This is a genomic window from Paenibacillus sp. J22TS3 (assembly GCF_018403205.1).
In the GTDB taxonomy this organism is placed as follows: Bacteria; Bacillota; Bacilli; order Paenibacillales; family Paenibacillaceae; genus Fontibacillus; species Fontibacillus tuaregi.
In genome coordinates this window covers 1-55,611 of the sequence record NZ_BOSF01000012.1, presented here as the reverse complement: position 1 = coordinate 55,611, position 55,611 = coordinate 1, and the positions used below count along the sequence as shown (strand labels likewise).

The window sequence follows — 55,611 nt, the reverse complement described above, 5'->3', positions numbered from 1 at the left end:
ACCAGCAGTGTACGACCTTCCTGATGTGCCGCCTCTTCGGCGGTCAGCATCAGCCGCCTGGCCAAGCCGTTCCGGCGGCTTGCCGGGTGAACCATAAGCTTGGCGATCTCCGCCCGGTGCAGGGCATTCTTCTTCCCTGCCAGTTGAAGCTGGACCGTTCCTATGATTCGGCCATCCTGAACGGCTGCCCACAATTTTACACCCGGTTCATTCACCTGCCTCCAGTAAGCATTCGCTTCCTCCACTTCAAGCGGTGGAAGAAAACCAACGGAAGCTCCCTCGTTCACAACATCAATAAGCAGTCTGGAGAGCTCATCAAGCTGTTCCGGTGTTGCCGAGGTTAATTCAAGAATATCTATACTTGACCTCATCACATTCACTTCCTTCTGGTTGTGATAATTGAATTGACAGCTGGAGGCTTCCGAGACCCGTTGGCCACCATCACATCTCCACATGCCTTAGAGTACAGAGCATACATCTTCATAGCCGGATTGATCCTTCGCCGGGTAATCCTCCTGTTCTGCTGCCTCCTTAACTATGTAAGCCCTTCTGTGCCTGCCGCCAGGCCCGATTAAGCTCCGCTACGCTCGCGTAGCGGTCTTGACGATGGGTCTGGACGGCCTTCGCTGCGACCTTGTAAAGCTCCTCACCAGCTTCCCACTTCTCCAGGGAACGGTCACATTCTCCGCCGAGCAGACCAAAAGCTACCGCGCCCATAACGAACACATTCGTTATCCCATCAATGGTGGCATCAAGCCGGAACTCTTCCGGAGCCATGAAACGGCTGGAGCCCCACAACCTGCCCATCCGATTCACAAATGCTCCCTTATGATACAAGTCTATATCACAAACCACGGTCTTATTGGAATTGAAGTCGTAAAGGATACTGCCATCATAAAAATCCACGGCCACATATCCCTGACGCTCGACATGCTCGTGAAAATCGAAAATTTCATTCACCGAACAGACTCTCTGCATGATCGGCAGCTGCTTATATCTGTAATAAGGAGAGTCTGGATGCTCATACTTGGCAGGTGGGGGAAAAGACCAATGCGGATGGAGATTCTCTCCTTCATTCCATTCGAACAAGGCAGCGTATCCTTGACCGGCCGGTCCATGGCCGCACAGCTTGATTAGAGCAGGATGCTGCAAATCCTCATAAACCCTAACGGCCTGCTGAAGTCGTGCAACAGCCGCCTGAACATCTCCAGAATACGCTAGCGTGGGAGCTCCGGCGTATTTGATAAATTTCTTCCCGGATGGAGTAGCTACGCCAAACGACAAATTGCCGGAGTCCTGCTGGTCAAACACCGCAAATACCTTTCCCAAAGCCTCCAGCCATGCAAAATCGTGGGGTGCCCTAAGCTGCCAGGAGACGCCGTCCATAGAGTGTATTACCGTATGCACAGAATCCTTCAAAGAAACCACTCCTTATTGGGCTCAGTCATTTCCGCTTACAGACTGTAATCAACACTCACCCTCCGCCCTTCTGTGGAAGATAGCAGCATCGCATCCATCACCAGCTGCACCTGATGACCTTCGAGGAAGGTAGGGACATCCCTCTGACCCGAAGTGTCCGTCTTCGTTTTGGTCAGCGCACGGTATATTCCCTCTACCATCTGGGAGAACCCGTTATAATACAGACTTGCGGGTGAAGGTAAGGATTCTGGCGGATGACAATCAGGCACGGCAACCTCCCGGTAATCGCCGCCATTGCTGATCGAAATCTCCCGGTCGTTCTTCATATGCAGTGTCCCCCGGGTGCCGAAGACCTCCAATAACCAACCGTTCCCCTGAACAGCCGGATAGAACAAGTCCATGGCAAAAGACACACCGTTCTCCAATTGCCCAATGGCTGTAAAAGCATCATCGGCATCCCGGATTTCGAAAGCGTTATTCCCTTCATATCTTGGGACATGCGTGTTTAGCTCGGCATAGACGGTAGCAATCCGCTCTTCCATCCACCACATCAGAGAGTCAATCATGTGTGAACCTATGGCATAGAGCATGCCGCCACCAGATGATCTCCTTGCCTCCCATCCTCGTGGGGCGGAGATCAGGCTCTGATATCCTGAGAAGCTCCCCTGATATTTGATGTGCTGAATCTCCCCCACAGCCTTCTGCCTTAGCAGCTCCTTGATCCGCTGCCTCACTGGGGTCAGCCTCCACTGAAAATTCACAAAGCCCTGTACACCAGAGTGATCCAGGGCATGAAGCATTCTCCTGGTCTGGTCAGCGCTGTGTCCGAGGGGCTTCTCACACAGAATGTTGACCCCCTGTTGGAGGGCGGCCAAAGCCATTTCACAATGTCGGTCCGGTGCTGATGCAATGGTGACCAGATCCAGGTTCTCCTGCTCCAGCATTTGACGCCAGTCCGGATACAGCGTCGCGGCCGCAAGGCCTCTGCCTTTCATTTCGGTGATTCCCCGGTGCACGCTTGCTGCTGATTTCACTTCAAAGCCTTCATGCAGGGCGAATATAGGAACATGTACCGACGCTCCAAATCCTGTACCTATGACACCAACCCGAATTTTAGCCATACGGTCTTCCCTCTCCTTCCACTTGAGCATTCTTACCTGACTGTACTCCGTCCCATACCAATGATCACAGCACCGTGGTTGTGACCATCCATGCACACAAACCAACAAGGAGCGCGATCCATCTCCTTTGCCAGGGAAATGAACGGTTAAACAGAAAGTATAATAAAGACAGCAGAAGCGAGAACACGTATATCGCGTAAACAAATAACATAAGAGGAAGGGACGCAAACAGGGTGAGTTCGCTGAGCAGTTTATTTTTAAATAGATTAAACCCCACGACCAGTACACTTCCGGACACAGACAGGATAAGAACAAGCTTATATAAAAGCTTGGCTCTGAACTCTTTAACCAGCGGATCCATAGTTCACCCCGTTCCTAATAGCGGTCAATACTCCTAATTTCCTGATCAGATGATGATGGGGAATCCAGTTCACTGGCGTTCTGGCGAGGCTTATTTCCGGCCAACTCATCCAGCTTATTCTCAATCCGCTCCAGCCTTTGGCTGTTGTCTCTGGAAATCCTTGACCGGTTTCTAAGGGTCCTGACTAAGACCACAATCAGTAAGGCAGCCAATACCAGGAAAATCAGGGTAATCACCGCGCTCTCCCAGACAAAGCTCATATCAAACCACCCTCCACCTCAGACTCTTTTTCCTGGATGTTATGCTTGCTTAACTTGCCTACTCCCAGCCCTCGCTTACAAACCACATGGAGCTGTGATCTCTGCGCACTGATTCAGCCACATAAGGTATGGTATTCACAGGAAGCTCATGAATGTTGAACCACCTAAGATCCTCGCATTTATGGGGCTCACAGTTCATGATTTCTCCTTCCCAGGCGTGGACCTTGAGGTAAAAATCTACCCACTCGGAGCTTCCATTGCGTCTGTGCATCACACCCACAACCTCAACCCCTGACGGGTCGATAACCACTCCGGCTTCCTCCTTTGCCTCGCGGATTGCCGCGCCCTTCACCTCTTCTCCCCCATCCATTCTGCCTGCAACAACACTCCACTGCCCATCGGCATACCCTGTTCCAGCCCGTTTGAGCAGAAGGACCTCCGTTCCCTCATTGCGATAAAACAAAAGCAGCACGGCTCCATAAATAATAGGATCTGTCATCAAGCTCCTCCACCATTCCATGATGTATGTATAAATGTATGTATAATTTCTCGTACGCCGCCGAATCCATTGCGCCTCACCGCTTGGTTACAGTAAGGCTTTGATAACAGCAAGATACTCCCGGATTAAATTCATTGGCTTTAAATATGTCGGGGACTCTCCAGCCAAGCTGTATACCTCGTTGTACCCTAGCTTCCTTGCAATATACTTCGCTCTGAACATATGAAAATCACTAGTTACAATCAAAATTTTAAGACTCTTCCCGCCCCGGCCCTGGATAATCGTTTTGGAGAACAGTAGATTCTCCTTGGTGCTGGTAGAGCGGTCTTCCAGCAGAATGCGTTCTTCGGAAATTCCCCTGTCCACCAAATACCTCTTCATGGCCTCCGCTTCTGTGATGTCCTCCCCGGGTCCCCTTCCGCCGGATACAATCACCGGGACAGCCTTATGCTGGTTCAGATAGGGCAGACTGGCATCGAGACGCTGTTTCAGCGTTAACGACAGCTCCGTTCCCTTCAGCCCCGAACCCAAGATAATCACGTAATCCGCTCCGCCCGCAGGCTCGTCATCTGTCCCAAACCCAGAAAAAACGAAAACTTCCACGACTAGAAAAGAAACCGCCACGAGTACCGCTGATGCGGTCACTGCCCTCCGCAGAATCACATGCCGCTTCCAATCTATCATCCGCACGACCAACACAATTAGGGCAGCCACACAGATAAACGCGGCGGTGAAGTTCTCTCTGAACAGCACGGCAAGGATCAGACAGACGACCGCAAGAGGAACCTCGATGTACAAGTTCGGACGCGCATCTTCAGGCCAAAACTTCATCCTTATTCCCCTTCCATATCGTGTTCATTCTGCTCTACGATAGCACACGACCCAGCCTGATTGTTCATCCTAGGCTGGGTCTTATAATCACTTCCAATATTATACACCCCTCATTGCGAAAGAGGTAATTCCACAGGATTAGATAGCTAAAGCGTTCATTAATTCACTCCGGTAGTTCAATATATTCAGAAACTCTCGATTTCAAAATCTCCACGAGCTCTTCATCCATGAATGGGTACTCGTCAGGAATATCCAATCGGATGACTTTTTTGCCGTAAAGCTCTGCCCCAAATTTCTCCTGAAGCCTACGGGCATGCTTTTTCTCCATGACGAAAATAAGATCAGCCCACCCAATGTGTCCTGAAGTCACTCTGATCCTTGCACTCTCTTCCGTGCCCGCCGATCTGACGTAATACTGATCATACCGGCTAAATATTTTCTCAGCTGTCAGGCTTCTCCACTTATTGCGACTGCAAACAAATAAAAGCTTAATTCCAATCAACTCCGATGAGTAGAAATTAGAGGAAGAGATCTTTCAGCTCCTGATCACTTGAATTGAACAACTCCAGTAAGGCCTGATAAGGGTCGCCGGATAGACCCAGCAGCTCAGCAAAAGCGGGTTCCGTCTTAACTCCCCCAGCCTTCAATCTTATCACATCTTGCTTAAAGTCCTCCCCGTATAGCCGCAGCATCCGGTGTTCAATAAGCATGTGCTTATATCCATTCTGCTGCCTGGTAGGCACAGGCTGCCCAAAAATCTCTATAGGCCAAGCCTCCACTTGAAAATTTGCTTTTATCCGCTTAAGTCCATTCACCGGCCTTCTAGACAGGGTGAATCCCTGGTAATGCTGAAAGCTCTCCATCAGCTCTTGTTCAAACCGGTCAAGGTCATATACCTCGCAAATGATATCCAGATCACTGCCATCCACCTCGATCCCTAGCGGAATCGTGCCGACTAGAATAGGAGTATACTCTTCCAAAATTTTAAGAAAACGGCCAGCCTGCAGGATTTCATATACTTGTCTCTGATTCTCGCCACCCTGCCGCAGATAATCTAGATTTAGCCAGTTGATCGGCTCCGCCCAATTCACGTTAGATACCCCCTTTGCCCAAAGTATATAGATGTGTGTACACAGTACATTCAATGAGCAGCACATCCCGTGACCCTGCACCTTCGTGTTAATTCAGGGCCGGGCGTCTTTGAGCTTATTCCACATTTCGTTGAAGAAATCAGCTCCTCCCAGAAGCCAGTAGCGCTGGGCCTTCGGGACCCTCTCCATGAAATCCTGGTACAGCCCAGTCCAGCCTTCAGGAACATAGTGCTCAAAGGACATGGGTTCCGGGAACTGGGAGCAGAGCAGTTTTTCATCAAAATTTACATAAATCGCTGGAATAAACTCAAGCACTTCATCAAAGCTGGCAAAAGCCTCCCTCAACGCCTCCAGAGTCTGTGATAGTTCAAGGGAAGTTACACGGCAGTCATCGATCCGATTCAAGAATTGCTCCGCCGTTGTTTCATCCAGCACTTCAATGCCGAAACGGTCTTCCATCTCCACGTTCAGGAACCAATACTCCCTCTCCGAGACATACCAGCTCCATGTTCCGCGAAAAGTCACTCCCACAATAATTATTTGTGCATACTCAGGCATCCGCTTCATGGTGTATCTCCTAACTCAATGGTTTTCACCTACTGGACATCTGCTGAATATCTGCCGACAAGCTTTTCAGCGGCGGCAACACCAGGACAATACTAATACTAGTTAATAGTCCCCTACACTCTCGCACTCGCCTTGCCGCAGAAATTCATCCAGCGTATACCTCGTGGAACGATCCGAAGGGGTGGAGTCCGGACGAAGGCATTTGTGGAACCGGTTGCTGCCCGGGACGGCCTTCTCTTCCTCCTCCTTGGTCATAGGTACCTCTACCATAATGCTGTCAATCCGCTCAGGAACCTTCTTCTGCCACTCGTAGAGGGTTCTGAATGCCTGCTTCATGTCTGCCGGATTCTTGGAGGGGATGGCTACCCTGAGCTCCTGAACCATGCAGTCTTCACGGTGAGCGCAGCCATAGGCTGCAAAGAAGGAACTGCCGGAGCCTGAGCTGTAATCAATCCGGTCAGGCGCCTGGAAGTTCTGTGCCATCAGCTCCTTCTTATATTTATCATGAAGGTTGTACATTTTGCTGTTAGTATAGGAACGCGGGAACTCAAAAGGGTCGACTTTCCCGCTTCTATTATCCACTAGGACTCTAAATACAGTTTGGTAGGAGTCATGAAGATGTCCGGTGACCTCATAGGCGAGATATCCGCCATGCATGAACACCTTGTCGATCGTGACACTCTCGTGATATTTCTCCTGAATGAAGGCTTGCGCCAGCTCTCCCGCCTTCTCCTCACTGACCGGGCTGTAGCTGTACCAGACGAAAAATCCGATGATGAGAAGCACGGGTATAGCAAGGATTACACCTGAAATAATGGTTATAGTTCTAATGGATTTCATAAGTTCAAAACCTCTATTCTTGCATGCATTGTACAGTTCTCTATTTGAACAAGCGCTTTTGCCCGCTCAGCTATTCTCTTATATCCATGATGGGATGCTCCATACCTCGGTTTGCCGTCACTCGATTAACATGATCTCTCCGATCTCCAACGTGTAAAGAAGCTGATACCATTCAAGCACAACCGGAGGGACCCGCTTAAACTTGGCGTCCACAAACAGCTGCAAGTCCGGGATCACCTGATTATACTGATCCTGGATGTAATCAACGATAGAGCTAAGCTGGGTATATGCATCAAGGCCCGAGAGATCAAATCCCTTGTCCGCCAAAGAGGCGAACACCGGCTCGCTCAACAGATACAGCTTGGAGAAGTCGACGGTCAGCTTCCGGTTGCTGACATCAAACTCCTCTTTTGCGTGTTTGAACCGGTTAAAATAATCGCCTATGCCCATATAGATCTGATGCCTATACCCTTCATCATCCGTACACCAGATTTCAGCACGGCACACATCACATATGATCAAGCCCACCCTCCCGTGTCTTGAACCCGTGTAATGATACATCCCTCCAATCTGGTTCCGGCAGGCCAAGCAGTAGGCCGGTGTAATCTCCGTGTCCACCACCACACGCCCATTATTATAGAATTTGACGTTCACATCCAGAGCAGCGATTTCATCTGGATCGGTTAGCTTGGAAATTCCCATGTTACCACCTTTTCATGATCAGGAACGAGACCCTGACTTTTAATTTTCTTTTAAAAGAATCGGGCTGGCAGTTAGCCTCATAAGGGGCCACCCAGCCCAGACTGGATGGCCCAATCTCCACCTACAGGAGCCCCAAAACAGCTTGCTCACATGCCGCCAGCCACCTCCCCCTTAAATGAGCCGATGCAGGGTTTGAAATAACATCCGGTAGTACTCCAGGGAATGGGGAGCAAGGTCTTCCCTACAGATAGTCCGGACGACGCTGGGCAGAGATGATGTATCCATGTCCACGATCCGACCTTCCGAACGAATGGTGTCCCGGCGCCCCTCCAGAAGCTCCTCCAACTCGTTGACCTGAGCGAGGAACAGAGCTGATACTTCACTGAGCTGACAACGGTATTGATCAAGGGGCTTGTCACATTCCAAGATATAGACATGGCTGAACTCCCGGTCGATCAGCTTATCCGAGATCAGGCTCTCTTCGGCCGCAGACCCGCAGTACACCAGCTCTTGAAAAGAAACCTTCAAGCCCAGTTCTTCCTCAAGCTCACGAACCCCTTCCCGGGCGGTCTCGCCTGCCATAAGATGCCCCGCACAAGAGATGTCAAGCATGTCCGGATAGGTATCCTTGTTCTTATGTCTTAACTGAAGCAGCAGAGCAGGACCATCTTCGGCTGCCCTGTTCAATACCCAGCAGTGGAATGTCTGGTGCCACAGCCCTTCCTTATGGGCTTGTGCACGGCTCGCCGTTCCAAGATGGTTCATCTCTGCATCATAAATATCCAGCATTTCATCGGCCATGGATAACCGCCCCAAGTCTGACCAGCACATCTTCCCAGCGGTGCTTCATTTCTTCCCGTGCTTCCATGCCGGGAAGCTTCTCTTGATGAAAGCTGATGGTCGTGTTCTCCCCCTTTGAGATCGTCCGAATCTGTAAGATGGAGGGATGGCTCCAGGCTTCTTTTTTCCAAGTCATGCGCAGGTTAACAAGCTCGTTCACTACACGAACTTCACCGGTTATTCCCTCATCGGTACGATACTTAGAGCCGGGGTGAAGATCAAGTTCCTGATCAATTCCCCCAAGCCAAATCTCCATCCCCTCCGGTGAAGCAATCAACGCCCAAGCCTCCTGAACCGGAAGCACAAACGTGCGTCTAACCCCCACTTGGAAACCGTTTGAAGCCGTCTGCCCTATAACCCGCTCACTCATTCATTTCCCTCCCATATTGATGTCTGACTTGCTGGCTGGGTGGTTGGTTGCCTACCCTGCACAAGCTGACTCTCTAGCGTCTCTCCATGTAAATAAACGGGACCTCCTGGCCATTCACCATACTGATAACGGTCCGTTTCGACTCAAACCCGCAGCGTTCGTATACCTTGATGGCTCTATGATTAAACTCCGCCACGGCTAATCTGAACCTCACCCCGTTCGGATTGACTTGCTTCCGTATGAACTCCAACCCTTCAGCCACAAATTCAACCCCAAGTCCAGCCCCCGTAAGGGAAGGCTTAAGTCCAAGTCCAATATCAACACATGTGTCATCCTCGTATATACCAGCCTTATATCCGCTAGACAGCCTTGCGGACTCCCCGCTGCAGAAGAATCCGGCAGTCTGACCGTCTGGACTGAGAACATGCCAGTACTCGCCGTTCATTAACTCGTCGATCGTCTCTTCACTGTACTCAGAATTATAGAAATCGTAGGGCGGCGGATACACCCACTTAGCCATCTGCTCCGCCGCAGCTTCATCCATCGGCTTGAATAGATATGACATTCAGGTTCCCCCTCACGCTCTTAATTGAAAAACAAGGGTCTCAACGTTTAGCTCTGGTGCAAAATCAACATTATGGCCGAAATGCTTATACAACAAGGTTAATCCATTTTGGACTTCCAGTAAATAACTGTCATCCTAGGGCAGCAGCGTCGGGAACCACTGGGCTCCTGATTTCTGATCTGCAGCCTAACCCCCATATCAACTTGCCCGGTCCGTCGTCAAAGGTCAAATAAACTGTTCTGTTTCTGAACCTCCACCACAAAACAACAGCAAAAAAGCGCAGAACAACACCCGTTCTACGCTTAATCTAAAGCTATGCTTCCACCTATGTTTTCTACTTGGAAAGTCCCCGATACCTTGCGGTTCTCAGCTCCTGGGCATACTCCTTCAGCAGCGGCATCTGCACATCCGCCGCCTCCTGAATGGCCTGCTCGATATCATAAGGGACGCGAACCAACTGAACGCTGAACGGGGCGGTCTCCCGGCTTCCATATTCCCCCTCTAATATAGCGTACGAAGCTTGAGTCATATCAAGAGGGTTGCCCACGCTTCCTGTATTGAACAGCATTCTTCCCTCCAGGTGCTGCAGATAGACATTATGGATATCGCCATACCCGACCACATCGGCATCCCGCGGGTCCTTGCACAATTCTGACCCCGAGAACAGCGATAGGCGGCTCTCGTAGCTGTCCCAAGGCTGAATGCGCTCATACAGACTTCTCGGGGAGGCGTGGAACAGCCGGATATACCGCCCGCTCATCACAAATTCGATGGAGAAAGGCAGTGAGCCCAGATATTCAAGGCGTTCCCGGCCGAGCTGCTCCTGATGCCAGTTGAGGACGGGTTCCGAGGTTTCTTTTCCAATAAAATCATCCCAGTTCCCTTGAACCACCCGTTCACAATTCTCACGCACCAGATCCACGGTCTCATGCCCGCTGGGCCCCTTGCCAATCAAGTCTCCCAAACAGTAAATAGCGCTGACCCCGCGCTGACGTATATCTTCCAAAACGGCCTTAAGGGCCGGTACATTCCCGTGTATATCGGATATAACCGCGATTTTGTTCATTTTGTCTACCTCCGCTGCTTGATAAGGCTCCTTCACCGCTGGAGTCTTGAGAACTCCAGCCCGGACCGTGGCCCCATATAAATGTATACCCGATTGAACAGAATCAACAGACCGTGTTCTCAGTTCGTATCCCCCAAATACCGCGGCTCAGTCCGACGGTTCTTCAGCTGATCTGCCAGCGAGCGTGGATAAACCCGGATATCGCCCAATTGGTCAAGATCTATCCATTCCACGCCAATTTGCGTGTCGTCGGGGATTGCCCCATTCGCAGGCTGATCCCCGCCTACGATGCCGCATCCGAAATAAAACTCCACTTGATGCAGGTCAGAATCCCATTTTGCGAACTCATGGTTCCGGCCGATATACTCCCGGACTGCAATCAGATCCCCGGCTTCAACACGGCACCCAATTTCTTCAAGGCACTCCCGGATCACCGCTGCTCGCAGGTCTTCTCCCTTCTCCTGACCCCCGCCAGGAAACAGATAATAGACTCCCATATGGTCCTGATTCTTGGTTAGAAGAACCCGTTCCTGCTCCACAATAACGGCTCTCGCCGAATTTCGGATTGGCTTCATAGATCGTTCTCCTTGAGGTTTTGTTAATTTTGCTGTATAGATGAACTACCGATACGAATGCGCTGAGAAATACAGAATAAAAGTTCAATACGTGCAGTACGTAAAATGTGCCTACGATCGCTGTTGTTCTAGGGTTTCTGGATTAAACTATTTAGGTAGAAACCCTAAAACAAAGGCGGCCACTGCCGTTGAATCGGAATCATTTTGCTCTCTTTCATTAATTACCGTTAAAGGTCCGGGGATTCTCCTAATGAAAAAAGGGGGGTAATCTTGTTATAACTCAAGCGTTCCTATAGACCTTGATAGATACCCTCTATGACCCCGGCTGATGCGCCACAATATTAACAAGCTTGCCGAACGGGTCGCGGACATAGAATCTCCGCACACCCCAAGGCTCATTGGCAGGGCCATACTCGATCTTGAACCCGGCTCTTTGCATACGCTCGTATGCGGTATCCACATTGTCTACCTCAATGGACAGATCCGGCGTGGGTGTATCCGATCCGCCCTGCGTGGCAATGTTCACCTGAATGCTCATCTCCCGCTCTGAACCATAGGTGGTGATCCAGCCATGATCCATAAGCACGTCCAGTCCGAGCACATTCCCGTAAAAGCTCTGGGCAGCAGCAAGCGCCTCCCCATTCGCTGAAATATTGGCAACAATCCGCTTAACCTTCATTCTTCTCACCCCTAAAATTGGCTTTGAGCAGTACCGGCATACATCCTAAGGGTTATTAGCGATGACTCCTCATCACATATGATGCCTATCTATTATGATGTATAGACTGAACTAATGGGGAATCCTGTTACTTCACACTTTTGCCTAATGATAATTCTTAAGTTCAACTTATATAGCCTTCTTGTCCCAGCTTATACAGGCCTCACTTGTCCCCGGAGAAGGTAAGCCCCTTCTCCTTTAGAGCGGCACGGATCAGCTTCATAGCATTAGGCCCGATTCCGTGCAGTTGCTTAATATCATTCTCGCTCATTCTGGAAACCTGCTCAAGGTTCAGCAGTCCCGCATTGGTGAGCGCCCTGACGGCAGGCTTGGCCAAGCCTGCCGGGAGATCATTGGACACAGTTGCTTTATTCTCATTCATACGATTCGGCCCCATTCTCCTCTTTGTACTGATCCTCATAAAATATTAGACGGTTCCCAAACGGGTCCGTTACACGACACTCTAAGGCCTGCCATGGAGTGGATTCCAAGTCGGGCTTTGCATATTTGTATTCCTTTTCGACAAGGTGTTGTTGAAATGTCTTGATATCATCTACCTCAATCCTTAACGCGGCGCCAGGACAGCTGTCCCCATGATGCTCACTCAGATGCAGTTCAATACCATCCTTAGAAATCTGCATATACTGCGGGAACCCAGGTTCATACGCATATTTCCAATCCAAGGTGAAGCCCAGAAAATCTGTATAGAATTGCAGAGCCTTCTCCTCGTCGAATATCCGGAGAACAGGGATGATAGAATTCAAAGCCATTTTTAAAATACCTCCTTGTTATCTTTTGATCCATGTGGTTCTGATGTATCCTACCTTCATGCCTGACTGCTCCATATTCCGGTGGCTTTGGGACAAGAAGGCGCATTGGCCCACCACAAGTCTGCAGCCGCTACGTGCAGCTTCTCTAATCCTAGCTCTCAGCAGGCTGCCCTGCAGCCCCTGATTTCGGAACTCCGGCAAGGTTGCGGCCAAAGTAAGGGAGGCCACGTCCCCCTTTATATACATAACTCCCGCTGCGGCGGGAATCTCGTCCATATAAGCCAAATAAAATTTCCAGCCCGGCCGGGGATACAGCACTATATTGTTGGCTGCCACAGGCGGAATGCCTTCCTCCGGCAGCCCAAAGCTGCGGCAGTGAATGGCTGCGTAAAGATCAAATTGATCTTCTGTCAGTTCCTCCACCCGGATACGCGGGTTCTCGTGCAGCCCCGTCAAATCTGCCGGGTTCATATATAAAGAGGTGTGATATCCCGCAGGGTATAATCCATGATCATACAGACGCTTTAGAATCTCTTGATCCGCCAAGCCCGGGACAATCTCCAACTGGATGTTGCGTTCCCTTGCCTGGTAGAACTCCAGGATGGAATCGATCAACTCCACCTCCGCCCCCGTTATTCCTTTTACCGTATTAAAGCTGCCCCAAGGCATGCTTCGGCTGTAGTAGCAGACGGCCTGGCCGAATTGTTGAATCTCGATGCCTTCGGGGTTACCAGGTCTGCCTTGTATAGCGGACATCCGGTCTGACATATAACGGATCTCGGATTGTTCAATCTCCTGAATCAACTCCAGTGAAGATCGAATGTGAAGCATTTGCATCTCACCCCTCATGTTAGGTAGATAGGTCACATACAGCGTAATGAATGCAGGTGATTTTCTACTTCAGTATTTTAAAAGAAATAAGTCATGAGCTCCTCGTCATATCCTTGTCCCTCATACATTAGAGCATTCTTCTCGATCCCATACGTAACAAATCCAAAATTTCTGTACAGCCTGATAGCCGCAGCATTCGTAGTAACGACGGCAAGATTAACTTGCTGTAAACCTTCCAGCCCGCTGATTCTATCAAACAGCTCCTTGAATAGCGCCGTGGCAAGTCCCTGGCCCCGGTAGTCCGGCGACACATATACACCCCAGATCATTCCTTTGTGCCGGAGCTTCATGCCCTGCTCTCTTTTGAAACCAACCATCCCTACCAGCTGATTCTGGTCATTGAATGCTCCTACGATAAGACTGCCCGTTATCCTCTGTTGAATTTCAGACTCGGGCAGCTGTACGGCATCCTCATAGGAGGCTCCGAACGCTTCTGGATTCGATTTCAAAGCCTCCAGCCGGAGTGCCCAGAACGCCTTAGCATCTTCAAGTTCCACACTTCTAATATGAACCATGGGGTCGCTCCTTTCAATAAACCTCAACCGCATGGGCAGGCAGCTGCCGGATATGCTGAAGATATTCCGTCATCCTTGGCCTCTTGAGCGGGATAGACATATCCAAAATGCTAAAGCACTTCAGCAGCCAACTCCGGAATAAATCCGTGGTCATAAACAAGGAAATCATGCAGGATACCAATCCACCAGTTAACCGTTTGATCCAGCGAGGCCCTGCTCGTATACTCAAAAATCAGCTTGGCGTAAGGCAGCTCATCCCGGCAACCTGATCCTTACGGTCCGGCTCCTGAGCCACGAGCAGATCCCCGAACTTCTGTATCCACTATCTTCTTTCCTGGCCTACTATAATCCTCCCTTAGAAGTAAAATAGCCCCTTCCATAGATAACTTCTATCTTAGGCTGGGGCATCTAAACTCGTGATTATTTTGGTGATGTGAATTAGACATTATTTTAAAATGGAACTGATCTGTGCCATATGGTGCCGATTATGCCATATCCATCGCTGGAGCGCTGTATCTACCGTGATCTGACCCAAGACCTGCGTGCGGAACTTTCGACTGAAGTCTTGTACGCTTAGATTGGTAAGCAAAGCATACAGCCGCTCATGAATGGCGTGCAGCAGAACAACCGAGGTATGAACAGGGACCAGCTTCGTGTCATCCGGCTGAGCCCATAAGTCCTCACGATAAGAAGCGGCCAAAGGCTCCTCCTCAGTCAATGCCCGCTTCAATCGAAATATAAGCGCCCATGTCGTTGTTGGCCATGTGGTGAACCACCTGATGAATCGCCTGGCCGGTATGAGGTCTGGAGCCGCTCCTCGCCAATCCTGTCCAGCAGCGCAGAAAGCTGAACCGAGATTTCCGAGGAGTTGGCGGATCAAGCCCTCTACCGTTCAACAAACTCCTTGTCCAGGATGGAGTAAAAATACTGGTCGGTCCAATCCCCGTGCCATAAATACTCATCCTTGAACACAGCCTCCCTTCTCATGCCAATGCGCTCCATCAGAACAGCTGAAGGGGTGTTATTACAGTTGCACATGCCCACTACCTTGTGGGCATTCAACTCCTCGAATGCAAACTTTAACAGCAGCCCTGCTGCTTCCTTCCCATACCCGCGCCCCGAATACCCGGGAAGTACCGCAAAACCTAGTTCCCAACTGTTCCGGTGTTCCACATAACTCCATAGCTGGGCTATGCCGATCGGTGTCCGGGTGCTGTCCGAGGCTAAAGTTATAACAAAATCATAGCTGCAGTCCTCGCCCATCCGCTCCAAATATTCTTCTCGTACCTCATCAATATCAGTCTTTATCGATTCCTCAAAACTCCACAGGTTCGCATCACATTCAAGCTGACATACAAAATCCAAATGTGCGTCCGAGACCGGAATTAACAATAACTTTTCACCCTGTATTTCCATGATCCTTCTCCTTATCTATCTGATTATGATGTAAGGACTAGGGCTTATTCTAAAAATCTTCAGCATATTCAAGCAAGGTATGTATGGTCAATCCCGTCCTGTCTATACCATTTCTGTGGTAAGACTATAAGCCCTATTTTCGATTTGTCTTTTCGTTAAGATAAATATCAAGGGCCCGTACCCCCCGCTTGGCAAGCGCAATAAATAAAAAAATCGCATAAATTCCAGCCACGATCAGAACCAAATACAGCCCAAGCATAATCAACGGCATCATTTCAAGTACTCCTATAGACTCATTCATTTGAACCAGCCTTTCTGGTTTGGGGGTAACTGGAGCTTTATCGACCTGGTAAAAGCAACAAGTCTCCACATGGCTGACTTATTCCTTAACAGGAGTACCCTGATGGAAAACCATCTGCCACTGTTCCTGATTCCTTTTCCAAATCGAGCTGCGCAGGGCATAAGCCTTATCACGGTGTCTAAAAGTACGGTATGTTGCCAGCACAACGTCCTGCACCAGCTCTTTGATTCTGAAATCTGTAACTGTGTAAATTATTGGCTCATTCCCAATCTTACTAAGTGCGCCATCGAGCTGATCCCGCTTATTATATATGCTCCCAGAGCTTCCGAACTCCCGGAAATCCTCGGCTAACAGCTGGTCCATTAAGTCATAATCATAGCTCATGACCTCTTTCTCAAGACGCAAAATAAGTTCTTCGAGCGACGACAAATCCCCCATTTGTTCTCCTCCTGGCTTCACTCTTAAGCACAGTGCCATTCTCACCTTGTGAAAAGACCTGGCCAGCCATCATAGATTAGGCCCGGTCTTTTTGCTGTGAGTATATATGATTTAATGCTGATCCAAGCTGCTTTTACTAATACGATCCTCAATCTGCTTCATATGATGCCTGTCATGCCAAATGAAATCTTTTAAATAGCTCTCCACGCTGAACTTGTTCCCATCCGCATCCACATATTCCTCTGTGAATTTGGAGGGCTCCTGATCCCTAATTTCAGTCACAATAGATGATCTGAACTGTCTGGTCAGCTCAATAAGCTCTGGCTTGGTGAGCTTGCGGCCTGCCTCCACTGCCTTACGGTTGAACTCGTTGTAATCCAAGTGACGTAAGGTCAGAGGCTGGCCCTCAGAGATGGGCTTGATTGCTTCCTCCAGAAAATATTTATCCCACAGGTAGATGTGACACACCACATCATGAATGGTCCATTTCCCCTCTCCCAGGGACACATTCCAATCTTGAGGGGCAATCCGGTCCACAAAGCCCGACCATTCCTCAAATTCCACCAGCAAATCATCCTTTAGGGTCATGCTAATTGCCTCGCTTTCTTTTTAATATAGATAACAGACTAAGCATGTATTCAATCGTTGCCAATAATAGAGATGCCGTGATTCCAAATGCCGAAAGAGACCTTACGTCCTCCCAATTCCAATCCACACCACCAGGTAACGTTACAGCAGCACAATATATACACGTTCCAAGGAATCCGGCGGCAGCATAAGCAAGGATTACAGTAATTAGTTGCAGCGCCTTGCTTCTGATATTGAGACGGTTATACAATGCTCCCATTGCGACAGAAAAGGACAGCCCTATAAGAAGAATGGGTAAGCAGCTATAGATCAGTACCACCATAAAATAAAAGCTGAAATCATACGTTTCATTCGCAAAATATAAACCTGCCATAAGCGAAAACATAATCGGAGTTAGGAATGCTGTGGCAAGTTTTGTTTTAAATGAGCTTGTCATCTTAATAACCCCTAGCCCTTTCTAGGGAACCCGTAGGCCAGAATTACAAATCCAATTAAGAATAGGAACCATACGAAGAAGTTGTCGAAAAGACCAGGGTACTTCAGGGGAACATTAAAGATGCTTCCATGGGACGCATGAGCTGCAGCAATTAGTGACCAGGATATACTTGCCGTAATTCGCTCAAACGTGTACAAAATTGCACTTACCGCCATAAATATGGAACCTAATATTTTGTAAAAGTTATTGCCCATATAGTAGGTTTCTCGCTCCTCCCTGAGGTGATATGGCAGGTCCAAGGGTATAACAGCTACCAAAGCTTTATGTACCCTGCTTTTCTTAAGTAGAGCTCTGAAAATGGGTTCAAATCCGGGATCGGCTCATCCAGAGAGAAGTACCCGAGCTCGAGGCTTTCATGATCATTGATCCTAGGCTCATCTTCCACATCACGCACCTCGAACATTGCTATAACATTATAAACCTCGTCTCCATTAGGGTACTTGTAGTACATGTCTTGCCCTGAAAAGATACTAATAAAAGTAACCGCATTCACTGTTAATCCAGCCTCTTCAAATAGTTCCCTTCTGGCGGTATCCTCAAATGATTCCCCCGGTTCCATGGAACCTCCAATAGTTCCCCAGTCCAGGCTGTCTGTCCGCTTTTGGAGCAATAATTGACCCTCTTTGTTGAAGACTAGCACGCATGAACCCGGCATAATCAAGGGCCTCGAACCAACCTGTTCTCTTAGATCCATGATGTATCCCACTAAATTTCCTCCTAATTGTTGGTTGTCTTCTATTATATGGAACACAACCTTTTCTAAATAATGAACCAGGGATCATTGGTATGTCTCTTATGAGAACGCTTGAATGGGCGTAGAAGTTGGAAGTAATTATTCCAATTAGCCAGTTAAGCTCCATAAATTTCTTGGCCACCAAATATAAACAGCTAGTTTATGAAAACAGCCTCATACTCCTGCTTGCACACGAACTATTTGTTATTTCCTGCGTTACTTAAGTAAAGGAGATGATCAAAGTGAGCTCAATAATTGTTGGCATTCTTATCATGGCTATCGGTGTAATTAAGATCATAAAAAAAGTCCCCACCAATGACCCCTATTCATCGTTCCATCGTTGGGTACTCGGTATCTTAATCATACTTTCAGGTGTAGTCATTGTCCTGATGCGTCTTCTTAAATAGGTTATCACGGGAGGAGGTTATTTCTTCGTACTCTCTTTTTAGAATACTCATGTAAATCGTATCTGAATAACGTCCATGAATAAAATTCCTCTCTCTTAATCTTCCCTCTTCCTTAAACCCGCACTTTACGTAGCATCTATACGCTCTTTCATTGAAATCGTGAACTTGCAACTGCAATCGATTTAAATTTAATCTGTTAAATACAAACTCTTGCAGTACTTTTATTGCTTCTGTACCGTATCCCTTGCCGAGATATTTCTTAATTCCAATCACGATCCCAAGCTCGGCCGATCTATTCTTCCAATCTAATCTGAATAAATCAATTTGACCTATATATTCTTCAGTATCTTTTAGAGCAATTACAAATCCTTTCTGCTCTGTTGTTCCCTCAAGTAATGAATTCAAATATTGTTCTGTTCCATTTACGGTATGTGGGTACAAGAAAACATCTGATAAGTTATCAACGATTTCCGGGTCGTTGCACCACTGTCTCATTGAATCTAAATCTTCCTTCTGATATTCTCTCAAAATAATTCGATTTCCAAGCAGCCGGGGCATGGTGACACATCCTTTAAGGTTTATTATCATAGCGTTAGTTTAATAGGGTACTCAGCCCGAATTCCAGGGGTACGTTACCATTAAGGCTCAGGTACATCATTAAATTTCCTACACATGTTTCCACCAAACTCCCGCACATTCCGGAACAGTTGACCACTGATTCTCTGCAATCTTCTTTGCCAGCTCTTCTCCAAAAAAGAACTCCGTGCAGTTTTTCGCCTCCTCAACATCACTAAACTTATAATCCATGCGTATCCACTTATGCTGAAAACCATAGTCCTCCTCAAGAGCTTTGTAGTAGTTCGCCAAGAACGCTGGAGGATTCGGGGTTTCCGTACCCGTACCCATAGTTTCAAAAATAATTATCGTTCCCTTTGACCTCAAAACACGATAAAGTTCTGAAATAATAAGCTTTAAATTCTCTTCCCAATCCAGGTTATCCGTATTTGCTAAGTAACAGATACTCCACCCCGAAACCACTACATCAATGGAGTTATCCGCAACGGGGATTACCCTATGATCAGCTACTACTTTTGTCCAATTACGGACAACTCCTTGTTCTACCAGATTAATTTCTAATAGTTCCAGCATAGAAGATGAAATATCTGTGCATATCAATGATTTTGCATCCTTAGCAAGAACACTGGATAATCTGCCTGAACCGGCCCCTAAATCAAGGATATCCAGATCCTTGTAATCCCGAATCCCCCTTATTAGCTCTGATAGCTCGGGCTGCTTACTGATCATTAGCTCATAAGTATGGGTTTGATTCTGATAAATTTGCTCATGCGTAGTCACTGTGAATCACTCCTTTTTAATTAACATGGAGGGAGGTATTCGTATTTTATTATGTATATTCGTGGAGGTTGATGTGTGTTGTTCTCCCTAATTTCAGGCAAGCGGGCTCATTCCCGCTTATCCTTCAAGTACTCTTCTAATAAATCAGGGGAATACCGTTTATGACCTGGATTGTCACGCACCTTGCCCCATAATTGTGCGGCAACTTTCATGCGGTCTATTATCTTTTTAGTCCGGGCATCCTTATTAAAATCCTTAACGAAATTGTTCCACTGATAGGTTCTCTCTTCTAAGCTGGCAAGAGGCTTCTCTCCTTCATAAATTTTAATCAAATCAGCCACTGTCATTTCCATGTCGCCCAAACGTTCAGCCTCTCTAAGGGCAGCTGCCATTTCTTTAGTGAAAGAGAACTTCTTTTTGTTGTAGTACTTTGCAAAAAACTCTCTTGCCGTCTGATTGAATTTAAAACCATCCGGAATCAACCTCGTGTCCAGCGACAGTTCCCTAAGTTCCGTTTTCTTTCTGACGCCCGTGTTAACTAACCGTCTGTCGGGGCTTGCTTCACCAGCCAACAAGTTCTTTATCCTTATCTCCAGCTCCGCTTTTGTCCCAAAGGATGGAAGTCCAAGTTCTCTGCATATGCCCACTAATTCTTCCTTATACCAATAGTGCATTTCAAATTCCTGTATCGTTATATTTTTAGAAAAAAGCGGCCTTTGAGTTCTGCTCATACAAGTGGCCTCCTGAATTTGATTCGCCTCAACTGCCTTTAAGGCCGTTTGAAACTCTTCGAATATAGTTTTAGATAGGTACAGAAGCTAAACTTTTGCAGTTACATATAGAGATTCGCAAGGAAGTCTTTGGATATTTCATAAATGACATAGATGATGATGCTTACGTTGATCAGTACGCCTAACAACACTTTAGACAATTCATCCCGATCTTTTCGGAGAAGGATACGATTAATTTGGAATCCTAAAGATATACTTTCGCCAATTAAATTCACTGGCCATACTATTAAAGGGTATAAAGCTACGAACATTAATACATTCAAAAATATTCCCAGTATAAGAAATAGAACCATAATAATAATTTGCACCACAGGCCACAACAATATAAGGGTGGTAATAACAGATTTACCTTCTATTATGTATCCCAGCGTAATTCCCACACCGATCAATAAAAGGATAAATAATAACGAGTACCCTATGGGTACGGCTTGATGACTAAAAAAACCCCCATCGAATCTATTAAAAACCTCTATACCTACTATAATGCTCAATGCTGTAAGAATAATAAGTATCGCAATCCTCAGAATGACTGCTGATTTATTCATATTCCACCTTTTCCTATGTACTATTTGTAGTAACTATTTCAGCTTCACTAAAAAATCTTTGTACTATCCGGCAGGCTACTTCCATTACCTGTTGTTTACCACACCGTTAAACGAGTCCTCATGTCGTTATCATCAGTTATGTAATCCAGATTGCTATACCCTCTTATCCTTGCATTCAGATACAGACTTTCAAGTGCTTCTCTATCTTTGCAATAGACTTCAATATATGAGCTATCAATAACTAAAAGCACAAGCTGACAAGCGCTATCTAAATATTCCTTATACGTCCTCACCTCTGCTACTGCTTCTCCCTTAGGAAAAGCTTTTAAATCCTGAAATATTAAGTAGTATTCGTTGTTCTCAATAATATTTTTAAGATGCCCACCATCCATTCCTATAGTCTCACGTAAAAATAGCAGGCCATCTAACTTCCCCTCGTTTACTAAATAAGACTCCTCTCCTCCGATGTACCAATCGAATCTGGCTGTCCGTTCAACCGCCAACCCAATCATTCAATCCCGTACTGATCATAAAACTCTTTGATTAGCTCATCCTTTTTCTCTTTCCCCACAAATAACCATGTCTCCTCTTGCAACCTCGTGCTTATTAGAGTTCTCGCCCTCTAAAATGCAAGTAACCTGTCATATCTGTGTATCTAGTCAATTTGCTTAGCCGCTTTCGCTATTCAAATAAGTTCTCTACGCATGTGTATGGCTATTAATTGCTTTGCTTCAACTCCCGGTATTTCGATATCAAAAGGCTTGAACCCATACTTAGTGTAGAATGCTAACCCTCTTGAATTCGTGTTATGGCAGGCTAACTGCATCGTTTTGCATCCTAAATTGTTTTTAGCTTTATCAAGCATTACATCTAGTAAATAACGTGCTGCCCCTTGCCCCCTATACTTAGGCGACACGATTACATTACCAAGCCAACCGCAGCCTTCCTCCGCATCATAGCCATATATATTTGCATAAGCGACGACTTCATTCGTCCGATTATTTAGAATAACCGTGGGCTCGAACCGACCCTCTAATAAATTTAATATTTGGTCTGGAGTTAATGGATAAACAAATTTAGGGCTTACATAACTTAACTCCTCTTCCGTTTGCGGAAAAGAACATATGGTTTCTAAATCTTTATGGTCAAGACTTCGGTGAGTGCACATTTTCCCCCTCCTCTTTAGGCGGTTAAGTTTCCCATTCTTGGGCTCATGAGCCTGAGGACATATGGCCCCGGCGTTCATGAAATTTGATTTTTTTACTCACTACTTATTAGGATTAACTCCATTGTGTTCGTTGTTAAATTCTTGAGTAGCATTTCGAACATCACGCATATATTTGCTTATCAAATCTCCGAATAGGAAAATAAAACCGCCAATTATACATAATGAACCTAACCAGTAATTGAGTGATAAGTTCATCTCATAGTCCTGTGGACTATATGATCCGGCAGCCGCTGCTTGGAATGCAGCCCGCCCAAGTTGAACTGCAAACTCTTCTACTATTTTTGAAACGGTAATAATAATGATACCTAGAAAGATTGATATTAAAGAGAAGATAACTCTAATATGTTTCATAGATTTCCTCACCTTTCATTTGATATCTTCGGGGGAAGACGATTCCCGCATGTCTAAATCGTCTTCTCAAAAATATACAGCCCTCCTTCCTCACCAACCTTAGAATATCCGCACTTTGTATAGAAATGGTGATTTTTCACACTCCAGCTAGGTGTGTCAAGCCACCATTTTTTACAACCTGAATAGATTCCTTCAATTTCTTCAATTACTCTCATCCCAATTCCTTGATTCTGAAAGTTCGGATCAATAAAAATCCGACCAAGATTATGTGCTTCACTACTTTCTATTAATATCAAAACTCCCCCTATTATTTCCCCATCAAGGAGCACCTTAAAATACTCACAATTTTGCATCATCTCCTCTTGCCAGCTTGACGAATCATAACCTGATGGGCCACCTATTTCGTTATTATTGAAATGTTTTGATTCTTCATCAAAGCTGGCCTTTTGTATCTCAGCAAGCCTTTGTGCATCATCTTTTATTGCTCGTTCTAATTTCAGCATTAGAAACATCTCCATTAATGAAAATTAAATTGCGTCAATGCCTGATGAAAAAAGCCCGCCTGAAAATATTTCAGATGGGCCATATAGTATGTTCATAATTCCTAGGCGGTATGCGTCTATCCAACCCATCGTCATTTTTTCTTATGGTAGTGATAGCCTGTGCACAGTCCTTTTTGCTTGGATTTTGTAGAGCATTTATGCCCGCCATTTTTATCCGTTCTTCCAGAATGAGCGTAAGCAGCAGACGAAGTTCCTACTAATAAGGCAAGCGAAATGACAATCATAACAACTTTTCTCATAGATCTTCCCTATACCTCCCTATGCTTTAGGATCGATACAATTCTACATCATTCTACAACGGATTCCATAATGTGGATATAGTGAGTTGCTCCGATCACCAATCTCCCCCAGCACCCACTCTCGTAAATCCTTTAAATCTGCTCCCCTGAAAAGTCAATTCCCCCGTGTCGCCAACCACCAGGATTCCATAGTCGCTTGATTTAACCTGCAGTTCTTTCCGGGTGTGATCCTCGAATTCGAACGTTATAAAGTAACTGGTGTTAGTGCTTGAATCACCAGACCCTCCCCACACCTTAGTCCTCTTATCTACAATTTTACACTGCCTTGTCAGCAGCTCTGCCTGATTGTTTGAAGTCCAGGTGCTTATTCCCTTAATGATGACCGTCAAGAATCCACCAACCACTAATATAAATACAGTCCCTAAAAATAACTTGAAGAATAAAGGCACCTCACTCATGAAATCAAAAAAGCCCATTTCACCAAAACCGTTCATAACCTCTCCTTTTGGGCTTGAATCTGAAAATTCTTTTCCTTGGCCCCTTATTGTGGTAGCTCATTCTTAACATCGGCAATTATCATCTAGTCTCATTCCATTATTATACATTCGGAAGTTGGGGTGTGACAGCTCTAATTGTATAATCCTATCATTAGCAACCCTCATATGCCTCTCCTAACCCCCATATTTGCACAAATTATTCTCTTCTCCCCCACGACCGCTGGGTCAAGCAAGCCTAAATCAATTAAAAAAAGAGACAATCCTCCTCCGAGAATCTGCCTCCAGCCTTGTGGTCCTATCTAGCTATCCAGTGCAATTCCCCAATCTAAAGATCTAAATGGGTCCTAACCCTTAATCTTTGCTCAAATGCTCCCGAGCCATCTCCTTAATTACGGATCTAAGCTCGTCCTGAAAAGCCCTACTACTCATCCCCACGTATTCTTCCCCAACCTCGGTGTACCTCTTCAACTGTTCCTTACTCAAATACTCCGCCCGATTCGTGCCAAGCACCTCCTATTCAACTCACTGTTACTTTATCGTGATAACTTCTCCAAATAATCTCTCATGGTCAGGCTTCCTGACCTTCTTCCGGCAATGTTCCAAGCCACAAACATAATGAGAAAGGCCAATGGAAGCGACATCCAATATCCCAACGCCAAAAAAAACACAGGCATGAACAGAAAAGATAACATGAAATACTTCCAGCCCCCGCTGGCATCTGGTCCCGATATCCACACGATAACTTCGATGTAGTTATTCATCCAGTAATATAAACCATACCCCGTCGCAATATAGGGGATGAGCAGCAAATACCAATAATCCAGTACCCACTTGGCATACCTTATGATCCTCATTTTGGCTTTCGTCAGCCGTTCACTCATATTTTCAGCTCCTCAACATCGTCTAGCGTTAATCCTAAATCTCCCTAATTCCTAATTTCTATATCCGCGAAAAAAAACCTCCCACTATCTATACATAAACCACCCAAATGAATAACTCACCTAAACTTTCCCATACTGGAAAATAGCCATAATTTCTAATCCGAGTACCTGCTGATTTTGAATCCTGACTCACATGGCCATACCAGATTGCCGTGCTTATCCCGTCACCAGCCATTAGCCACAATAGACATACTCAACCGCACCAAGAATGAAGGAGGCACCACATCATGGAGCAGCTCACACGGAGCGGCCGCCCGTCCCGCCGGGGCTGGAGGCTTATCTTCAAAATATTCCTGATCACCGCCCTACTAGGCATCTGTACGATTATAGGCACGCTCATCTATCTCGCTAATACACCACTGCCAACGGCTGATTCGGATCGGAACTCCCGCCTGGTCGATGCCAGCGGGAAGACTATTGCCGCCTTCTCCTCCGGCGCCCGGAACCGGATTGGCGTGAAGCTGGATCAGATTTCCCCCTATCTTATTCAAGCCACGCTGGCCGTAGAGGACCGCAACTTTTACCATCACCTCGGCTTTGATATCAAAGGTATGGCCCGTGCCGTGCTGGTAAACATTGAGCATCTGGATACCGTGCAGGGAGCCAGCACGCTGACCCAGCAGCTTGCGCGGAACCTGTACTTATCCCATGAGCGCACCTGGACCCGTAAAGCCAAGGAGGCGATGTACACCGCCCAGCTCGAAATGAAATACAGCAAGGACGAGATCCTGCAAATGTACCTCAATGAGGTCTATTACGGACGGGGAGCTTACGGCGTTGAAGCCGCGTCCCAGATGTATTTCGGTAAACCGGCAAGGGCTTTAACCTTGGGCGAAAGCGCGATGCTCGCGGGAATTCCGAAGGGCCCGACGTACTACTCGCCGTACAACTCCATGAAGAATGCCAAGGACCGGCAGCGAATTGTGCTGAAGACGATGGTTGAGACCGGGGCGATTTCCCAGAGAGAGGCCGACAGCGCTTATGCCCAGCTGCTCGATTTCAAGCCCCCTTCCCAGCGGACTACCGGAGATGAGGCTCCCTATTTCCGCGATTATGTACGCAGCATCGTGGTGAATCAGCTGGGGATTAGCGAGAGCCTGCTGGAGCACGGCGGGCTGACGATCTACTCCACCTTGGACATGCAGGCACAAAAGGCGGCTGAAGACGCCGTGAAGAGTGAGACGAGCGGAAGCCCCGACCTGCAGGCGGCTCTGATCTCAATGGACCCGCGGAGCGGATACATCAAGGCTTTTGTGGGAGGAGCAAATTATGCGAAGAATCAGTATAATCACGTTCTGGCCAAGACGCGTCAGCCCGGCTCTTCCTTCAAGCCGATTATGTACCTGACTGCCCTCTCTTCCCGCAAAATGACCGAAGCCAGCATGTTCAACAGCCAGCCGACGATGTTCCACTACGACGGGAACCGCAAGACCTACAGCCCGCGCAATTTCGGGGAAAAATATCTCGGCGAGATTGACATGCGCCAGGCTATCGCTGCGTCCGACAACATTTATGCGGTCAATACCCTGTTGACCGTAGGGGCCAAACCCGTCATCGACATGGCCCGCCGCATGGGGATCGACAGCCCGATGGAGCCGGTGCCCTCGCTCGCGCTCGGAACCTCGCCGGTGAGCCCTTTTGAGATGGCATCCGCATTCGCGGTCATCAGCAACCAGGGCAGGAGCGTCCAGCCGACCGCTATCACCAAAATCATCGACAGCACCGGCGACGTTCTCTACGAGTATAAGCCGCCAGTCCAGGAACAAATCGTGGAGCCCGCCGCCGCCTATGTCATGACCCATCTCATGGAGAGTGTGTTCGAGACGGGCGGTACGGGCAACCGCGTATCGGCGGTGATGAAGCGCCCGGTCGCTGGCAAGACCGGCACCACCCACACCGACGCCTGGCTCGTCGGCTTCACTCCCGAGCTGTCGACGGCAGTCTGGGTCGGCTACGACAAAGGCAAAGCGCTTGCAACGGCAGAATCGCGCAAAGCCGCGCCAATCTTCGCACAGTTCACGGAAAAGGCGCTGGAGAACGTGCCGCCGAAGATTTTTCCCATTCCCGACGGGGTAGTGAGCGTCTATGTTGACCCGCAGTCAGGCAAGCTGGCGACGAATGAATGTGCGGAGAACCAGCGGCTTGAAATGTTTATCAAAGGGACTGAACCAACAGAGTACTGCAGCGTACATGGAGGTAAGGGAGCGCCTGCACCTGAACCGAATGAAGGGAAAGAGTCTAAGGGCCGTTCCTGGTGGGGGGATTTGAAGCGTTGGTGGATGAATAAATAAGCAAGATACAGATATTGCCTCTTGGAAGCTGGTTATATAACATAGGGATAATACACAAAAATGACCGGACCGTAAGGAGGCATTCCACGGCATGAGCACCAACCATACAGATAAAACCGGGTGGACAGGCAAGTCACCTGATCCGTCATTTGAACAGCCATCTGATAAGACAGCACCAGTATCTGATAAGACACCATCCGTGCCAAGCCAACCAAACAGCTCAGAGACAGCCGGGTTTCACCCGCTGCTTCCCGACTCCCTCTACCAGCTTACCGCCCTCGAAGCGGCTCCTCGTCTGCTCGGGCATACGCTTGTCCGCAAAACGGAGGATGGGGAGATCCGCTGCCGGATCATCGAGACGGAAGCCTACGGCGGTGTCGAAGACAAGGGAAGTCATGCGTTTGGTGGGCGCAGCACCGCTAGAACGTCCATCATGTTCGAAGCCGGAGGCTGTGCTTACGTCTATCTGATCTACGGAATGTACAGCTGTCTAAACGTGGTGACTGGTCATCAGGGTGACCCTCAGGCCGTGCTGATCCGTGCGGTAGAGCCGCTGACCGAGCTGGATCAATTGCTGATGCGGAAATACAGACAGATCAACTCGCACAAGGCAGCAGACCTGAGCAACGGCCCTGGCAAGCTCTGTCGTGCTTTACGCATCGACCGGAGTCTGAACGGGCTCAGCCTGCGGACACCCGGCGAGCCACTTTGGCTGGAGGCCGGAACCCACACACAGAACTTCGAGATCGTGGAGTCTCCCCGCATTAACATCGATTACGCGGAGGAGTATGCCGCCAAGCCTTGGCGTTTCAACATCAAGGATCATCCCTATGTCTCGGTTAAGCCCAAATCGGTGGTTATAAACGGCACATTCCAGGAATTATTGATCAACTAGGCAAGTTTAGCAATAATGCCAGACCTGCATTTTTAGGATTCCGCCGGGATCACTGATTCGGGATTTCAAGACCTGGTCCCACATTGAAAAATGCTTTGGTACAGCGAAATTGCCACCTGGCCCATCAGAGATTGGCTTTTGAGGGGAGCCAGATTTGTGATCTTAGGACACTTAACATAGCCAAAAGAGGGCTGCTTACACAGCCCCCTGATTCATTAATTAATCCGGCATTATCCATACAATTTCGGCAATGCGGACAAAGAATTTCTTGTGTCTTTCTTCAAGCACCACATGATCTTGTTTGACATCAAGGACGCAACCATCGAGCCTGCCACGGGTCGTTTCTAAAATAACTATTTTTCCGATCAGGGACATTAAGGCTTCAACCACGCAGGAGTCAACAGGGCTAACTACAACAGGACAGGGCTTGTGGTGTCCATAAGGCGCGTAGGGCATTCCAGCCGGGAACTGATAACTATTCAACGAACGTACCTCCTAATGTTTTGATACCTCATTCTATGCAGATGCCTATAATAGTTTTGGGCTCCTGCCCAGGGTCCAAAAAACAATCGTGCCAGAACCTCTCAGTCCCTTCTTCTGACCCCCGTTTTGTTCCGCACCGCTCGAGGCTCCCAGCGCGCGGTGTGGCGCTGCATTACGGCTGCCAACCACGCCACATTCCACGGCCCAAGCCTACTCAGCAGTCACCCCCAGCAGGCTCTTCTGCCTGCCAAATTCACCATTTGTCCAAAATAATCCATAAAAATGTTTATGACATTCAAATAACGGTTTGAATATATGTGTAGAGTGAGGTATACTGATCCCAAACAATCAAACGAACTTTTGAATGATTCTGAAAGGAAGCGAATTTCATGAAAACTCAGACCGATGACAATCGCTTGGAAGTATGTGAAGTTACGTGTGAACATGAAGAAATCACCTCAAAGCTGCGGGGGCTGCTGCAGGAGGAAGAGATTGTGGGCATGGCCCAAATCTTCAAGTCCCTGTCAGACCCGAACCGTGTGAAGATTGCTTTTCTGCTGGATCAGGGCAAGGAGCTCTGTGTGTGCGATATCGCAGCCCTGCTTGACTGTTCGGTTGCCACAGCCTCCCATCATTTGCGCCAGTTGAAGGCTGCCCATATTACCAAGTCCCGCAAGGAAGGCAAGAATGTTTACTATTCCTTGAAAGACCATCACATCCAGACTCTGATCACAATGACACTCGAACACCAGAGGGAGAAGAGTGACCATGAATAGTTCATCTGCTAAAGCCAAAGCCGAATTTACCGTACAAGGCCTGTCCTGTGCGAATTGTGCCCGCGAGCTTCAGGACGAGATCCGCAAGCTGGAGCACGGCGAGGACGCCGAACTGCATTACAACAGCAGCAGACTGATAGTAAATCCCAGCATTGACCTGACTCGTGTTGCCAAAATTTTAAAAAGCGATGGCGCCTCGATTGTCCACACCGGCGCGCCAGGCTCATCGGCCACCCGCACAGGAGGCCTGTCCGAGCAGATGGCCTCTGGCCGGGCTGAAGGGCCGCAAAGCCCTGGGCAAGCTGGACATGAGCATCCTGAGCAAGGTCACAGCCATGCCCACGGCCACGATCATGCAGGTAGCCACAGTCATGATGGCCACGGCCACACCCATACTGACATTCATGGACATGATCACGGCCACGACCATAGTCATGGAGGGCATGGCGGACAGCTTATCAAATGGCTGCTCAGCAGCGCAGCCATTCTGTACATCGCTACGTTTGTGCTTGGTAACGTGCTTCCTTCCTCCGGACTCATTGTTTTATACGCGGGAGCCATTATACTGAGCGGATACTCCACATTCTGGCGGGGACTTAAGAACCTGCTCAGATTGAAATTCAACATGGATACCCTGATGACTGTCGCATTGGTAGGTGCGGTGATTATCGGGGAATGGAAGGAAGCCACTCTGGTAGCCATTCTATTCGGACTGAACGAGCTGCTCGAAGGCTACGGCATGAGCCGTGCCCGCAAATCCATGGAAGCTCTTCTGAGTGCCGCGCCTAAACAGGCGGTCATACTCCTTGGCGACGGCAGCACTAAGACTATTCCGATCGAAAGCCTGAACGTAGGAGACATCGTCATCGTCCGTGCCGGGGAGAAGATCCCTTCAGACGGAACGATTACCGAAGGCGACAGCGCGGTGAATGAAGCTGCGATCACCGGTGAATCCATTCCCGTCTCAAAGAGTGCCGGTGACACGGTATTTGGCGGAAGTGTCAACACCGAAGGACTTCTCAAGGTCAAGATCGAGAAGGCTTACCAGGATTCCTCGCTTTCGAAGATTATGCATCTCGTTCAGGAAGCGCAGGATACCAAGACACCAACCGAGCTGTTTATTGATAAATTTGCGCGTTATTATACGCCGGCTATCATGATTATTGCCGCACTCGTGGTTCTGATTCCGCCTCTTCTGCTCGGTGCGCCTTGGATGAAGTGGGTATATGAAGGACTCGCCATTCTGATTGTCGGCTGTCCTTGTGCCCTGGTTCTCTCCTCGCCAATTGCGCTGGTCAGCGGAATGACCCGCAGTGCCCGTATTGGCGTGCTGGTCAAAGGCGGCATTCACCTGGAGCAGCTTGGCAAGATCAACATGATCGCTTTCGATAAGACGGGCACTCTGACCGAGGGACGCCCGGCGGTTATCGAAGAAGCTGTCTACGATCATGAGAAATTCTATGCCATTGCCGGAGCCATGGAGCAATCCTCCCTTCACCCGTTGGCTCAGGCTGTGGTCCGAAAGGCAGAAGAATCGGGGACTGTGGAATTTGAGCAGGTTAGCGGCCTGCTGACCATTCCTGGCCAAGGGATTCAAGGAGATATTGGCGGGGTCCGTTACTGGGTTGGAAACGAGCAGCTGTTAGAGCATGTCTCCCTATCCGAAGACAGCAAGCAGCTCGTGCAATCCGATCTGAAGCGGATGAAGGAAGCGGGGTTGACCATCGTTCTGGCAGCAGACGCTCAGCATGTGCTTGGAATTGCCGGGCTGGCCGACCAGATCCGGCCGGAGAGCCGGGATGTTATCACCAGACTGCACCAAGCCGGAATTGAGCATACCGTGATGCTGACGGGTGACCACGAAGGCACAGCCCGTGCCGTGGCGAAGATGACCGGGGTCAGCGACTGGTATGCCGGCCTGCTGCCGGAGCAGAAGGTCGACAAGATCAAGGAGCTTGCCGCCAAGGGAAGCATCGCCATGGTCGGCGACGGCATCAACGATGCCCCGGCCCTGGCCACAGCCCAGCTGGGCATTGCCATGGGCAAGGGAACCGACAGTGCTGTGGAGACCGCCGACATCGTGCTGATGCAGGATCACCTCGGCAAGCTTCCGGCCGCGATCCGGATTGCCCGTCTCTCGAACCGGATCATCCGCTGGAACATCGCGATCAGCCTGGGGCTGAAGCTGATTGCCCTGCTGCTGACGATTCCGGGCCTGCTGACGCTCTGGATCGCGGTCATGTCCGACATGGGCGCGACCATCGTTGTCACTCTGCTTGGACTTACCGTCCTGCTTGGCAAAGACAAGGACGTTTAGCTGCTCCGCTTTCACACCGTGAAGCTCCCAGCGCGCGGTGTGGCGTTGCATGAAGGCTGTCAACGCATGCGGCAGCCTGAACCTCGTAATGGGTTCAGGCTGCCGCTTTATTTTTTTATCGTCACCCTGTTCCAAAACCGATGAACGTACGCCGCATAAGCGGACACCTTGGGCGGATGCTGTCCTAAAATGCTTGTTCACTAACTGAGCACCAGGCTCTTCAGCCAAGGAAAAATCCCGTCTCCTTTGCATGGTGACGCTCCTATAGTACACTGAAATAAGATTGGGCTTCAGTCAAAGCCTCTATTTTCGAAAAGGAGCGTCATCCCTATGAATCATCAGCAGCTGATTGAGCTCGGACTTGGTTATCCCGGTACAAGCCTGCGCTATCCTTTTGACCCGGAGCTTCCGGTATTGTATGTTGGCAGCAAAATGTTCGCCCTGCTAGGCACCCATGAGGGCGTGGAGTCGGTTAACCTCAAGGTTGACCCTGATGAAGCCTGGGTTCAGCGGGAGAGCTACCCTGGAACCGTACTGCCCGGGTACCATATGAACAAGCGCCATTGGAACACCGTTGTCCTGAACGGACAAGTCCCCGATGAGATCATCGCCTCCATGCTCCTGGAGTCGTATCAGCTGGTCGTCTCCAAGATGCCGAAGGCCTCCCGTCTTCTCCTGTTCCAAGGTGATTCCCCTTCATCCGTTTAGAGGTAGAAGTTAAAGCGGACTTGGCGCTTCCTTCATCTCCAACAAATATAATCCGGGTAACGCCGCCTCCCGGAATAACAGCTGGATTACGTTCAGATTCGTTCAAATTCGTTCGAATGGATACTGTTCCTTCTGGCTCACTTCGGGCCAACATACATAACATAAAGAAGCCGTACCCCGGTAAATCCCGGAGTACGGCCTCTTCGTTTTATATGGTTACGATCCTCACGTTCTGTATGGCTGCGATTCTCACGTTCTTACACTGCTGTAACCAACGAGTACGCTGTTTAAATCACCCAATCAGGTTAACCTTGTCCCTTATACTATACGTCCAGCGCAGTCTTCAGCTCGTCCGACGAACGGTTCCACCAGTCCTCGTTATGCGTGGTCAGCAGCGTGCGAAGTGCGCGCTTGTCGTCTGGACCCAGTTCATCCAGCATGATCCGGCGCTTGATGGCATAGTCCAGCTTGTTCACATGGTCGGCCAGAATCTTCCACCCACGCTTGGCTTCCGTGTCAATCCACATTTCGCAAGCTGTCGCGCCGCCATACACTTGTCCTTCCGGCGTACGGTCTACCGCAACCCATACCAGCCATACCTGGCGGCCATTCGGTACATCCTCCTTGTTCGCGGAGAACTTGATCCCCCGCTCCACCTTGCTCTTCGCGTGCATGGCTCCGATATCAATCTTCGCCTCACCACCATCAATAATAACAGGCGATACACTGTTCAGATCGATCGAGCCGGCCCCGAAGCCCTTATGCTTATTGCTCTTCTCGCTGCTGCTGATAATATTCAAGGCAATCTGCTTCTTGCCTACCTGATTTGGATTATCCATAATTCCCTCCATATATGGGCCGACGCGGCCCTGATCTGTCACTCATCTTATAATTTTAATTTTAACTAATAATCTCCCTGATGCAAACATATACATGCCTTAGATGCTTGTCAACGGGAGGTATCCAAGTTTATGACCCCACTACGATTCAGAGTTATTCTCATTTCCATGCTCAGCCTCATCATAGTTGGCGGCGCACTGTGGTTCAGCTTCACAGCCGCTCCAACGCAGCCTTCATTTGGACCAGAATTGGGCAAGCTTCAGGCAGGCCAGCCCCCGGCACCCGAGAGTATCGGCACTCCACGTACCGAGCAGCTTAGCGACCGCGTAGCCGAATACCACATGGATGTGACCCTGAACGAATCCACCCGTACTCTCTCGGGCAGCGAGAGTGTGACTTGGACACATCCAGGCACGAAGCCGGTCAGTGAGCTTTACTTCCATCTGTATCCGAATGCGTTTGAGTCGGCCGATACAACCTTTATGAAGGAATCCGGGGGCAGACTGCGGGGGGACTCTATGCCGAAGGATGGCTGGGGCTCCATGAAGCTAACTGAAGTCCGGACAACGGACGGCATTTCCCTGCTTCACAGGCTTCAGTATGTCCAGCCTGATGACGGCAACCTCAAGGACCGCACTCTTGTCAAAATCCGCCTGCCCCGCCCAATTCAGGGCGGAGAGAGCACGACCCTGCGGATCAATTTCGAGGTCCAGCTGCCTAAAATATTCGCCCGTATGGGAACAGCCGGCGACTTCGTCATGGCAGGCCAGTGGTTCCCCAAGCTGAGTGTATATGAACCTGCCGGCACAAGAGGCCGTGCTTCGGAAGGCTGGAACCTTCATCAATATCACGGAAGCTCGGAGTTCTACTCCGACTTTGGAATTTTTAGTGTCCGCATTAATGTGCCAAGCTCTTATATCGTAGCGGCAACAGGATTTCCGACCAAATCGCCCGTCATCAAGGCAAACCGCAAGATCTATCAGTACTATGCCGATGATGTTCATGACTTTGCCTGGTCTGCCTCACCGAACTTCGTCTATGCCGAGGAGCCCTTCTCCTCGCCGGAGGTCCCCGGTGTCCGGATCAAGCTGTACCTCGATCCCGCTCACAAGAACCTGAAGGACCGCTATTTCTATGCAGCCAAGGCGGCTTTATCCTCCTACAGCAAGTGGTATGGGCGGTATCCCTATTCCACACTCTCTATCGTCGTCCCGCCGGCAAGCGGCAACGGGGCTGGCGGAATGGAGTACCCGACCCTGGTCACCGCATTCGGGGCGTCTTCCGAATCTCCAGGTTATGAGCTGGAGAGGACAGTGGTCCATGAGATCGGCCATCAATATTTCTATGGCATGATCGCAAGCAATGAGTTCGAGGAAGCCTGGCTTGATGAAGGCTTCACCTCTTACGCGGAGGACAAACTCATGGAGAGTGCCTACGGGGTTACATCCGCCCTGCCGATTCAATCCAGCTTCGTGAATCAGCCCGCAGCCCTGCCGAAGGAGGCTTGGAAGTACGGCTCCGCCGATGCCTATGCCCAGAATGTGTATACCCGCGGCAAGCTCGTGCTGCTTGGCATTGAACGCCAGGTTGGGACTCCCGTCATGAACAAAATCATGGCCAAGTACGCCGCCAAATTCCGCTTCAAGCACCCGGCCACCGTGGATTTCCAGCGGACGGTTGAACAGGTGACAGGACGCTCCTGGAAGGACTATTTCAATCAATATGTTTACAGCGGCCAAATGGCTAATTTCGCTGTAGACTCCATTACAGTGAGCCCGATTACTCCAAAGGACCCATCCGGCCCTCTATATGAATCGGTTGTCAAAATCAGCAGACTTGGCGGAACCTACCCTGAGGTTCCTGTCATCTTCAGCTTCAAGGATGGCCACATCGTTCGCAAAACCTGGAAAGGCGACGAAAGCCAGATCGTCTATAAGCTGCAGTACAAACAGCCGTTAGCCTGGGCTATGGTTGATCCCGGCTACACCCTGGTGCTCGAGAACAAACATATCAACAACTATCTCAAGTCCGAAGTGGAAGAGAAGACGGGGACCCGTTGGAATCTGGGCATAACCAAGGTGGTGGAATCACTTCTTGGCTTGCTCTCATGGTGAGGTGACAATAGATGCGATACATTCGCGGTGGATGGCAAAGTACCAAAGCTCAGTTTCCCGTTGTAATCATTCTCTTTCTGTATCAGCTGCTGTGGGGCGTCTTTCTGTACCGTCTGATTAACTCGGCCATCATTCCGCTGCTGCAGCGCTATCCGGACCCTGCCCCGAGCGAGCTCAGCCGCCTGCTGTTCTTTATCGAGGGGCAGCTTGATTTGAAATACAGCCAGGAGGTACATCAGTACCTCTGGCTGCTGGCAGGCATGCTTCTGCTGAGATTGGTGCTAACCCCGCTGATTCAAGCGGGCGTAATGTACGGACTCCGTCCGGATACGCAAGATGGAGCCGGTCTGGTCTTCTTTCAGGGAATCGGGCGGCTGTGGAAGCCGGTCACCCTCTTTTATATCATCGAGCTTATTCTTGTGATGGCACCGGGATATTGGCTGTTCCCCAAGCTGCTTGACCTGCTTGTAAAAGGGATTCAGAGCGGAGGCTCTCCTCTTCTCTATGCTGTTATGTATATTCTCGGCTGGCTGATTTATGGCTATTTGATTCACCAGCTGCTGCTGTTCGCTCAGTTTGGGTACTTATTCGGTGCCGGAATCTTCTCGGGGATTCTGATCTATCTGCGCCGTTTTCTTCCGGCGGCCGGCATCTCCCTCCTGCTGGGAGCGGTCACCCTTCTGCTGTTTGGCAGCTTCAGCACGGCCTCCTGGATCTGGACCGGATTCGCGGCTCTAATTCTTCAGCAATCCTATCCTTTCATTCGCAGTCTTCTCAGTATTTGGCATATATCCTCGCAATATCACCTGTGGGATGAAAAGAAATAAAGAAGTCATAACTTCGTCCCATCCCGCGCCGCTCAAGGCCTTCACCGTTTGGTGAAGGCTTTTTGTCTTTCAATTTCCGGGAAATCTCGCAATCGGCCATTGCCAAAAGATACCTACCTTGTTACAATGTGAACTATGACAGTAACAACATTGTAATTATTTTTTGGTCACAGCAGGAGTTTCGACATACATGTCGTATACATTATTATGGAACGAGCTAACTAAGTCGTTTCATATAGGTGCCAAGATGAATAAGCCGAATTCCCTGCACCGGGAAACGGGGGAACCACTTTGGGTGAATTGATCTCGCAACGGAGGGATCATAGGGGACCTTCAACCGAATCCTTAAGCTAACCTCGCAGGCATTGGAAGGAGTTTAACCGCTTTTGAAGAAGAAACTTGCAGTAGCAGCAGTGTCTATGTCCATTTTGTTCTCGATGGGAGCTGGAAGCGTTTTCGCAGACTCCAAGCTGGACAAAGTCGTAGACAAGGTCATTGGTACAGAGTATAAGTCGGGTGGAACGTCCACCAACGGTTTTGATTGCTCAGGCTTTACTCAGTATGTATTCAACAAACTGGGAATAGACCTTCCTCACCAATCGGGCTCCCAATACAAGATGGGTAAGGCCGTACCGAAAGATGAATTGAAAGCCGGAGATCTGGTATTCTTCAATACTTTGGGAAATGGTGTGTCTCATGTCGGCGTATATGTCGGTGACGGGAAGTTCGCACACGCTTCATCCAAGAGAGGCGTTACCATCAGCAAGCTGAGTGACAGCTACTACACCAACCGCTACGTTGGAGCCAAACGCATTATGAGCAATGAGAAATTTGAAGCCGTTGCCGATTCCTCTACCGACAACGATGACGTAGAATAAGTTATCCCTTGCTTGGCCCGCAATGATTCTTGCCGGAATCGTGCGGGTTTTTTGTTTGTCTTTTTAACAATTCTGTTACTAATTATTAACCGTCCCTACAGGAAATAAACCGTATACATATGTTTTTTTGACAAAAAAAGTGAGTTCTAACTTGCCAAAGCTTGGACGCTTTGGTACAATAGGCAAGGAATTAGTAACAACTTTGTCATTATTGTTGTCATTTGTCGGAGCGTCACTCACGAACCAGCCCAGAAACTCCAAGATTCGACATCAATTGCCTGGAACGCTGGGATCCTGAAGTCTCGGTTCTAATCGAGCATTCAGATTAGGTGTACTAAACCAACAAATCAGCCGAATTCCCACACACCTGGGAAACGGGGGAACCAGTTATGGGTGAATTGATCCGCATTATAGGGATCATAGGGAACCTTCAACCGAATCCTTAAGCTAACCTCGCAGGCCTTGGAAGGAGTCTAACATCTTGAGAAAGCAACTTACAGCAGCCGCAACGAGCTTGGCTCTATTGTTCAGTCTAGGAACAGGAAGCGCTTTTGCCAGCTCTACCCTTACTACTACGGTAAAGAGTGTTTATGGAACGCCATATAAAACCGGAGGTATGTCTACCCGCGGTTTCGATTGTTCCGGATTTACAACTTTTGTGTTTAAGAAGATGGGCGTAAGCCTGGCCCGCCAGTCTAAAGCTCAATTTCATCAAGGTTCGCCGGTGATGGCGAAGAGCCAACTTAAAGCGGGAGATCTGGTATTCTTCAATACCCTGGGTAATGGGGTATCCCATGTTGGAGTATTTCTTGGAAACGGCCAATTCGCGCATGCCTCTTCCTCAAAAGGTATCCACATTGACCGTCTCAGCAGCAGTTACTACAGCAAACGCTACGTTGGAGCCAAACGCATTCTTAGCCAAGCGAAATATAAGAAATACGCTGTAAACCTGTAAGTTCCACTCCCTCAAATGGAGCTTACGAGATTGCCTTACTCACTCGACCACAGACGATTCTTGCCGGAATCGGCCTGTGGTTTTTTTGCACCTAACTCTAGAACGTTGCCACTGCACAAAAGGTTTCAAAATAAAAACCTGCCGACCAACTATTTTATTCCAGCCCTGCTTATCATATATATACCCACTCTTTTAGGGGATAAACGTACCACAGATGAGTTTCTGTAACTTTTTTCTTATTTTTTAAAATGAGGTGATCTCCATAACTCTTAACAAACATACAGATTTCTATGCCGTTCCTATGAGCGAGTCCCACGGTCAGCAGATTTGCACCTGGGTGTATGAACCCCCCTATAATATTTACGGCTTTCTGCCTTGGGAGCAGATGAGGGCCCTAGAGATTGAGTTCGGTGATCCAAAGCTTCGGGAGGAACAATATATTTCGGTGTTGACCGCAACAGGGGAGCTTGCGGGGTTCGCACAAATTTTCCCCATGTCGAACGTCTCCCGGTTAGGGCTTGGTTTAAAGCCTGATTTGTGCGGTCAGGGCCTGGGTAAGTCGTTTGTACGTACCGTGTTGCAGGAAACCCTAATCCGCCGTCCCGAGTCTCCGGTCGATCTTGAGGTTCTAACCTGGAATGAGCGGGCCATTCGGACCTATCATCAAGCCGGATTCCGCATTACGGATGAATATGAACGCAGAACGCCAGATGGAATGAGGAACTTCTACTGTATGGTCTATCAGGGAACGCAGCAGAAGTGAATTTGACAGGCTGAAAGAGAAGTCATAAATTTGGCACAACTTGTTTGTTTTTTTGACACAAGTGCTATGATCAAACAAGATGTTCCGTTATAATGGGAGAAGGTATCTTACATAGGAGGGACGATTGGAATGCAAAAGTGGATCATGAGCGGTTTGTTCTTTATCGCGTGCGCTTTGGCCATCGTGCTCATGTTCACCCTACCGGGTAAAGAACAAGTAGCACAAGAGAATAAGCCTACCATGCCTAAGGTAACAGTCAACGCTGGCACAGCAGAAGCTACCGTTAAAGCGAACTGTATCAGCTGTCACGGCGATCAGCTCGAAGGTAAGGTTGGACCGAATTTGCAGAAGATAGGCTCACAAATGACGAACGAACAAATTTTCACCACAATTACCAAGGGTAATGGAAACATGCCATCCTTCAAAGACAAACTTAAGCCTGAGGAAATTGCCAACGTGGCTGAATGGCTTGCTGCAAAAAAATAAACCATCAAAACACGCCCCCTTCCACGCTGTAAGCGTATACCTGAGGGCGTGTTTTTTTCATTTCCATACATATATTTGAGCTGTCAGTTAAGAAAGCTCGCTTATCCGATAGCCACTATACGCGGCACTGGACACGTATATGCCCGTCATTCCGAAAGACGGCACAGCGCTCCCTGTCCTAGAGTCTATGCACTGCGGCCAAAGTAGCGGGGAAGCTGCACCAATATTCCGGCCCCGCCCTGGCATGTCCTGTTAAATTAGGCCTCTTATTGAAGCTAAGAGGTTTAAGTTAAGGCCTTAGAGCCGGCAGCTACTCGCCGGACAGGGCTTTATCGTAAGCCTCATTGTATTGCTGGGCTTCTTTTATATCCACGGCTGTAATGCCGCCTGCTTCCCAAGAGGTCAATCGGAGCGTAACTGTCTTATGGTCAATAGTGATAAACGGGTGATGATTGAAGGCTTCCGAAATCGCAGCAACCTCATCCACGAAAGCGATCCCTTTCATGAAATTGGAGAACGTAAATTTGCGGACAATCCAACGTTCTTCCTCCATCTCCCATCCTTCCAGATTGACTAAATGCGCTTCCACTTCTTGAGGTGTAAATGGCATCCTATTTCCTCCCTATTCTTTACAACGTCCGAGCCACTCTGGCATGACTTAAATCTGGCTTTCCTGCCGATTCCTCTCATGAACTGCGACCATCTTCCTGTCCAAATACGGGGCCATGCGGCCCTCCCATATCCAAAGCAGAACTTAAGGACCAGACACTAACCTTCTCAGGCTATATTAACATGACAATTGGCTTAAATCCAATCTGGGGCTTGGGAGGATTAGATCAAATGAACGGCTGCCAATTCGTCATCTCCCGCCAGCACATTAATCCGGTGCAAATGGACATCGTGCATGACGACTCCACTGCCTACCTCAATGACCGGCTGCGTTCCCAATCCGTAGAAAAGGTCCTCCGCCAATGCCTCATGAACCTCGTGTTTGTCTTCCTCGGACAGCCGCTCCCAATCCAATGGTTCCATTTCAAAAAAGACGTAGCTGTCTTGAATAAGCCCTACGGCTGCCGTTAATTCTGCCAGAATTTCTCCGTAATCTCTAGCGTGTTTCACACCCATTTCATCTCTCCGCCTTCCTTGATCTTATTTTCTAAGACCACTCTATATATTATAACTGAAAATTCATCTTAAAAAAAAAGGTAAATCTGTCGATAAAATAGGTAAACCGTTTCTTACGAACGTTCCCGGGGAATTCCCTCTTCGTTCTGTAAGCAAACCGTCTTGACGGAAGGATGCCGAAAAGACTGAAAGGACTCAATTCTATCTCATGGACGAGGTGTATTAATGGAAATATCAACGATTATAGGACTAATACTGGGCCTTGTGGCCGTTGTTGGCGGTATGATCCTCAAGCATGCGCCGGTAATCAACCTGGTCAATAACCCGGCAGCTTACGTCATCATTCTAGTGGGAACGGCAGCCTCCCTCTTCATTGGATTCCCTGCCGCAGAGCTGAAGAAGCTTCCTAAGCTGTTCAAGATGCTGTTCGTGAAACAGAAAATGATCACCAAGCTCGAACTGATCAGCCTCTTTATGGAGTGGGCCTCCATTACCCGGCGTGAAGGGCTTCTTGCTCTGGAGAGCAAGGTGGAGGAAATTGACGATGATTTCCTTCGCGGCGGTATGCGGATGATCATCGATGGAAACGACCAGGAATTCGTGAGCGACGTGCTTGCGGAAGATATCGCCGCCACGGAGGAACGCCACCGCGCCGGTGCGCTGATCTTCTCCCAAGCAGGGATGTACGCACCAACGCTAGGGGTTCTCGGTGCCGTTATCGGTCTGATCGCGGCCTTGGCTGATATGAAAGATATGGAGAAGCTCGGACATGCGATCGCAGCGGCCTTTGTTGCGACGTTGCTCGGGATTTTCACAGGTTATGTACTTTGGCATCCAATCGCTAACAAGCTGAAGCGTCTTTCGAAGAAAGAAATTGAGATTAGGCTCATGATGGTAGAGGGGCTTCTCTCCATTCAATCCGGTGTCTCCACGATTGCCATCCAGCAGAAGCTCGCTGTATTCCTAACCCCGGCTGAACGTGCGCAGCTCCAGGAGAAGGAGGAGAATGCCGGTGAGCAAAAAGAATAGACACGAACCCCACGAGGAGCACGCCGATGAATCCTGGCTGATTCCTTATGCGGATCTGCTGACTCTGCTGCTGGCGCTCTTTATCGTATTGTACGGGATGAGCTCCCAGGACGCGAAGAAATTCGAACAGATGAGCAAGGCCTTCAGCATCGCGCTGAATGGCGGTGTAAGTGTGCTGGACAAGAGCTCTGTCGACGGAACAGATAATAATACTCCTCAGGACAGCTCCGCCCAGCAGAGCACCCAGAGCATGACGATGAGCAAGAACCGCAGTGAGCTCATGCGCCAGGAGCAGCAGGATCTGGAGCGTCTCAAGAAGCAGATGGATCAATACATCAAGAACAACGGACTGGCTACCCAGCTTAACACCAAGCTGAATCAGTCTCAGCTGACCATTACGATCAGTGATAAGGCACTGTTCGCCTCCGGGGATGATACAGTCAAACCTGAATCAAAGGAACTGGCCAAGGCGATCTCCAAGATGCTTGAGGGCTTCCCGGACTATGAAGTCATTGTCTCCGGTCATACGGACAATGTTCCGATCTCCAATTCTGAGTTTGAATCGAACTGGGATCTGAGTTCCGGCCGTGCTCTTAACTTTATGAAGATTCTGCTGCTTAACGCCAAGCTGGACCCTAGGAAGTTCGTCAGCACAGGTTATGGAGAGTATCATCCGATCGCTCCCAACGCTACGGATGAGGGACGTGCGAAGAACCGCCGTGTTGAGGTATCCATCCTCCGTAAATATCAGAACAATACACAATCGGGTTTAACCACACCTTAATACAAGAAAGGCCTCTTGGATGCTCTACTGAGCTCAAGGGGCCTTTCTTAACGAACAGGGCTATAAGTTGAACTATAGAATAGATGTATGCGACAATCTCGGTTGCTTTAGAGCCATTCCTACTTACCCGCATCTCCTCTTTAATAAAGCTCTGAGCAGCGAACTGGTGTATAGGTCCACGTATCGAGAAGTTGCCTCCCCTCTCCAAACCACTACGTAAGAGAATAATTGAGCTGGCGCCCCAACTCCTCTTTCTCCTGCGGGGTTAGCTCACGCCATGTCCCTACCTTTTGACTTCCCAAATGAATATTCATGATCCGAATACGCTGCAGGCGCTTCACTTCATACCCCAAGGCACTGCACATCCGGCGGATCTGGCGGTTCTTTCCTTCAGTAAGGATAATGCGGAACACCCTATCGGACATCCGGGTCACTTCACAAGGAAGCGTCATCTCCCCAAGAATCTTCACCCCCTGAGACATAGCCTTTAGGAAGCTTGGAGTGATCGCTTTATCAACCGTAACGATATATTCCTTCTCGTGCTTACCCTCCGCACGTAATATCCGGTTCACGATGTCCCCATCATTGGTCATCAGAATCAATCCCTCGGAGTCCTTATCAAGCCTACCTATTGGAAATATCCGCTTCTCATGCCCGACGAAATCCACAATATTACCACGTATGTGCTGCTCAGTGGTGCTCGTAATGCCGACGGGCTTGTACAAGGCCAAGTAGACATGCTGTTCTTTATCCTTAAGAGGCCTACCCTCCACACGCACATCATCGCCCTCATCCGCCTGGCTCCCGAGCACAGCAACCACTCCGTTAATGGTTACCTTCCCCGCTTCAACCAGTTTGTCTGCCTCCCGTCTGGAGCAGAATCCGGACTCGCTTATATATTTATTAATCCGCACAGCCACACACCTCTTCTATACTTGTCTAACACTACCCAGATTTATATGTTACATTGCACATTTGCCCGCGGCAAGATGACCGTCACCTGAGTTCCTTTCCCCAGTTCACTTTCGATCTCCATCTGCCCTTTATGGCTCTCAATAATCCGCTGGCTGATCATAAGACCAAGCCCGGTTCCCGTCTCTTTATTCGTAAAGAACGGTTCACCGATCTTCGCTAAAGTCTCCTCGGATATGCCTTCTCCTTCATCCGTGACCCGAATCATGATCCGATCCGGCTCAGATGACCAAGTCTTAAGGTGGATCGTCCCCCCATTTGGCATCGCTTCAAGTGCATTTTTAAGCAGATTAATGAAGACCTGCTTGAGCTGATTCTCTTCACAGTGGACAAGCAGCTCCTCCACCACGAAATCCGTTGAGAATTCCACACTGTGCAGATGTGCCTGGCTGTCGAGCAAGGAGATGACATCGCCCAGAATATACCTGATATCCTTGACCTGGAAGTGTACAGCCTGCGGCTTGGCCAAGATCAGAAATTCACTCACAATTAGATTAATGCGGTCAAGCTCTGATAGCATGATATCGGTATGGCGTGAATTCAGCTTCTCTGTCTGCTGCTGAAGCTGCAGGAATCCCCGGAGAGTGGTCAGCGGATTACGGATTTCATGTGCTACACCGGCGGCCAGCTGCCCCACTGTAGTCAGCTTTTCCGACCGCCTTAGAAGCTCCTCCATCTTATTCCGCTCAGTCATATCCCTGGAGATAATGACAAAGGCCGTTATTTGCCCATCCTCGTCAAAGATCGGGGATTCACTGATGCTAACCTTTACTTCGGTTCCACTCTTGGTTGTCCGAACCGTCTCGGCAGAGAATACCGGGATCCCTTCGTTCAGCTGTTTCTTCCAGCTCAGCTCCTCCTCACGCCGTGATTCCGGCGTATTGAACAGGCAGGTGCCCTGAATCTCATCGCTAGTCCAGCCATACAGCTGTTCAAAGGCTTTATTTACCCGAATAATCCGCCCCTCTGGATCGGTTAAGTGTATAGCATCAGCGGTCTGGCGGATAATTGACTCCAGGTGCTCTTTTACCGAGCGGTTCTCATCGTTCATTTCTCTGAGGTCCTGCGTATACTGGGCCAGGTTGCCGGCCATCGCATTGATTCTTGCCGCCAGCAGCCCAAGCTCATCTTTACGTGAGACTTCAAGCTGGGTCTCAAAGTTCCCGTCGGCCATCCCGTTAACCTTCAGCAGAATATCCTGAATGGGCCGGATGAGAAGTCCCGCCAGAATATAACTTGCAAAAATAACGATCTCCAAGAGAACCAAAGAGATGGAGATCTGGCTGATCATCTGCTTGGAGAGCACCGAATGGATGGAATCATAACTGGAGATAATCCGGATAACATAGGTGCGATTCGTGTTATCTTTTATCGGAATAAAACTCTTAATGACCCGCTTTCCATCAATATTCACATTATATTGTGCACTCTGCCCTTTCTGGATAGCTTCTTTCATTTGCTTCAGATCCGACTCAGGGCTCGGGTACTTATAGGTTCCGAAGGCAAGCGGAGTGTCTTTCATTTCAGCAAAAAGTCCTTTGTCCAAAGACAGCCCTTGATTCACAGCTTCGTCAAACCGGTTCAGATTGATACCGGTAATATCCAGAATGTTGTTATTCGTCTCCATGGTTCTGACAACAATCCGCTCCGGATCGAGAACTTCAAAGAAATTGTCCATCTCCGTATTCCGTATGAATGGATCTATCAAATAATTGCTTGTGCCGTCATAATAATATCCCCATTTCACAATGCTGTCCGGCATGGACGTTGAATATTCAAACGGACCGGACCAGAAGTGCTGGGACTTATGCCCTTGCTTTACAGTCACGGGCTGCATGCTGAACAACTGCCGGAAGGCCACATACCAGTAGCCCCATTTGTTTGTGGATAATCCCACCTCCCTAGGCTCGGACGACTCCCGTACCACAACATCATTCGGAGTCTCTACGAATAAAGAGATTCCAGTCACTCCAGTCTTCTCGGCCAACTTCGCCAGCTGTTCCCGGGTCACTTTATTAACATCCGGGTCCAATTCCTTAGCAGCAATGATAGCAGCAGATTTTAACCGCTGCGTCATCTGCTTCTCGATATATTCTGAGCTGAATCTGCTCTGTTCGACTGCGATGGCAATTTGCTTGGCGGTCAGCATAATCTTATTTTCACTGTCTTTACGCAGATTCTCCTGAGTGGTAAAGTAGCTGAGGATAATATTCAAAGACAATAATACGACGGCCAGAAATGATATAATAATGGATAGTTTCGTTTTGATGGACAATTCGCGGCTCACTCCTCGGCCTGTTTACCCTGCCGATATTTGGAATAACTCTTCTAACATCATACCTTTAACGACACTTTTTGCAAAGACATTCGACAAGCAAAGCTATGAACTCCTAACCACGATTAGACTATGTGGATTTAGTTACCCACAGATTGGTTATACTTATACCCAAAAATTATAAACCTGTGCATAACTCTGTTGATAACCCGTGACTTATACACATATTTACACACAGCCTGTTCACAAACGAATGCCTGTTCGCAGCATAACCGGGCCCTAAAGAAGAGAGAAGGAGCATATTTGCCATGACTTATACCGATGAATACTGGATGGGGGAAGCCATTAAGGAGGCCAAAAAAGCTGAAGCGATCGGGGAGGTTCCGATTGGAGCCGTCATTGTGCGGGATGATGAAATTGTAGGGAAAGGTTATAACCTGCGTGAAACTACGAATGACCCGACAGCCCATGCAGAGATTATTGCCATACGTGAGGCAAGCAGCCGGCTTGGCTCATGGAGGCTCTTAAACTGCAGGCTCTACGTAACTCTGGAGCCCTGTCCCATGTGTGCAGGGGCGATTGTACAGTCGCGTGTGCCCCATGTGCTGTATGGGACTGCCGATCCCAAGGCCGGCTGTGCCGGCACCCTGATGAACCTGTTGCAGGAGTCCCGGTTCAATCACCAGACGGAGATGACAACAGGAATACTGCAGCCAGAGTGTGCCAGCCTACTGACGGACTTCTTCCGCAGACTGCGGAGAAAGCCACCTGAAAGCCCGTTAAGCTGAGTATTTGACAGACCTATACTCTGTCTGAAGCTTGAATGACCTACATATAGAGTGAAAATAAAGAACCCGTGCCATGGCACGGGTCCTTATCGATTATACTCTTATTGAAGTCCAGCTCCGCCGAACTCTTGTTGAAGCTGCTGAATCGTAATGGTATCGGTTGGGATACCAATTTCGAATTTCTGCTTTTCGTTGATTTTGGAGAATGTGCTTTTGGATTCGATCGCAATCTTCACATTATTCTGGGTATCCGGATCGTTGATTTCCAGGTTCGCATTCAGATTCTGATATGCAGGGAAATCATTTTTGTCGATAGCCGTATTCACTGTAAACTGGTTGATCTTCAAGTGGTTCTTCATCTCGTCGATCCCTTTGCTCAGTTCAGCTTGGCTGCCAGACTGGATTTCTTTCTTCGCTTTGTCGATATCTTCTTTAGTCAGACCTTGGAACATATCACGATAATCATCTTTGCTCATGATATCCAGGACTTTAGGAAGAGCTTTGTTTACGAAGATCGTAACAGCATCCTTCACATTATCGTTCGTTACGTTGAACTGTACCACTTGCTTCGCGCTGAAGCCGTCAGGCAATGCGGCATCTTTAGCGTCCACATCTTTGAAATATTTCGCGGAATCGTACTCGGCAAAGATGGCATTCGCCACTTCAGAAGCAAACTTCTGGGTCTTAGCAATATCCACTTTGCTTAGATCAGCTTCCCCGCCGCTTTGCGCTGCCAGTTCCTTATAGTCCAGAACCAGGAACTTACCTACTACGCTGTCTGGAATCGGGAAGAATGGCACTTTAGGAATTTTAACATACATCTTTTCCTTAGTTACCACGAAAGGAATTGTAATCGTTGTAGCTACGTCCCCTTTAAGTTTCACTTCAAGAGTAGCTTCAGTCTGCATTGGGTCTTTCTGATAGATCTGGCTGATGTTAATCTCAGCATCTTTCAGCATATTAACGACAGATCCCACCTGTTCGTTATTTTGAGCCAGCTTTACAGACAGATCTTTAATTTTAATCTCATTTTTAACTACGTATGAATCCATCTTCAGTGCATTAGAAGCAGCACCTTGCAGAGCCTCTTTCGGATCTACCTTCTTCGTACCACATCCGGATAAAACCAATACTACTGACAACAACAGTGTCAGCGTCAATCCCATTATCTTGCGCATGACTTTCTCCCCTCTTCAATTCCTCAGAAATTGTGACATTCAATACAATGATATAACATTTCGAATGGGAGAGAAACCCTTTTTTAGGATTAATGAATATCTTTTTTCTTGAACCGTCCGCCTTTGACATCATGGATGTTGCCAACTGCCAGAAAAGCACGCTCGTCGTAATGGCTTACGATTTCCTTGAGCTTGGCCTCCTCCAGACGGGTAATCACACAAAAGATAACCTTTTTCGGGTCCCCTGAGAATCCGCCCTCGCCAGCAAGATAAGTCACACCACGGCCTAGACGGCTAATAATGGCGTCCCCGATTTCATCTATATTATCACTGATAATCCAGACTGATTTCGATTCGTTAAGGCCATCAATCGTAATATCTATTACTTTGAAGGCAATATAGTAAGCAAGTATGGAGAACAATGCAGCATCCCAGCCAAACACAAAGCCGGCGCCGCCGAGAATGAATACGTTGAGAATCATAATAATCTCGCCAACGGAGAATGGGGTCTTACGGGAAATGAGGATGGCTATAATTTCTGTACCATCGAGTGAGCCTCCGGCACGAATGACAATCCCTGTTCCTAAACCGAGCAGGATCCCGCCGAATACAAAGGCTAATGTGGTCTCTTGGCTAATGGCCTGAACCGAATGGAGGAGAAAGGTTGAGCCGGACATAACAATAATTCCGAGTAGGGTGGAAAATGCAAAGGTCTTACCGATTTGTTTGTAACCAACGATGAGAAAGGGGAGATTAAGCAGAAATAAAAACAGGCCCAGAGGCAAAGTTGTAAAATGCGAGGCAATTACGGATATCCCTGTGATCCCGCCGTCCGTAATATCATTCGGAACTAGGAACAATTCAAGGGCAACCGCGTAGCATATAGCACCTATAATAATAAACAAGCACCTCAGGAGGATACTTGCCAAAGACCGCTTGTTGTGCTGGCGCTGTGGCCGAGGAATCAAGCCGGTGGTTTCTTCAATCTTAAGATTTTTCATGAGCTCATTCATAGCATCACGTTCCTTTCAGTTCAAATTATCTTTTTCCTCATCTCTCCATTTCCTAGAATACTGTCCAGCTATTCACCCATTAACCCTATTACTATTATGACATTAATCCTGCTCGATGTCTTGCTTAAATCGGTTTTTTTCTCAAAAAAGACTTAATTTGCCCGAATTCGGGCAAATTAAGGGGTTTACTAACCCTGTGGGTTGTTATGGTCCACATGGTTGCGATTCTTTACTTTTTTCGAGCCGGACAACGGCTCAGGGCCTCCCGAACCTTCATCTTTGCGGCGGCGGCCCGTGTTCTCCTGAACTCCACGGACCGGGACCGATTTAGGCTTGTTCATCGTATCTCCCTCCCCTTAACGGTATTTGGCTGAAGCTTTTTTAATGTACCGTGAAATGGGACAGAATATTCGGTTGCATGCCACAGCCGGCAAATTAAAAAAGGCTCATTCCTGGATAGGAACAAGCCTTAAATTTATATCTTATGTATCTCAATAAAAAGTTATGGCGGAGAGAGTGGGATTCGAACCCACGTGGGCTTGCACCCTAACGGTTTTCAAGACCGCCCCGTTATGACCGCTTCGGTATCTCTCCAGGTCAATCTAATTCATCACGATAACACGTGACAAATTAGATTATATCACATTCGTAATGAGCAAGCAAACTATTTTTTCGGAGAAATAACAGTTAGCCCTCCCATGTATGGACGAAGCACTTCCGGTATTTCCACACTGCCGTCTTCCTGCTGATAATTCTCCAGAATAGCTGCTACGGTACGACCGACAGCCAGGCCGGAGCCATTCAGCGTATGTACGAATTCCGGCTTAGCCTTAGCTTCAGGACGGAAACGGATATTCGCACGGCGGGCTTGGAAGTCCTCGACATTCGAGCAGGAGGAAATCTCACGATACATACCGCTTTCCGGCAGCCACACCTCAAGATCGTAGGTCTTGGCAGCGGTAAAGCCCATATCCCCTGTGCACAGCGTCAGAACCCGGTAAGGCAGGCCCAGCAGCTGCAGAACCCGCTCCGCATTCTGGGTCATCGATTCAAGCTCATCATAGGATGTCTCAGGATGGACAATTTTAATCATTTCCACCTTGTTGAATTGGTGCTGGCGAATTAGCCCCCGCGTATCCCGTCCGGAAGCACCCGCTTCGGAACGGAAACAAGAGCTGTACGCAATATACCTGCGCGGCAGGTCTTCCACACTCAGGATCTCATCCCGGTGATAATTCGTAACCGGAACTTCTGCGGTAGGAATGAGATAATACTCGGTGTCACGAAGCTTGAACAAGTCTTCCTCAAACTTAGGAAGCTGTCCTGTTCCATACAAGCTGTCACGATTAACAATATACGGCGGGAGCATTTCCTCATAACCATGCTCGTTGCTGTGAAGATCCATCATAAAGTTGATTAGGGCACGCTCCAGACGGGCACCCAGTCCTTTGTAGAACGTAAAGCGGGATCCTGTAACTTTGGCGGCCGCCTCAAAATCCAGAATGCCGAGGCTGAGGCCCAAATCCCAGTGCGCCTTCGGTTCAAAATCGAATTTGCGCGGCTCACTCCAGCGGCGAATCTCCACGTTGTCTTCTTCTGAGGAGCCCACAGGAACGCTCTCATTCGGAATGTTCGGAATAGCCAGTGTAAGCTCATCAATCTTCACTTCAAGCTCCCGAACCTCTTCATCCAGAGCTTTAATCCGGTCGCCTACCTCCCTCATCTCAACAATAAGCTCGTCGGCATCTTCCCGGTTCTTCTTGCGCTTAGCCACTTCCGCGGATACCACATTCCGCCGGTTCTTCAGCTGCTCACTTTCCTGAAGAAGCTCACGGCGCTTCTCGTCAAGCTTTGGGAAATCAGCAATAAGGTCGAGAGACTTGCCCCGCTTGCGAAGAGCATCCTCAACCCGTGCATAATCATTTCTCAATATTTTTACATCTAACATAACTAGTCCCTCCCTGGGCGGCACCTTGACTGATCAGAATGAACCTCTTTCAGAGGGCCAAGTACTAACCAAACCCACTTTCACACAAGTCCAATCTGTGTTGAACAGGACCCTGATCTTGTCCCGCTAAAATTGAACTACATCCGGACGGAATTTCACATTCCAGCCAGATGTAGCCTGTGTTTCACCTTATTATAATATCGCAAATCGAGGTTTAACTAGATTGACGGACCATATCCGCAAAATATTGATGAAGAGAGAAGTCATCTGTAAGCTCTGGATGATAAGAGCTTACCAGCATATGGCCCTCTCTAGCCGTAACAATTTCACTACGGTAAGTCGAAAGGACTTCAACGCCTTCCCCAACGGAAGTGATGAGAGGCGCCCGGATAAAGACTGCACGGACCGGGTTATCGATTCCTTTGACGTCCAGGTCAGTTTCGAAGCTTTCACGCTGACGCCCAAAAGCATTACGGGAGACCCGAATGTCCATAAGCCCCAAGTGAGCCTCTTCCCCGCCTTCGATTTCCTTGGCAAGCACAATCAACCCGGCACAAGTACCGAAGAGCGGTTTCTTCTCAGCAGAGAATTCACGAATAGGCTCGATGAACTCATACCGTCTCATCAGCTTGCCGATGGTCGTGCTCTCCCCGCCAGGAATGATCAGTCCTTGAATATCCTTCAGCTGATGGGTTTGCTTAACAGCAACCGCCTCAGCCCCGGTCTTCTCAATGCTCTTCATATGCTCAGCTACAGCACCTTGAAGTGCCAGCACTCCTATTTTCATAACCTTCATCTTCCTTCTATATCATGCCCAGCATGGTAATTTGCCGAAAAAGCCGGGGCTTACCAGCCCCGGTCACTCATACGTTCAGCCGCAGTCAACTTGGAGATTTCAATCCCCTTCATTGGTGTACCGATATTCTTCGATACTTCGGCAATCAATTTATAATCAGTATAGTGGGTTGTTGCTTCCACAATGGCACGTGCGAATTTCTCAGGATACTCGGATTTGAAAATACCGGAGCCCACGAACACGCCGTCTGCACCCAGGTGCATCATCAGAGCCGCATCGGCTGGAGTTGCTACACCGCCTGCCGCAAAGTTAACCACCGGCAGCTTGCCATTCTCATGAACTTCAAGGAGAAGGTCATATGGAACTCCCAGGTTCTTGGCTTCCGCGTACAGCTCGTCCTTCGACATATTGCCAACCTTACGGATTTGGCTGTTGATTAGACGCATATGACGTACAGCTTCAACAATGTTGCCTGTTCCTGGCTCACCCTTGGTACGGATCATGGACGCTCCTTCACCGATCCGGCGAAGAGCCTCGCCCAGATCTTTGGCGCCACATACGAATGGAACTGTGAATTCACGTTTGTCGATATGGTACACCTCGTCAGCAGGTGTGAGAACTTCACTCTCATCGAGGTAGTCCACGCCCAGAGACTCAAGCACTTTAGCTTCAACGTAGTGACCGATACGGGCCTTAGCCATAACCGGAATGGAAACCACTTTCATAACCTCTTCAATGATCGTTGGATCAGCCATACGGGCTACTCCGCCTGCCGCACGAATATCCGAAGGTACGCGCTCAAGTGCCATAACGGCAGTTGCGCCGGCAGCTTCAGCAATTTTTGCCTGCTCCGCATTCATAACGTCCATAATGACGCCGCCTTTTTGCATTTCAGCCATACCTCTTTTAACACGAGATGTTCCAGTTTCCATGTCCATACCTCCCGAATATATAAACAATTTTATAACTATATGAACAGATTATACGCCAATTCATATAGATTTAGGTGAAAATTCGCCTTTGATCTAACTTGTTATTTTACAAGATAAGCTTTGATTACACAACTGCAGGAATTTCAAATCCCCTAGAGAATTTAGAACAAATTCTTAATGGAATGGAACAAATCCACAAAGAACTGGCCTATTGCGCGAAGCAGGAGCTTGAACCATCCGGCTTTCTCCGTCTCCTCGGCAGTAATCAGATTCACTGTCTCCTGAGCAGGTGCCGCGGTGTCGTCTGCCTTGTAGGTATACGTAATCGTTCCTACCTTGGTGCCCTTCGGCAGTGGAGCGGTCAGCTGGTCCTTATCCAGCCATTTCACCGTGGAGGTGACCCCCTTCAGATCTGCGCCCTTCTTCACTACAAAACTTACGGCCTTATCCGTTACCACCGGAACCTCGGTTTCCGTAGCTTTCTTGACACTGACTGTCTCGGCACCCTTAATTGTTGTTTTCGGTGCGGCGACCTGCTTGATTTCAAAGTTATCAAAGCCATAATCAAGCAGCTTCTTCGTCTCTACGAAGCGGGATTTCTGCGACTTCGCATCGGTCCCCATCACCACGCTAATCAAGCGCACTCCGTTGCGGACAGCAGTACCGGTAAAGCAGTTCCCCGCATTCTCGGTATGCCCTGTTTTGAGCCCATCCAGTCCTGGATAAGCATATTGTCTGAAATTGACATTCGACTTATTAGCTTCCAGCATCCAGTCCAAATTGATTAATGGCGTTTTATCACGGCTGCGGAATTTATATGATTGCAAAGTAGTAAAACGGGTAAAGTCAGGATGATCAGTTACGATATACTTCGCCAGTGTGGCGGCATCTTTCGCAGACATCTCAGTTTCTCTTGGATCACTTGGGCGGAAGCCCTCCGGCATATCTCCTACATTCAGACCTGTAGAGTTCGCAAAATAGGCTGTTTTCATGCCCATCCGCTTGGCTTCCTCGTTCATCATCTTCACAAAGTTCTGCTCCGTGCCCCCCACAAGCTCAGCAAGAGCTACGGTTGCATCATTGGCAGAGGCTATAGCCATAGCAATGTAAAGTTCTTCTACCGTGTGCTGATCCCCTTGAGCAAGGAATACACGTGAACCAATCTGCTTGGAGGCATTCTCTTGTACTGTGACAACCTGATCCCATTTCAGCTTGCCCTGCTTCACCTGCTCGGCCACAATGTATTCCGTCATCATTTTGGTCATACTGGCCGGAGGCATAGGATCGTCACCGTTAACAGAATAGAGAACCTGCCCAGTGGTTGGTTCCATCAGAATGGCAGATCTAACATTAAGACCCAGCTTATCGGTAGGACCTTGATTCGTCTTTGCAGCAGTCTTGCTCGGGGCTGCAATAGCTTGTCCTTCAGCAAGGGTCAAAGCAGGAATTACGGATAAGCACAACATATTAATCATTAAAATCGACGTGACACTTTTACGAAGGATACGCCGTTTAGGATTCGTGTTCAGTTCTTTAGATTTCAAGTTACCTTTAAGCTCCCCTCAATATCGTTCAATACTGTTCTATTCTAACACAGGCTATGCCGCAAAAAAAAGACAAGCAGGACGAAAACGTCCTGCTTCCCACCGGAATACTATGAATTTCCGAAAATTACAAAGAATAGTTCGGGGCTTCCTTCGTGATTTGTACATCATGCGGGTGGCTTTCACGTAGACCTGCTCCAGTGATGCGTACAAATTCCGTCTCTTCACGAAGCTCGTCCAGATTAGCCGTACCGCAATATCCCATTCCGGAGCGCAAGCCGCCGATCAGCTGGTGAATCGTATCAGACAATGGTCCTTTGTAGGCAACCCGACCTTCAATCCCTTCTGGGACCAGCTTCTTATCATCGTCCTGGAAGTAACGGTCTTTACTGCCCTGCTTCATGGCAGCCAAGGAGCCCATACCCCGGTACACTTTAAAGCGGCGGCCTTGGTAGATTTCTGATTCCCCAGGACTTTCTTCCGTTCCTGCGAACAGGCTGCCCAACATAACCGCGTGAGCACCGGCCGCAATCGCCTTAGGAATCTCGCCGGAATACTTGATTCCGCCATCGGCAATAATTGGCACCCCATATTCTCTTGCTACGGTTGCACAATCATAGATCGCCGTGATCTGAGGCACCCCAATCCCGGATACAACACGGGTTGTACAGATAGAACCAGGTCCAATCCCCACTTTAACTACAGAAGCGCCAGCCTCAATCAAATCGCGGGTAGCATGTCCAGTAGCCACATTACCTGCAATAATGGTGAGCTTCGGATAACGGGCCCGCAGCTCCCGTACCGCGTCCACAATGTTAATGTGATGTCCGTGAGCCGAGTCCACCGTAATCACATCAACCCCAGCATTAACAAGAGCCTCCGTCCGCTCAAAAGTATCCTTGGAGATCCCCACAGCCGCACCGACCAGTAGACGCCCCTGAGCATCTTTCGCCGCATTCGGGAACTGGATCGCTTTCTCAATGTCTTTGATCGTAATCAGCCCTTTGAGGACATTATTCTCATCAACCAATGGAAGCTTCTCAATCTTATGCTGCTGCAAAATAATTTCTGCCTCTTGAAGAGTCGTGCCTACTGGTGCAGTAACCAGATTCTCATGAGTCATGACATCCTTAATAGCCGTATTGTAATCATGGATAAAACGCAGATCGCGGTTCGTCAAAATACCAACCAGCTTCTCGTGCTCATCTACAATCGGCACCCCGGAAATGCGGAACTTGCCCATAAGCCGTTCTGCATCAGACACCAAATGATCCGGTGTCAAAGAGAATGGATTTGTAATAACGCCGCTCTCCGAGCGCTTCACACGATCAACCTCTTCAGCTTGCTTCTCCACCGGCATATTCTTATGAATCATCCCAATTCCACCTTCACGGGCAATGGCAATAGCCAATGCCGCTTCAGTGACCGTATCCATTCCCGCACTGATCAATGGAATATTAAGCTTAACACTGTCGCTCAATCGCGTGGACACATCCACTTCCTTTGGCAATACACTGGACTTTCTCGGAATCAGGAGCACATCATCAAATGTAAGACCTTCTTTAGCAAATTTACTTTCCCACACCAGGGTTTTCCTCCTCAGCTCTATTGTCCCAGCGGCCTAATCCCTATCTCTGGAAGGCCGAGATCTCTTCTTACGGGAATATATTTGTACCATCTTAGCAAAGGGGATATGGGCTGTCAACACGTAAGGGCCCATAACCACCTGGCTTATACGTTAAAAATTGCTAATCAGAATTTGTTCTCTCTACCCTTATTAAAAGCCTTTACTGATTAAATCCTATACCAAGCTAATATCTGCAAAAATCCAAATTATAAACAAAGAAGCACTGCCTTAGGCAGTGCTTCTTCTTATTGCTTGGCGGCGTCCTACTCTCCCAGGACCCTGCGGTCCAAGTACCATCGGCGCTGGAGGGCTTAACGGTCGTGTTCGGGATGGGTACGCGTGGAACCCCTCCGCCATCGCCACCAAACATGATTTT

General features: G+C 48.5%; 69 protein-coding genes, 1 tRNA gene, 1 rRNA gene and 2 riboswitches (1 of these 73 only partly in view). Of the genes, 14 read left to right on the top strand and 57 right to left on the bottom strand.

Annotated features, from left to right (window positions below; genetic code table 11):
- The 41 genes from KJS63_RS24875 to KJS63_RS24675 all read right to left on the bottom strand — a co-directional run.
- Nucleotides 1-371, bottom strand: partial view of a GNAT family N-acetyltransferase gene (locus tag KJS63_RS24875; protein WP_213621541.1) — the 5' portion only. It extends 148 nt beyond the left edge of the window; only the first 371 of its 519 coding nucleotides appear in the window; its start codon is at nt 369-371; its stop codon lies off the left edge, out of view.
- A gap of 160 nt (nt 372-531) precedes the next feature.
- On the bottom strand, nt 532-1,386 hold the full coding sequence (locus tag KJS63_RS24870) for a serine/threonine protein kinase (RefSeq protein ID WP_213621558.1): 855 nt from the start codon (nt 1,384-1,386) through the stop codon (nt 532-534).
- 68 nt (nt 1,387-1,454) lie between these two features.
- The gene (locus KJS63_RS24865) at nt 1,455-2,540 is read right to left on the bottom strand and encodes a Gfo/Idh/MocA family protein (RefSeq protein ID WP_213621540.1); all 1,086 of its coding nucleotides are present in this window, start codon (nt 2,538-2,540) and stop codon (nt 1,455-1,457) included.
- 375 nt (nt 2,541-2,915) lie between these two features.
- The gene (locus KJS63_RS24860; RefSeq protein WP_213621539.1) at nt 2,916-3,161 is read right to left on the bottom strand and encodes a hypothetical protein; all 246 of its coding nucleotides are present in this window, start codon (nt 3,159-3,161) and stop codon (nt 2,916-2,918) included.
- A 58-nt stretch (nt 3,162-3,219) separates the two neighbouring features.
- On the bottom strand, nt 3,220-3,660 hold the full coding sequence (locus KJS63_RS24855) for an NUDIX hydrolase (protein WP_213621538.1): 441 nt from the start codon (nt 3,658-3,660) through the stop codon (nt 3,220-3,222).
- 87 nt (nt 3,661-3,747) lie between these two features.
- Nucleotides 3,748-4,491, bottom strand: coding sequence for a YdcF family protein (locus tag KJS63_RS24850; protein WP_213621537.1), 744 nt, complete (start codon nt 4,489-4,491; stop codon nt 3,748-3,750).
- Between the two features lie 163 nt (nt 4,492-4,654).
- Entirely contained in the window at nt 4,655-4,984 is a 330-nt protein-coding gene (locus KJS63_RS24845; RefSeq protein WP_213621557.1) for a low molecular weight protein tyrosine phosphatase family protein, read from the bottom strand.
- 25 nt (nt 4,985-5,009) lie between these two features.
- Nucleotides 5,010-5,582 carry a DUF4269 domain-containing protein gene (locus tag KJS63_RS24840; RefSeq protein WP_244862766.1) on the bottom strand — a complete coding sequence of 191 codons (573 nt, stop codon included), beginning with the start codon at nt 5,580-5,582 and terminating at the stop codon, nt 5,010-5,012.
- A gap of 93 nt (nt 5,583-5,675) precedes the next feature.
- The gene (locus KJS63_RS24835; RefSeq protein WP_213621535.1) at nt 5,676-6,149 is read right to left on the bottom strand and encodes a hypothetical protein; all 474 of its coding nucleotides are present in this window, start codon (nt 6,147-6,149) and stop codon (nt 5,676-5,678) included.
- Between the two features lie 102 nt (nt 6,150-6,251).
- Complete coding sequence (locus tag KJS63_RS24830; protein WP_213621534.1) at nt 6,252-6,989, bottom strand: PepSY domain-containing protein; 738 nt, start codon at nt 6,987-6,989, stop codon at nt 6,252-6,254.
- A gap of 117 nt (nt 6,990-7,106) precedes the next feature.
- Nucleotides 7,107-7,691 (bottom strand): hypothetical protein, encoded by a 585-nt coding sequence (locus tag KJS63_RS24825; protein WP_213621533.1) that lies wholly within the window; start codon nt 7,689-7,691, stop codon nt 7,107-7,109.
- Between the two features lie 171 nt (nt 7,692-7,862).
- Complete coding sequence (locus tag KJS63_RS24820; protein ID WP_213621532.1) at nt 7,863-8,492, bottom strand: NUDIX hydrolase; 630 nt, start codon at nt 8,490-8,492, stop codon at nt 7,863-7,865.
- Nucleotides 8,482-8,901, bottom strand: a complete 420-nt coding sequence (locus tag KJS63_RS24815; RefSeq protein WP_213621531.1) for an SRPBCC family protein — start codon at nt 8,899-8,901, stop codon at nt 8,482-8,484. The genes KJS63_RS24820 and KJS63_RS24815 overlap by 11 nt, the downstream gene beginning before the upstream one ends.
- Nucleotides 8,902-8,974: 73 nt before the next feature.
- The gene (locus tag KJS63_RS24810) at nt 8,975-9,466 is read right to left on the bottom strand and encodes a GNAT family N-acetyltransferase (protein ID WP_213621530.1); all 492 of its coding nucleotides are present in this window, start codon (nt 9,464-9,466) and stop codon (nt 8,975-8,977) included.
- 334 nt (nt 9,467-9,800) lie between these two features.
- Nucleotides 9,801-10,532 (bottom strand): metallophosphoesterase family protein, encoded by a 732-nt coding sequence (locus tag KJS63_RS24805; protein WP_213621529.1) that lies wholly within the window; start codon nt 10,530-10,532, stop codon nt 9,801-9,803.
- A gap of 119 nt (nt 10,533-10,651) precedes the next feature.
- Complete coding sequence (locus tag KJS63_RS24800) at nt 10,652-11,107, bottom strand: NUDIX domain-containing protein (protein ID WP_213621528.1); 456 nt, start codon at nt 11,105-11,107, stop codon at nt 10,652-10,654.
- A gap of 313 nt (nt 11,108-11,420) precedes the next feature.
- Complete coding sequence (locus KJS63_RS24795; RefSeq protein ID WP_213621527.1) at nt 11,421-11,786, bottom strand: VOC family protein; 366 nt, start codon at nt 11,784-11,786, stop codon at nt 11,421-11,423.
- A 202-nt stretch (nt 11,787-11,988) separates the two neighbouring features.
- Complete coding sequence (locus KJS63_RS24790) at nt 11,989-12,207, bottom strand: helix-hairpin-helix domain-containing protein (protein ID WP_213621526.1); 219 nt, start codon at nt 12,205-12,207, stop codon at nt 11,989-11,991.
- On the bottom strand, nt 12,200-12,595 hold the full coding sequence (locus KJS63_RS24785; protein ID WP_213621525.1) for a glyoxalase superfamily protein: 396 nt from the start codon (nt 12,593-12,595) through the stop codon (nt 12,200-12,202). The genes KJS63_RS24790 and KJS63_RS24785 overlap by 8 nt, the downstream gene beginning before the upstream one ends.
- 18 nt (nt 12,596-12,613) lie before the next feature.
- Nucleotides 12,614-13,426 (bottom strand): GNAT family N-acetyltransferase, encoded by an 813-nt coding sequence (locus KJS63_RS24780; protein WP_213621524.1) that lies wholly within the window; start codon nt 13,424-13,426, stop codon nt 12,614-12,616.
- 77 nt (nt 13,427-13,503) lie between these two features.
- A complete protein-coding gene (locus tag KJS63_RS24775; protein ID WP_213621523.1) occupies nt 13,504-14,001 on the bottom strand; it encodes a GNAT family N-acetyltransferase in 498 nt (165 codons plus the stop codon).
- A 110-nt stretch (nt 14,002-14,111) separates the two neighbouring features.
- The gene (locus KJS63_RS24770; protein WP_213621556.1) at nt 14,112-14,252 is read right to left on the bottom strand and encodes a hypothetical protein; all 141 of its coding nucleotides are present in this window, start codon (nt 14,250-14,252) and stop codon (nt 14,112-14,114) included.
- A 194-nt stretch (nt 14,253-14,446) separates the two neighbouring features.
- Complete coding sequence (locus KJS63_RS26360) at nt 14,447-14,701, bottom strand: DinB family protein (protein WP_244862765.1); 255 nt, start codon at nt 14,699-14,701, stop codon at nt 14,447-14,449.
- A gap of 10 nt (nt 14,702-14,711) precedes the next feature.
- Nucleotides 14,712-14,900 carry a hypothetical protein gene (locus KJS63_RS26355; protein ID WP_244862764.1) on the bottom strand — a complete coding sequence of 63 codons (189 nt, stop codon included), beginning with the start codon at nt 14,898-14,900 and terminating at the stop codon, nt 14,712-14,714.
- A complete protein-coding gene (locus KJS63_RS24760; protein ID WP_213621522.1) occupies nt 14,887-15,417 on the bottom strand; it encodes a GNAT family N-acetyltransferase in 531 nt (176 codons plus the stop codon). Before KJS63_RS24760 ends, KJS63_RS26355 begins: the two co-directional genes overlap by 14 nt.
- A gap of 133 nt (nt 15,418-15,550) precedes the next feature.
- Complete coding sequence (locus KJS63_RS24755; protein ID WP_213621560.1) at nt 15,551-15,691, bottom strand: hypothetical protein; 141 nt, start codon at nt 15,689-15,691, stop codon at nt 15,551-15,553.
- Nucleotides 15,692-15,796: 105 nt separating this feature from the next.
- On the bottom strand, nt 15,797-16,156 hold the full coding sequence (locus tag KJS63_RS24750; protein ID WP_213621521.1) for a nuclear transport factor 2 family protein: 360 nt from the start codon (nt 16,154-16,156) through the stop codon (nt 15,797-15,799).
- Nucleotides 16,157-16,267: 111 nt separating this feature from the next.
- Nucleotides 16,268-16,744 (bottom strand): DinB family protein, encoded by a 477-nt coding sequence (locus tag KJS63_RS24745; protein WP_213621520.1) that lies wholly within the window; start codon nt 16,742-16,744, stop codon nt 16,268-16,270.
- A gap of 1 nt (nt 16,745) precedes the next feature.
- Nucleotides 16,746-17,180 (bottom strand): hypothetical protein, encoded by a 435-nt coding sequence (locus tag KJS63_RS24740; RefSeq protein ID WP_213621519.1) that lies wholly within the window; start codon nt 17,178-17,180, stop codon nt 16,746-16,748.
- A 310-nt stretch (nt 17,181-17,490) separates the two neighbouring features.
- Nucleotides 17,491-17,946: an NUDIX hydrolase gene (locus KJS63_RS24735; protein WP_213621518.1), complete on the bottom strand. Its 456-nt coding sequence runs from the start codon at nt 17,944-17,946 to the stop codon at nt 17,491-17,493.
- 395 nt (nt 17,947-18,341) lie between these two features.
- Nucleotides 18,342-18,938, bottom strand: coding sequence for a GNAT family N-acetyltransferase (locus tag KJS63_RS24725; RefSeq protein ID WP_213621516.1), 597 nt, complete (start codon nt 18,936-18,938; stop codon nt 18,342-18,344).
- Nucleotides 18,939-19,046: 108 nt separating this feature from the next.
- Nucleotides 19,047-19,736, bottom strand: coding sequence for a class I SAM-dependent methyltransferase (locus KJS63_RS24720; RefSeq protein WP_213621515.1), 690 nt, complete (start codon nt 19,734-19,736; stop codon nt 19,047-19,049).
- A 107-nt stretch (nt 19,737-19,843) separates the two neighbouring features.
- On the bottom strand, nt 19,844-20,467 hold the full coding sequence (locus KJS63_RS24715; protein ID WP_213621514.1) for an SAP domain-containing protein: 624 nt from the start codon (nt 20,465-20,467) through the stop codon (nt 19,844-19,846).
- 101 nt (nt 20,468-20,568) lie between these two features.
- Complete coding sequence (locus KJS63_RS24710; protein WP_213621513.1) at nt 20,569-21,072, bottom strand: hypothetical protein; 504 nt, start codon at nt 21,070-21,072, stop codon at nt 20,569-20,571.
- 95 nt (nt 21,073-21,167) lie between these two features.
- Nucleotides 21,168-21,575: a DUF2691 family protein gene (locus KJS63_RS24705; RefSeq protein ID WP_213621512.1), complete on the bottom strand. Its 408-nt coding sequence runs from the start codon at nt 21,573-21,575 to the stop codon at nt 21,168-21,170.
- A 182-nt stretch (nt 21,576-21,757) separates the two neighbouring features.
- Nucleotides 21,758-22,240 carry a GNAT family N-acetyltransferase gene (locus KJS63_RS24700; RefSeq protein WP_213621511.1) on the bottom strand — a complete coding sequence of 161 codons (483 nt, stop codon included), beginning with the start codon at nt 22,238-22,240 and terminating at the stop codon, nt 21,758-21,760.
- Between the two features lie 99 nt (nt 22,241-22,339).
- On the bottom strand, nt 22,340-22,651 hold the full coding sequence (locus KJS63_RS24695; RefSeq protein ID WP_213621510.1) for a hypothetical protein: 312 nt from the start codon (nt 22,649-22,651) through the stop codon (nt 22,340-22,342).
- A gap of 53 nt (nt 22,652-22,704) precedes the next feature.
- Nucleotides 22,705-23,154, bottom strand: coding sequence for a GNAT family N-acetyltransferase (locus KJS63_RS24690; RefSeq protein ID WP_213621509.1), 450 nt, complete (start codon nt 23,152-23,154; stop codon nt 22,705-22,707).
- A 131-nt stretch (nt 23,155-23,285) separates the two neighbouring features.
- Nucleotides 23,286-23,453, bottom strand: coding sequence for a YHYH domain-containing protein (locus tag KJS63_RS24685; protein WP_213621508.1), 168 nt, complete (start codon nt 23,451-23,453; stop codon nt 23,286-23,288).
- 95 nt (nt 23,454-23,548) lie between these two features.
- Nucleotides 23,549-23,947, bottom strand: a complete 399-nt coding sequence (locus tag KJS63_RS24680) for a DUF2500 domain-containing protein (RefSeq protein WP_213621507.1) — start codon at nt 23,945-23,947, stop codon at nt 23,549-23,551.
- A gap of 536 nt (nt 23,948-24,483) precedes the next feature.
- Nucleotides 24,484-24,831 carry a hypothetical protein gene (locus tag KJS63_RS24675; protein ID WP_213621506.1) on the bottom strand — a complete coding sequence of 116 codons (348 nt, stop codon included), beginning with the start codon at nt 24,829-24,831 and terminating at the stop codon, nt 24,484-24,486.
- A 287-nt stretch (nt 24,832-25,118) separates the two neighbouring features.
- Here KJS63_RS24675 and KJS63_RS24670 point away from each other — a divergent pair, with 287 nt between their 5' ends.
- Both KJS63_RS24670 and KJS63_RS24665 read left to right on the top strand, forming a co-directional pair.
- Nucleotides 25,119-27,182 (top strand): transglycosylase domain-containing protein, encoded by a 2,064-nt coding sequence (locus tag KJS63_RS24670; RefSeq protein WP_213621505.1) that lies wholly within the window; start codon nt 25,119-25,121, stop codon nt 27,180-27,182.
- A 244-nt stretch (nt 27,183-27,426) separates the two neighbouring features.
- Nucleotides 27,427-28,077 carry a DNA-3-methyladenine glycosylase gene (locus KJS63_RS24665; protein ID WP_244862769.1) on the top strand — a complete coding sequence of 217 codons (651 nt, stop codon included), beginning with the start codon at nt 27,427-27,429 and terminating at the stop codon, nt 28,075-28,077.
- A gap of 219 nt (nt 28,078-28,296) precedes the next feature.
- On the opposite strand, the gene KJS63_RS24660 is transcribed toward KJS63_RS24665, so the two are convergent.
- On the bottom strand, nt 28,297-28,533 hold the full coding sequence (locus KJS63_RS24660) for a DUF2642 domain-containing protein (RefSeq protein ID WP_213621555.1): 237 nt from the start codon (nt 28,531-28,533) through the stop codon (nt 28,297-28,299).
- A gap of 416 nt (nt 28,534-28,949) precedes the next feature.
- Here KJS63_RS24660 and KJS63_RS24655 point away from each other — a divergent pair, with 416 nt between their 5' ends.
- The 3 genes from KJS63_RS24655 (at nt 28,950) to KJS63_RS24645 (ending at nt 32,361) form a co-directional block, all read left to right on the top strand.
- Nucleotides 28,950-29,336 carry an ArsR/SmtB family transcription factor gene (locus tag KJS63_RS24655; RefSeq protein ID WP_213621503.1) on the top strand — a complete coding sequence of 129 codons (387 nt, stop codon included), beginning with the start codon at nt 28,950-28,952 and terminating at the stop codon, nt 29,334-29,336.
- A complete protein-coding gene (locus KJS63_RS24650) occupies nt 29,329-31,653 on the top strand; it encodes a heavy metal translocating P-type ATPase (protein ID WP_213621502.1) in 2,325 nt (774 codons plus the stop codon). Before KJS63_RS24655 ends, KJS63_RS24650 begins: the two co-directional genes overlap by 8 nt.
- 330 nt (nt 31,654-31,983) lie before the next feature.
- Entirely contained in the window at nt 31,984-32,361 is a 378-nt protein-coding gene (locus KJS63_RS24645) for an MmcQ/YjbR family DNA-binding protein (RefSeq protein ID WP_213621501.1), read from the top strand.
- Nucleotides 32,362-32,684: 323 nt separating this feature from the next.
- Here the strand turns inward: KJS63_RS24645 and KJS63_RS24640 are convergent, their stop codons facing one another.
- Nucleotides 32,685-33,200 (bottom strand): YwhD family protein, encoded by a 516-nt coding sequence (locus KJS63_RS24640; protein ID WP_213621500.1) that lies wholly within the window; start codon nt 33,198-33,200, stop codon nt 32,685-32,687.
- Between the two features lie 132 nt (nt 33,201-33,332).
- On the opposite strand from KJS63_RS24640, the gene KJS63_RS24635 reads away from it, so the two are divergent.
- From KJS63_RS24635 to KJS63_RS24610, 6 genes are all read left to right on the top strand, one after another.
- Nucleotides 33,333-35,315 (top strand): M1 family metallopeptidase, encoded by a 1,983-nt coding sequence (locus KJS63_RS24635; protein ID WP_213621499.1) that lies wholly within the window; start codon nt 33,333-33,335, stop codon nt 35,313-35,315.
- Between the two features lie 11 nt (nt 35,316-35,326).
- Entirely contained in the window at nt 35,327-36,142 is an 816-nt protein-coding gene (locus tag KJS63_RS24630; protein ID WP_213621498.1) for a hypothetical protein, read from the top strand.
- Nucleotides 36,143-36,386: 244 nt separating this feature from the next.
- A riboswitch (cyclic di-AMP (ydaO/yuaA leader) is annotated at nt 36,387-36,522 on the top strand.
- Nucleotides 36,523-36,528: 6 nt separating this feature from the next.
- On the top strand, nt 36,529-37,020 hold the full coding sequence (locus tag KJS63_RS24625; RefSeq protein ID WP_068612682.1) for a C40 family peptidase: 492 nt from the start codon (nt 36,529-36,531) through the stop codon (nt 37,018-37,020).
- A gap of 339 nt (nt 37,021-37,359) precedes the next feature.
- Nucleotides 37,360-37,497: riboswitch (cyclic di-AMP (ydaO/yuaA leader) on the top strand.
- 4 nt (nt 37,498-37,501) lie between these two features.
- Nucleotides 37,502-37,975, top strand: coding sequence for a C40 family peptidase (locus KJS63_RS24620; RefSeq protein WP_068612679.1), 474 nt, complete (start codon nt 37,502-37,504; stop codon nt 37,973-37,975).
- Nucleotides 37,976-38,276: 301 nt separating this feature from the next.
- Nucleotides 38,277-38,738 carry a GNAT family N-acetyltransferase gene (locus KJS63_RS24615; protein WP_213621497.1) on the top strand — a complete coding sequence of 154 codons (462 nt, stop codon included), beginning with the start codon at nt 38,277-38,279 and terminating at the stop codon, nt 38,736-38,738.
- A gap of 129 nt (nt 38,739-38,867) precedes the next feature.
- Entirely contained in the window at nt 38,868-39,224 is a 357-nt protein-coding gene (locus KJS63_RS24610) for a c-type cytochrome (protein ID WP_068612676.1), read from the top strand.
- Between the two features lie 310 nt (nt 39,225-39,534).
- Here KJS63_RS24610 and KJS63_RS24605 read toward each other — a convergent pair whose 3' ends face one another.
- Nucleotides 39,535-39,834 carry a 4a-hydroxytetrahydrobiopterin dehydratase gene (locus KJS63_RS24605; protein ID WP_068612672.1) on the bottom strand — a complete coding sequence of 100 codons (300 nt, stop codon included), beginning with the start codon at nt 39,832-39,834 and terminating at the stop codon, nt 39,535-39,537.
- A gap of 221 nt (nt 39,835-40,055) precedes the next feature.
- On the bottom strand, nt 40,056-40,349 hold the full coding sequence (locus tag KJS63_RS24600; protein WP_213621496.1) for a hypothetical protein: 294 nt from the start codon (nt 40,347-40,349) through the stop codon (nt 40,056-40,058).
- A 225-nt stretch (nt 40,350-40,574) separates the two neighbouring features.
- Here KJS63_RS24600 and motA point away from each other — a divergent pair, with 225 nt between their 5' ends.
- A complete protein-coding gene (motA, locus tag KJS63_RS24595) occupies nt 40,575-41,378 on the top strand; it encodes a flagellar motor stator protein MotA (protein WP_068612666.1) in 804 nt (267 codons plus the stop codon).
- Nucleotides 41,362-42,162 (top strand): flagellar motor protein MotB, encoded by an 801-nt coding sequence (gene motB, locus KJS63_RS24590; protein ID WP_244862763.1) that lies wholly within the window; start codon nt 41,362-41,364, stop codon nt 42,160-42,162. The genes motA and motB overlap by 17 nt, the downstream gene beginning before the upstream one ends.
- A gap of 212 nt (nt 42,163-42,374) precedes the next feature.
- On the opposite strand, the gene KJS63_RS24585 is transcribed toward motB, so the two are convergent.
- Together KJS63_RS24585 and KJS63_RS24580 are read right to left on the bottom strand one after the other, a co-directional pair.
- The gene (locus KJS63_RS24585; protein ID WP_068612660.1) at nt 42,375-43,076 is read right to left on the bottom strand and encodes a pseudouridine synthase; all 702 of its coding nucleotides are present in this window, start codon (nt 43,074-43,076) and stop codon (nt 42,375-42,377) included.
- Between the two features lie 41 nt (nt 43,077-43,117).
- Complete coding sequence (locus tag KJS63_RS24580) at nt 43,118-45,409, bottom strand: ATP-binding protein (RefSeq protein ID WP_213621494.1); 2,292 nt, start codon at nt 45,407-45,409, stop codon at nt 43,118-43,120.
- A 308-nt stretch (nt 45,410-45,717) separates the two neighbouring features.
- Here KJS63_RS24580 and tadA point away from each other — a divergent pair, with 308 nt between their 5' ends.
- On the top strand, nt 45,718-46,197 hold the full coding sequence (gene tadA, locus KJS63_RS24575; protein WP_213621493.1) for a tRNA adenosine(34) deaminase TadA: 480 nt from the start codon (nt 45,718-45,720) through the stop codon (nt 46,195-46,197).
- A 101-nt stretch (nt 46,198-46,298) separates the two neighbouring features.
- On the opposite strand, the gene KJS63_RS24570 is transcribed toward tadA, so the two are convergent.
- The 10 genes from KJS63_RS24570 to rrf form a co-directional block, all read right to left on the bottom strand.
- A complete protein-coding gene (locus KJS63_RS24570; RefSeq protein WP_068612649.1) occupies nt 46,299-47,375 on the bottom strand; it encodes a DUF6612 family protein in 1,077 nt (358 codons plus the stop codon).
- Nucleotides 47,376-47,464: 89 nt separating this feature from the next.
- Nucleotides 47,465-48,376 carry a YitT family protein gene (locus tag KJS63_RS24565; protein ID WP_068621786.1) on the bottom strand — a complete coding sequence of 304 codons (912 nt, stop codon included), beginning with the start codon at nt 48,374-48,376 and terminating at the stop codon, nt 47,465-47,467.
- A 200-nt stretch (nt 48,377-48,576) separates the two neighbouring features.
- Nucleotides 48,577-48,729, bottom strand: coding sequence for a small acid-soluble spore protein P (locus tag KJS63_RS24560; protein WP_082926724.1), 153 nt, complete (start codon nt 48,727-48,729; stop codon nt 48,577-48,579).
- Between the two features lie 164 nt (nt 48,730-48,893).
- A tRNA-Ser gene (locus KJS63_RS24555) sits at nt 48,894-48,982 on the bottom strand.
- Between the two features lie 70 nt (nt 48,983-49,052).
- Complete coding sequence (serS, locus tag KJS63_RS24550; RefSeq protein WP_213621492.1) at nt 49,053-50,336, bottom strand: serine--tRNA ligase; 1,284 nt, start codon at nt 50,334-50,336, stop codon at nt 49,053-49,055.
- Between the two features lie 214 nt (nt 50,337-50,550).
- Nucleotides 50,551-51,123 carry a pyridoxal 5'-phosphate synthase glutaminase subunit PdxT gene (gene pdxT, locus KJS63_RS24545; RefSeq protein ID WP_213621491.1) on the bottom strand — a complete coding sequence of 191 codons (573 nt, stop codon included), beginning with the start codon at nt 51,121-51,123 and terminating at the stop codon, nt 50,551-50,553.
- A 59-nt stretch (nt 51,124-51,182) separates the two neighbouring features.
- Nucleotides 51,183-52,064, bottom strand: coding sequence for a pyridoxal 5'-phosphate synthase lyase subunit PdxS (pdxS, locus tag KJS63_RS24540; protein WP_068612638.1), 882 nt, complete (start codon nt 52,062-52,064; stop codon nt 51,183-51,185).
- Between the two features lie 161 nt (nt 52,065-52,225).
- Complete coding sequence (locus KJS63_RS24535; protein ID WP_244862762.1) at nt 52,226-53,608, bottom strand: D-alanyl-D-alanine carboxypeptidase family protein; 1,383 nt, start codon at nt 53,606-53,608, stop codon at nt 52,226-52,228.
- Between the two features lie 127 nt (nt 53,609-53,735).
- A complete protein-coding gene (gene guaB, locus KJS63_RS24530) occupies nt 53,736-55,193 on the bottom strand; it encodes an IMP dehydrogenase (RefSeq protein WP_213621490.1) in 1,458 nt (485 codons plus the stop codon).
- Nucleotides 55,194-55,485: 292 nt separating this feature from the next.
- Nucleotides 55,486-55,602, bottom strand: a 5S ribosomal RNA gene (rrf, locus tag KJS63_RS24525).
- Nucleotides 55,603-55,611: the final 9 nt, after the last annotated feature.

What these genes read in the sequence shown, in the direction of transcription:
- KJS63_RS24870 (WP_213621558.1), bottom strand. Translation starts at nt 1,386, where the DNA reads ATGGACGGCGTCTCCTGGCAGCTTAGGGCACCCCACGATTTTGCATGG.
- KJS63_RS24865 (WP_213621540.1), bottom strand. Translation starts at nt 2,540, where the DNA reads ATGGCTAAAATTCGGGTTGGTGTCATAGGTACAGGATTTGGAGCGTCG.
- KJS63_RS24860 (WP_213621539.1), bottom strand. Translation starts at nt 3,161, where the DNA reads ATGAGCTTTGTCTGGGAGAGCGCGGTGATTACCCTGATTTTCCTGGTA.
- KJS63_RS24855 (WP_213621538.1), bottom strand. Translation starts at nt 3,660, where the DNA reads ATGACAGATCCTATTATTTATGGAGCCGTGCTGCTTTTGTTTTATCGC.
- KJS63_RS24850 (WP_213621537.1), bottom strand. Translation starts at nt 4,491, where the DNA reads ATGAAGTTTTGGCCTGAAGATGCGCGTCCGAACTTGTACATCGAGGTT.
- KJS63_RS24835 (WP_213621535.1), bottom strand. Translation starts at nt 6,149, where the DNA reads ATGAAGCGGATGCCTGAGTATGCACAAATAATTATTGTGGGAGTGACT.
- KJS63_RS24830 (WP_213621534.1), bottom strand. Translation starts at nt 6,989, where the DNA reads ATGAAATCCATTAGAACTATAACCATTATTTCAGGTGTAATCCTTGCT.
- KJS63_RS24825 (WP_213621533.1), bottom strand. Translation starts at nt 7,691, where the DNA reads ATGGGAATTTCCAAGCTAACCGATCCAGATGAAATCGCTGCTCTGGAT.
- KJS63_RS24820 (WP_213621532.1), bottom strand. Translation starts at nt 8,492, where the DNA reads ATGGCCGATGAAATGCTGGATATTTATGATGCAGAGATGAACCATCTT.
- KJS63_RS24815 (WP_213621531.1), bottom strand. Translation starts at nt 8,901, where the DNA reads ATGAGTGAGCGGGTTATAGGGCAGACGGCTTCAAACGGTTTCCAAGTG.
- KJS63_RS24810 (WP_213621530.1), bottom strand. Translation starts at nt 9,466, where the DNA reads ATGTCATATCTATTCAAGCCGATGGATGAAGCTGCGGCGGAGCAGATG.
- KJS63_RS24805 (WP_213621529.1), bottom strand. Translation starts at nt 10,532, where the DNA reads ATGAACAAAATCGCGGTTATATCCGATATACACGGGAATGTACCGGCC.
- KJS63_RS24800 (WP_213621528.1), bottom strand. Translation starts at nt 11,107, where the DNA reads ATGAAGCCAATCCGAAATTCGGCGAGAGCCGTTATTGTGGAGCAGGAA.
- KJS63_RS24795 (WP_213621527.1), bottom strand. Translation starts at nt 11,786, where the DNA reads ATGAAGGTTAAGCGGATTGTTGCCAATATTTCAGCGAATGGGGAGGCG.
- KJS63_RS24790 (WP_213621526.1), bottom strand. Translation starts at nt 12,207, where the DNA reads ATGAATGAGAATAAAGCAACTGTGTCCAATGATCTCCCGGCAGGCTTG.
- KJS63_RS24785 (WP_213621525.1), bottom strand. Translation starts at nt 12,595, where the DNA reads ATGGCTTTGAATTCTATCATCCCTGTTCTCCGGATATTCGACGAGGAG.
- KJS63_RS24780 (WP_213621524.1), bottom strand. Translation starts at nt 13,426, where the DNA reads ATGCTTCACATTCGATCTTCACTGGAGTTGATTCAGGAGATTGAACAA.
- KJS63_RS24775 (WP_213621523.1), bottom strand. Translation starts at nt 14,001, where the DNA reads ATGGTTCATATTAGAAGTGTGGAACTTGAAGATGCTAAGGCGTTCTGG.
- KJS63_RS24760 (WP_213621522.1), bottom strand. Translation starts at nt 15,417, where the DNA reads ATGGAAATACAGGGTGAAAAGTTATTGTTAATTCCGGTCTCGGACGCA.
- KJS63_RS24755 (WP_213621560.1), bottom strand. Translation starts at nt 15,691, where the DNA reads ATGATGCCGTTGATTATGCTTGGGCTGTATTTGGTTCTGATCGTGGCT.
- KJS63_RS24750 (WP_213621521.1), bottom strand. Translation starts at nt 16,156, where the DNA reads ATGGGGGATTTGTCGTCGCTCGAAGAACTTATTTTGCGTCTTGAGAAA.
- KJS63_RS24745 (WP_213621520.1), bottom strand. Translation starts at nt 16,744, where the DNA reads ATGACCCTAAAGGATGATTTGCTGGTGGAATTTGAGGAATGGTCGGGC.
- KJS63_RS24740 (WP_213621519.1), bottom strand. Translation starts at nt 17,180, where the DNA reads ATGACAAGCTCATTTAAAACAAAACTTGCCACAGCATTCCTAACTCCG.
- KJS63_RS24725 (WP_213621516.1), bottom strand. Translation starts at nt 18,938, where the DNA reads ATGCCCCGGCTGCTTGGAAATCGAATTATTTTGAGAGAATATCAGAAG.
- KJS63_RS24715 (WP_213621514.1), bottom strand. Translation starts at nt 20,467, where the DNA reads ATGAGCAGAACTCAAAGGCCGCTTTTTTCTAAAAATATAACGATACAG.
- KJS63_RS24710 (WP_213621513.1), bottom strand. Translation starts at nt 21,072, where the DNA reads ATGAATAAATCAGCAGTCATTCTGAGGATTGCGATACTTATTATTCTT.
- KJS63_RS24700 (WP_213621511.1), bottom strand. Translation starts at nt 22,240, where the DNA reads ATGTGCACTCACCGAAGTCTTGACCATAAAGATTTAGAAACCATATGT.
- KJS63_RS24695 (WP_213621510.1), bottom strand. Translation starts at nt 22,651, where the DNA reads ATGAAACATATTAGAGTTATCTTCTCTTTAATATCAATCTTTCTAGGT.
- KJS63_RS24690 (WP_213621509.1), bottom strand. Translation starts at nt 23,154, where the DNA reads ATGCTGAAATTAGAACGAGCAATAAAAGATGATGCACAAAGGCTTGCT.
- KJS63_RS24685 (WP_213621508.1), bottom strand. Translation starts at nt 23,453, where the DNA reads ATGAGAAAAGTTGTTATGATTGTCATTTCGCTTGCCTTATTAGTAGGA.
- KJS63_RS24680 (WP_213621507.1), bottom strand. Translation starts at nt 23,947, where the DNA reads ATGAACGGTTTTGGTGAAATGGGCTTTTTTGATTTCATGAGTGAGGTG.
- KJS63_RS24675 (WP_213621506.1), bottom strand. Translation starts at nt 24,831, where the DNA reads ATGAGTGAACGGCTGACGAAAGCCAAAATGAGGATCATAAGGTATGCC.
- KJS63_RS24670 (WP_213621505.1), top strand. Translation starts at nt 25,119, where the DNA reads ATGGAGCAGCTCACACGGAGCGGCCGCCCGTCCCGCCGGGGCTGGAGG.
- KJS63_RS24660 (WP_213621555.1), bottom strand. Translation starts at nt 28,533, where the DNA reads ATGCCCTACGCGCCTTATGGACACCACAAGCCCTGTCCTGTTGTAGTT.
- KJS63_RS24655 (WP_213621503.1), top strand. Translation starts at nt 28,950, where the DNA reads ATGAAAACTCAGACCGATGACAATCGCTTGGAAGTATGTGAAGTTACG.
- KJS63_RS24650 (WP_213621502.1), top strand. Translation starts at nt 29,329, where the DNA reads ATGAATAGTTCATCTGCTAAAGCCAAAGCCGAATTTACCGTACAAGGC.
- KJS63_RS24645 (WP_213621501.1), top strand. Translation starts at nt 31,984, where the DNA reads ATGAATCATCAGCAGCTGATTGAGCTCGGACTTGGTTATCCCGGTACA.
- KJS63_RS24640 (WP_213621500.1), bottom strand. Translation starts at nt 33,200, where the DNA reads ATGGATAATCCAAATCAGGTAGGCAAGAAGCAGATTGCCTTGAATATT.
- KJS63_RS24635 (WP_213621499.1), top strand. Translation starts at nt 33,333, where the DNA reads ATGACCCCACTACGATTCAGAGTTATTCTCATTTCCATGCTCAGCCTC.
- KJS63_RS24630 (WP_213621498.1), top strand. Translation starts at nt 35,327, where the DNA reads ATGCGATACATTCGCGGTGGATGGCAAAGTACCAAAGCTCAGTTTCCC.
- KJS63_RS24615 (WP_213621497.1), top strand. Translation starts at nt 38,277, where the DNA reads ATGAGCGAGTCCCACGGTCAGCAGATTTGCACCTGGGTGTATGAACCC.
- KJS63_RS24610 (WP_068612676.1), top strand. Translation starts at nt 38,868, where the DNA reads ATGCAAAAGTGGATCATGAGCGGTTTGTTCTTTATCGCGTGCGCTTTG.
- KJS63_RS24605 (WP_068612672.1), bottom strand. Translation starts at nt 39,834, where the DNA reads ATGCCATTTACACCTCAAGAAGTGGAAGCGCATTTAGTCAATCTGGAA.
- KJS63_RS24600 (WP_213621496.1), bottom strand. Translation starts at nt 40,349, where the DNA reads ATGGGTGTGAAACACGCTAGAGATTACGGAGAAATTCTGGCAGAATTA.
- motA (WP_068612666.1), top strand. Translation starts at nt 40,575, where the DNA reads ATGGAAATATCAACGATTATAGGACTAATACTGGGCCTTGTGGCCGTT.
- tadA (WP_213621493.1), top strand. Translation starts at nt 45,718, where the DNA reads ATGACTTATACCGATGAATACTGGATGGGGGAAGCCATTAAGGAGGCC.
- KJS63_RS24570 (WP_068612649.1), bottom strand. Translation starts at nt 47,375, where the DNA reads ATGCGCAAGATAATGGGATTGACGCTGACACTGTTGTTGTCAGTAGTA.
- KJS63_RS24565 (WP_068621786.1), bottom strand. Translation starts at nt 48,376, where the DNA reads ATGAAAAATCTTAAGATTGAAGAAACCACCGGCTTGATTCCTCGGCCA.
- KJS63_RS24560 (WP_082926724.1), bottom strand. Translation starts at nt 48,729, where the DNA reads ATGAACAAGCCTAAATCGGTCCCGGTCCGTGGAGTTCAGGAGAACACG.
- serS (WP_213621492.1), bottom strand. Translation starts at nt 50,336, where the DNA reads ATGTTAGATGTAAAAATATTGAGAAATGATTATGCACGGGTTGAGGAT.
- pdxT (WP_213621491.1), bottom strand. Translation starts at nt 51,123, where the DNA reads ATGAAAATAGGAGTGCTGGCACTTCAAGGTGCTGTAGCTGAGCATATG.
- pdxS (WP_068612638.1), bottom strand. Translation starts at nt 52,064, where the DNA reads ATGGAAACTGGAACATCTCGTGTTAAAAGAGGTATGGCTGAAATGCAA.